Origin of the sequence: Mesorhizobium huakuii (genome assembly GCF_014189455.1) — a bacterium.
GTDB lineage: Bacteria > Pseudomonadota > Alphaproteobacteria > Rhizobiales > Rhizobiaceae > Mesorhizobium > Mesorhizobium huakuii_A.
Genome location: NZ_CP050299.1, coordinates 519,043 through 576,713 on the forward strand (window position 1 = coordinate 519,043; position 57,671 = coordinate 576,713).

The window sequence follows — 57,671 nt, forward strand, 5'->3', positions numbered from 1 at the left end:
TCGTCAAAGACGTCGTGCTGTCGATGATCTCGCTCGACTACGACGATACGATCATGGCGGCCGCCGGCCATCAAGCGGAGGCGATTCTCAAAGAGACGAAGGACAAGTACAAAGGCAAGTACATCCTCGCCGTCGAGGGCAATCCGCCGCTCAACGAGGACGGCATGTTCTGCATCGACGGCGGCAAACCCTTCGTTGAGAAGCTGAAGTGGATGGCCGAGGATGCCATGGCGATTATCGCCTGGGGCGCCTGCGCCTCTTGGGGCTGCGTCCAGGCGGCCAAGCCAAACCCGACCCGGGCGACAGCGATCGACAAGGTCATCCTCGACAAGCCGATCATTAAGGTACCAGGCTGTCCCCCGATCGCGGAGGTGATGACCGGGGTCGTCACCTTCATCACGACCTTCGGCGCGCTGCCGGAACTCGACCGGCAGGGCCGGCCCAAGATGTTCTATTCGCAGCGCATCCACGACAAATGCTACCGCCGACCACATTTCGATGCCGGCCAGTTTGTCGAGGAGTGGGACGATGAGGGCGCACGCAAGGGCTATTGTCTCTACAAGATGGGCTGCAAGGGCCCGACCACCTACAATGCCTGCTCTACCGTGCGCTGGAACGGTGGCGTTTCCTTCCCGATCCAGTCAGGCCACGGCTGCATCGGCTGCTCGGAAGACGGCTTCTGGGACAACGGCAGCTTCTATGACCGGCTGACGAACCTCCACCAGTTCGGCGTCGAGGCCAACGCCGACAAGGTCGGCATGACCGCCGCCGGCATCGTGGGTGGTGCAATCGCCGCCCATGCCGCGGTGACCGCCTTCAAGCGCGTGACCACCAAGCGCGAAAAAGCCGACGCATCATAATCACTCTCGGCGAGGAACAGCATTGTGACAATTCAAACACCCAACGGCTTCACACTGGACAATTCGGGCAAGCGCATCGTCGTCGATCCCGTCACCCGCATCGAGGGACATATGCGGGTGGAGGTCAATGTCGACGAGAACAACATCATCCGGAATGCGGTCTCGACCGGCACCATGTGGCGCGGCATCGAAGTCATCCTAAAGAACCGCGACCCCCGCGACGCATGGGCCTTCACGGAGCGCATCTGCGGCGTCTGCACCGGCACGCATGCGCTAACCTCTGTACGCGCGGTCGAGAATGCGCTCGGCATCACCATCCCCGACAATGCCAATTCGATCCGCAACCTGATGCAGCTGGCGCTGCAGGTTCATGACCATGTCGTGCACTTCTACCATCTTCATGCGCTCGACTGGGTGGACGTGATCTCTGCGATCTCGGCCGATCCGAAGGCGACCTCGGCGCTCGCGCAGTCCGTGTCCGACTGGCCGCTTTCCTCTCCAGGCTATTTCAAAGACATCCAGACCCGGCTCAAGAAATTCGTCGAGTCAGGCCAGCTCGGACCCTTCAAGAACGGCTATTGGGGCAATGCATCCTACAAGCTGCCGCCGGAGGCCAATCTCATGGCGGTGGCGCATTATCTGGAGGCGCTCGACTTCCAGAAGGAGATCGTCAAGATCCACACGATCTTCGGCGGCAAGAACCCGCATCCAAACTGGCTGGTTGGCGGGGTACCGTGTCCGATCAATATCGACGGTACTGGTGCGGTCGGCGCGATCAACATGGAACGGCTTAACATGGTCACCTCGATCATCGACCAGATTATCGAGTTCAATGACAAGGTATACGTTCCCGACATCATGGCCATCGGCTCCTTCTACAAGGACTGGCTCTATGGAGGCGGTCTGTCGGGCAAGAACGTGCTAGCCTATGGCGACGTACCCGAGCACGTCAACGACTACTCCGAGGCAAGCCTGAAGCTGCCGCGCGGCGCGATCATCAATGGCAATCTCGCCGAAGTGCTGCCGGTCGACCATGAGGATCCCGAGCAGATCCAGGAATTCGTTACCCATTCCTGGTACAAATATCCCGACGAGACAAAGGGCCTGCATCCCTGGGACGGGGTTACCGAGCCACATTACGAACTCGGCCCCAACGCCAAGGGGACGAAGACCAATATCGAGCAGCTCGACGAGGCCGCTAAATATTCCTGGATCAAGGCGCCGCGCTGGCGCGGCCATGCCATGGAGGTCGGGCCGCTCGCCCGCTGGGTCGTCGGCTATGCCCAGAACAAGGCGGAGTTCAAGGACCCGGTCGAAAAGGTGCTCAAGGATCTCGGCCTTCCGGTTTCAGCCCTCTTCTCGACACTCGGCCGCACGGCAGCCCGTGCGCTCGAATCGAGCTGGGCCGGCCACCAGATGCGCTATTTCCGGAACAAGCTGATTGCCAATATGAAGGCCGGCGACTTCTCTACGGCCCATGTCGACAAGTGGAAGCCGGGAACCTGGCCCAAGGAGGTCAAGGGCGTCGGCTTTACCGAGGCCCCGCGCGGCGCGCTCGCGCACTGGATCAAAATCAAGGACGGGAAGATCGACAACTACCAGTGCGTCGTGCCCACCACATGGAACGGCAGCCCCCGCGATCCGGCAGGAAATATTGGCGCCTTCGAGGCTTCGTTGATGGATACGCCGATGTCAGACCCCACCCAACCGCTCGAAATCCTCAGGACCATCCATTCCTTCGATCCGTGCCTAGCATGCTCGACGCATGTCATGAGCCCGGACGGTCAGGAAATGGCCAAGGTCCAGGTCCGGTGAGGAGGATAAGTCATGACTATCCATGAAACTCTCGCAGCCGCCGACGCCCACGGCGAAAAGGCCGTCGAGCGCCAGAGCATCTATGTTTACGAAGCCCCGGTGCGCATCTGGCACTGGGTCAACGCCGTCTCGATCCTGACGCTCGCGCTAACCGGCTATTTCATCGGCTCGCCGCTGCCTTCCGTGCCGGGCGAGGCCATCGCCAATTTCCTGATGGGGTATATCCGCTTCATCCACTTCGCGGCGGGGCAGGTCCTTGCCGTGTTCCTTATCCTCAGGGTCTACTGGGCCTTTGTCGGCAATATCCATTCCCGCCAGATCTTCTATGTGCCCTTCTGGAGCGGCCGCTTCTGGAAGGAATGGCTGCATGAGGTGCGGTGGTACACGTTCTTGGCCCGGCAGCCGAAGTATGTCGGCCACAACCCTCTTTCCCAGTTCACCATGTTCCTGATGTTCACCCTGCCGCTCTTCTTCATGGTGATCACCGGCTTTGCGCTCTATAGCGAGGGTGCCGGCCGCGACGGCTGGGAATATGCGCTCTTCGGCTGGGTGTTCTCGATCTGGCCCAACAGCCAGGACATCCACACATTCCACCATCTCGGCATGTGGGTAATCCTCGCCTTCCTCATGGTTCACATTTATGTGGCGATCCGCGAGGACATTATGAGCCGACAGAGCATCATCTCGTCGATGATTTCCGGCGAACGGCTCTTCAAGGACGTGGAGGACTAGATGGTCGCCCCAAATCCCTTGGCCTCTTCGCCTTCCCCGCGGATTCTCGTGCTTGGCATAGGCAATATCCTCTGGGCCGACGAAGGCTTCGGCGTGCGCGCGGTGGAAACCTTCCACAAGGCGTATCGGGTGCCTGACAACGTCACCGTCCTCGATGGCGGCACGCAGGGGCTCTATCTCGTGCAGTTCGTCAATGAACACGATCGTTTGATCGTGTTCGACGCCATCGACTACGGCCTCGAGCCGGGCACGATGAAGATCGTGGAAGACGACGTGGTGCCGAAATTTACTGGCGCCAAGAAGATGAGCCTGCATCAGACCGGCTTCCAGGAGGTGCTGAGCGCCGCTGACCTCATGGGGCACTATCCCGATCGGCTGGTTCTCATCGGGTGCCAGCCGCTGGATCTCGAAGACTGGGGCGGCCCGCTGACGACGCCGGTCAAGGCAGTCATACCGCGCGCAATCGAAACGGCAGTAGGAATATTGCGGGACTGGGGCGTCGTCGTCACTGCGCGACCGGATGGAGCAGCGGTTCCGCCACTACTTGAAAACGACATCGATTTCGAACGTTACGAGCGCCGAGCCGAATCGGCCGCATTGCGCTATTGAGGAGGAGATCATGAATTTCCGTAGGTTTGCGGCGACGCTCGTCGCGATGGCGCTACCGTGCATCGCCCACGCGCATGTCGGCCTTCACACCGACGGCGCGCTTGCCGGCTTCAGCCATCCGTTCAGCGGTCTCGATCATATCCTGGCGATGGTCGCGGTCGGCTTCTGGGCCTTGACGCTGGGCGGTAAAGCCCGATGGATCGTTCCCTTGGCCTTCGTGACGGTCATGGCCGTGGGGGGCGCCCTGGGCATTTACGGCCTCGCTTTTCCAATGGTGGAAACCGGGATCGCGCTGACCGTCGCGCTGCTCGGTCTGCTGGTTGCTTTCGAAGTGAAGGTTTCAACGTCGGTCGCGGCGACGGTGGTTGGAACATGCGCGCTCTTCCATGGCCATGCCCATGGCACCGAACTTCCGGCGATGACGCATGCGGGCGGATATGTGGCGGGCTTCATTGCTGCCACGGTCATCCTGCATCTCACCGGTTTCTGCCTGGCCTTGTTGAGGTTCGGTAACGCCCAGCGAGTTGCCGCGCGGACCGCCGGCCTGGCCATTGCCCTTGCCGGTGCAGTCCTGCTGGCCGGCTGAACTTCTCCCAGGGTTGAGGCCGGCGGGAGTCGTGTGGGCACCCTGCGCACCGCGGCTCCCGATTTCATAAGATCTGGACGACGGAGGAGGAGCATCATGTGCATCGGCATTCCCATGCGGGCCGTCGCCGGCAATGAGTTCGTCGCCCACTGCGAGAGACATGGCCGGATATCCTCGATCTCCCTCATGCTGGTCGGCCCACAACCGCCGGGAACCTACCTACTCACCCATCTCGGCTCCGCCATCCGGGTGCTGGACGCCGACGAGGCCCGCGCCATCGACAACGCACTCGCGGGTCTTGCTGAAGCTGTCGAGGGGAGGGCTTTCGACGCCCTCTTTGCCGATCTCACCTCGCGCGAGCCGGAACTGCCGCCGCATCTGCGTAGCGAGTGAAAAGAAAATTTCCAAAGTGGAAGGACTTTCCATCCAGATGCCCGCGATACTTTGTGAAGGCGGGAAATTTGTCTTCCAGATCAAAGGAATCTGACTTTCCCAAGTCTGGCACGCAGCTTGCTCCTCATTTCGTTGGAATGTTTCGCAGCGTGATTTGTGGAGGAGACTATGCCATCTGTCCTGGTCCGCGCCCTGAGCGAGCGGGCGCGCCTGCCCCTCATCGACGAGACGAATATCGATGCCTTCCTCGCTCCGGCGGCGAGTGAACCCGACAATGCCGTGCTGTTCTTCACCGGCGATCCGTCGCAGCGGCCGGAAGCCGATGACGTCGCCGTCGTCCTCCCGCATATCCTCCAGGCCTTCCAAGGCCGCTTGCGCGGCGCCGTGGTCCTGCGCACGGCCGAAGACAAGCTAAAGGCCCGCTTTAACGTCGTTGTGATGCCGAGCCTCGCCGTCACTCGTCGAGACCAACCGGTCGGCCTGCTGGGCAAGATCCGCGACTGGTCCGAATATGTCGAGAAGATCGGCGCCTGGCTCGCGCCCGACGCGCCGGTCATGGTGCCCTTGGGCGGACCGAAGGTCGAGATCACCCATGCCGGCAAGAAGATCGTGCGATGAAGGCCGGCTTCTGGGTCGCCCCCGGGGGCGAGGATGCGGCGATGACGGTGATGCCGATCGGCGCCGAGCCGCCGCTGCGTGCCCGCAAGCTCAATTTCCTCGCCACCAGCAGCGCCGAGGAAATGATCCGCCGATGTCGGCGGACGGCGATGCTCCTGCCGGAACTCGCTGACGCGCTCGCCGTTCAGAAGGCCGACCGGCCGGGCCGGCTATTCGACATCACCGATTTCCCCGACGACGACAAGGAACTGATCGCCCAGACTCTCGGCGAGGGCGAGGTCGCCGGCGCTGCGGCATTGGCGAACGGCATCACGGCCCAGATGCAGGAGGCGGTGATGGCTGGCGTCTGGCGCGTCCGTTTCACCGACGGTGAGGGCCGGCTCATTGCCGACTATGTCGAGGTCGCGAGCATTCCCGCCGCTGTCAAGAAGGCGTGCTCGGCGCTGCCTGGCTCGATCAGCCACGGGCCGGCTCCGACCGGCGCCATGAACGTCATGCCCGTGCTGACCGAGATCGGTGATCGCGTCGCCCGTTACAGCGACGGTGATCCGGGCCATATCATCACCTTCTCGCTCTTCCCGATGAGCCCGGAAGACATGGCCTTCCTGCAGGAAACGCTGGGTGCCGGGCCGGTGCAGCTCACCTCGCGCGGCTATGGCAGCTGCCGCATCGTGGTGACCGGCGCGCGCAATGTCTGGTCGGTTCAGTTCTACAACGCCATGGACACGATCATCCTCGATACGTTGGAGATCTGCGACATTCCCTCGGTCGCGATCGCCGCCGAGGATGATTTCCGCGACTCCGAGGCGAGGCTGCGTGAGATCGAGGAGGCCTATTTCAAATGAGCGCCTTCGAGAATTTCGGCAAGCGCGAGACCGTGTCGGACGACGACCAGATGGAATGCGGTATCTGCTGGCATGTCTATGATCCCGCTGAGGGTGACCCGGTCTGGCAGATTGCTCCGGGGACGTCGTTTGCAGACCTGCCGGAAGACTGGCGCTGCCCAAATTGCGATGCGCTGCAATCGAAGTTCATGAGGCTGGGTGATGGACGCTGACGTCGCAGAGAGGGCCGAGATCGATCCCGCGCAGGCGCTCGGCCGGCGGCTCGAGGCCTGCTACCGGCACATTTACGCGACCGCCATGGCCGATGTGCCGATCTGCAATCCCGCGCTTGGCATTGCCTCGACCGGTTTTCGGACTTACGGCGGTCGTGCGTTCGGCATCGTGACTACACCATGGTTCATGAATCTCGTGGCAGCGGATCTGCCGCAGGGCCCTTCCTCCGCCCCAGCTGCCACCGGTACGACCCTCCGTGTCGGCCTGCCGGCGGGTGAGGTCGGGTTCATTGCCGGTGAACTCGATGCGATTGACCGTGTCGATTCCTGCTCGCTGTTTTCGCCGGTCTTCGAGTTCGCGACGATGGAGGCTGCCCTCGAAACAGCGGACGAAGCGGCCCGGGCCTTCTTTGATCCTGCCACGCTCGAACCGCCGCCCGCCCCGCCCGCGGCGGTCAACCGGCGTGACCTGTTGCGCGGGCATGTCCGCAGGCGCGAGGAAGCGTCGCAATGACAGTCCTTCTCGGGGCAGGCACGATAAGGATCGACGTAACCGTGTCGCGCGCGCTTGCCTGTTCCGTCACGGTGAAGGCGAACCGCCCGCAGGGGCTGACGCGCATGTTCGTCGGCCGCAGGCCCGAAGAGGCGCCCCCTCTTGCCGGTCAAGTCTTTTCGCTCTGCGGTTTTGCGCAATCCGTAGCGGCGCGGCTCGCCGTCCTGAATGCAGCGGATATGGCGATGAAGGAGGACGAACGGATCGGCTCCGGTGCCGGATTGCTCGCCGAGCGGATTTTCGAAACCTTGCGGGCGCTCATCCTCCATTGGCCATCCCCCGTGCCGGCATCGCTCGGCGCAACCGCCGGTAGACATCTCCGCGAAGCGCTGGCCGCTTCGCAAGAGATCATCGCCGCGCCAAGGCCGGGCAAATCGACAGGGCGCATTTGGCGGCCGCCGCTGCGCGGCTGTCTGCGGCGGCCAGCGCGCTCGGCATCCCGAGCCAGGGCGACACACCTTTGCCGGAATCAGCCTGCGCCGCGATGTTGCAGGATATAGGCAACGATCGGGTCTTCAATGGCCGCCGGCCCGATCCACTGACCATCAATGACGATCCGGAAGTCATCGCCCGGCTTTGCGCCGAGCCCGGCTATGCAAGCCTCCCGCATCTCCAAGGCCGCGTCGCGGAGACGGGCGCGTATGCCCGGCTCGCCGCTGGTGACGTGGAGGCGTCCCATCTGGTCCAACGACTGCTAGCCCGCATCAACGACGTGCGCCTCTGCCTCAAACAACTGACCGCTCTCGCAGCAACCGGCAAGTGCGACGGAGCATCACTCGCCTGCGGCGGGGCCACGCCGGGTGCCGGTGGCTACGGTGCTGTGGAATGCGCGCGTGGCCGGCTCTATCATCAGGCCGAGATCGGCGGCGACGGCAGGCTTTCGTCCTATCGCATCCTCGCCCCGACCGAATGGAATTTTCATCCCGCCGGCCCCTTCGTCGAGACACTGCTGTCGTCATCCGTCGGGACCGATGAGGCCGCCGTGAGATCGGTGTCGCGGCTCGCGGTCCTGTTCGATCCTTGCGTGGCCTTTGAGGTTAGTGTTCGCGAGGCCGCACATGCATGAAATGTCGCTGATGGAGAGTGTGATCGAGATCGTCTGCGACACGGCGCGGCAGAACGGCGCGACACGCGTCAAGTCGGTCCGGGTCGATGTCGGCGTGCTGAGCCACGTCGAGCCGGACGCGCTGATGTTCTGTTATGAGGCCGTGCGACACGGCACGATTGCGGACGAGGCGACGCTCGAGATCAACCGCATTGCCGGCGAGGGCTGGTGTCTCGACTGCGGCAAGACCGTCGCCTTGGAGGAGCGGTTCGGCGCCTGCCCGGACTGCGGACGGCATCGGGTCCAGATGACGGCAGGCGACGAATTGAAGATCAGGGATATGGAGGTGATCTGATGTGCACGGTATGCGGTTGCGGGACTTCTTCCATCGAGGGTCACAAGCACGAGGAGGGCGGGCACCGTCACAGCCATGACCATCATCACGACCACGACCACCACCACCATGGCGATGGCGGGCATGAGCATCACCATGCCGCGGACTGCAGCGTCCATTATGGCAAGGGGATCGCCGGCTTCAATGTGCCAGGCATGAGCCAGGAGCGGATCATCCAGGTGGAGAGAGACATCCTCTCCAAGAACGACGCTTATGCGGAAGAGAACCGGCGATATTTTGAGCGCCAGGGCATCTTTGCGCTCAACTTCGTCTCCAGCCCCGGCTCGGGCAAGACCAGCCTGCTGGTCCGCACGATCAATGACCTAAAGGACCGCCTCACGATCTCGGTTATCGAAGGTGACCAGCAGACCTCGAACGACGCGGCCCGGATCCGCGAGACCGGCGCCCGCGCCATCCAGATCAACACGGGCAAGGGCTGCCACCTCGACGCCCACATGGTGGGCCACGCGGCTGAGGATCTCGCGCTCGAACCAGGCTCTGCGCTCTTCATCGAGAATGTCGGCAACCTCGTCTGTCCCGCCGCCTTCGATCTTGGGGAGGCCCACAAGGTTGTGGTGCTGTCAGTCACCGAAGGCGATGACAAGCCGCTCAAATATCCCAACATGTTCGCCGCCGTCGACCTGATGATCCTCAACAAGGCCGACCTGCTGCCGCATCTCGATTTCAATGTCGGCCTCTGCATCGCCAACGCCCTGCGCGTCAATCCGCGCCTCCAGACGCTGACGGTCTCCGCCCGCACGGGAGAGGGCATGGAAGCCTTCTATGCCTGGCTCAAGGCATCCGCCCCCACCGGGCCGCGTGACCGAAGGTGGCATGAACCATGGGGAGGGCGCTCGCACGACCGATCGAAAACCCGATCCGGCGGCTCAGGCTCCGGGTACGCGGCGCCGTGCAGGGCGTCGGGTTCCGGCCCTTCGCCTACAGGCTCGCGCGGACTATGCGGCTTTCTGGCTTCGTGCTGAACGACAGTGCCGGCGTGCTGATAGAGATCGAGGGTCCGGATGCGGGCCGCTTTCCCGATGCGATCCGGACCCAGGCGCCGCCGCTCGCCCGCATCGACTCGATCCACGTGCTCGAACTCTCGCCAGCCGGTGGCGAGCGGTTCGAGATCATCGAGAGCCTTGGCGGCAAGAGCGCGACCCGGATTGGCGCGGATGCCGCGACCTGCGCCGAATGCCGGTGTGAGCTGACCGATCCCGCGAGCCGCTTCTTCGGTTATCCCTTCGTCAACTGCACCCATTGCGGCCCGCGCTTCACCATCACTCGCGCGCTGCCCTATGACCGGACGCAGACCTCGATGGCATCGTTTCCGATGTGCCGGGCCTGTGCCTCGGACTATATCGATCCGGAGAACCGGCGCTTCCATGCCGAGCCGGTCGCCTGCCCCGATTGCGGCCCGAGTCTGAGCCATTCGATCGCGGAGATTGCGGCGCGGCTCGAAGGCGGCGCCATCGTCGCGCTCAAGGGCATAGGCGGTTTCCACCTGCTCTGCGACGCCCGCAACGATGCAGTGATCGATCTCCTCCGGCTGCGCAAGGCTCGTGACCAGAAGCCGTTTGCCGTCATGGTCGCCGGCATCGAGGCGGCGCGGCAGTTCGCACGACTGAGCGAAGCCGAAGAAGCCTTGCTGGCCTCGCCCGCGAGCCCGATCGTGGTGGTCGAGGCACGTGCCGGTGCGCTCTCCAACCTCATCGCGCCCGGCCTCGCGCGGATTGGGCTGATGCTCGCCTATGCTCCACTGCATCATGTGCTGCTCGCCGAACTCGCCTGCCATTCGCCGCACCGACCTTCAGCGCTGGTCGCGACCAGCGCCAATCCCGGTGGTGAACCCCTTGTGGCCGACAACGCCGACGCCGAGCGCCGCCTTGCCGCGATTGCGGATCTGATCGTCACCCATGATCGCGACATCACCGTCCGCGCCGACGACTCCGTCATGCAGGTCATCGATGGCGCCCCCGCGTTCATCCGTCGCGCCCGCGGCTTCGTGCCCGAGCCCGTCGATCTCGGCGAGGATGGACCTGCGGTGATCGCCACCGGCGCCGACCTCAAGAACACTATCTGCGTCACACGTGGGCACGAGGCCTTTCTCTCGCAGCATATAGGCGGCCTCAACAATGCCGAGGCGATCCGTTTCCAGCGCGAGGCGATCACCCATCTCTGTTCGATCCTGGACGTGAAGCCGGAATTCGCGGCCTCGGACCTGCATCCGGATTTCCGTTCGGTGCGGATGGCAGAGAGCCTGGGCCTGCCGGTCGTCGCAGTCCAGCATCATGTCGCCCATGTCGCGGCCGTGGTGGCGGAGTATCGGCTTTCAGGCCCGGTTCTCGGGCTTGCGCTCGATGGCCACGGTTTCGGCGCCGATGGCACGAGTTGGGGGGGCGAAATGTTCATCGCCGACGGGGATCATTGGCGCCGAGCGGGATCGCTTACATCGCTGCCGCTGCCCGGTGGCGACCGCGCGGCGCGTGAGCCTTGGCGCATGGGGGGTGGCAGCCCTGCAGGAGGCCGGATGCATTGATTTCGCGTCGCAGCTCTGGCCAGGTCATCGGGGTGTTGTGCAGCTCACGGCGATGTTCGAACGCGGTATGCAGCCGTCCCGGACAACCAGCCTCGGCAGGCTCTTCGATGCCGCAGCGGCGATAGCAGCCGTTCGTCTCGTCCAGAGCTACGAAGGGCAGGCGGCGATGGAGCTCGAGGCCCTGGTCCGGGCGCCGCGCTGTCTCTGCGACGGCTATGCAATCCGGGACGGGGTGCTCGATTTCCGGCCCCTCATCCTGCATCTTGCGCGGGAAGGACTGAGCGGCGCTGACGCGGCCGATGTCTTTCACGGTACGCTGATCGCGGGACTTGCGGAATGGGCCGCGGGGGAAGCGGCACCCCTCGGCATCCCGCAGGTCGCGCTCGGCGGCGGATGCTTGATGAATCGGGTCCTTGCGGCCGGACTTGCGCAAGCGCTTCGGGACCGCGGTCTCAAGCCTTATTTGCCACGTCTCGCGCCGGCCAATGATGGCGGCATCGCGCTCGGCCAGGCCGCCCATGCGCGGCAGGTCATCATGAACGAGAATGCATCAGCGCAGGGTAGCCGGACATGTGCCTAGCGATACCGGTCCAGGTCAAGGAAGTACTGCCCGACAACATGGCGAAGGTCACGCTCGACGGCGTCTCGAAGATCGTTTCGACCGCGCTGATCGACGATCTCCGGCCCGGCGACTATCTCCTCCTTCATGTCGGCTATGCGCTCGCGAAGATCGATCCGCAGGAGGCGGAAAGGACACTCGCCCTCATCCGAGAAGCTGCTGCCATGGGAGATGCGGCATGAAATATATCGACGAATATCGCGACGGCAGGCTCGCCAAGGATATCGCCCGGCAGATCGCCGCTCTCGCCGATCCGGCGCGTTCCTATCACTTCATGGAGTTCTGCGGCGGCCATACGCATGCTATTTCCCGCTATGGTCTCGAGGACCTGCTGCCGGCCAATGTGCGGATGATCCACGGACCGGGCTGTCCCGTCTGCGTGCTGCCGATCGGCCGTATCGATGCGGCGATCGCGCTCGCCATGCGGCCGGAGATCACGCTCTGCACCTATGGCGACCTGATGCGCGTGCCGGGCTCGAACGGATCGAGCCTCTTGAAGGCCAAGGCGGCCGGCGCCGATATCCGCATGGTCTATTCCACGCTCGATGCGCTCAGGATCGCCGAGGCCGAGCTCGAACGCGAAGTGGTGTTCTTTGCCATCGGCTTCGAGACCACGACGCCACCGACCGCGCTCGCGCTCAAGGCGGCGATAGCCAAGGGGCTCGGCAATTTCTCGATCTTCTGCAATCACGTGCTGACGCCGCCGGCGATCCAGAACATCCTGGAAAGCCCTGACGTTCGCAAGCTCGGCACGATCAAGATCGACGGTTTCGTCGGCCCTGCCCATGTCTCGACCGTCATCGGCACCGAACCTTACGAATTCTTCGCCGGGGAATTCCAGAAGCCGGTGGTGGTGGCGGGCTTCGAGCCGCTCGACGTCATCCAGGCGATCCTGATGCTGGTGCGCCAAGTCAACGACGGCAGGCACGAGGTCGAGAACCAGTATATTCGCGGCGTGACAGCGCTCGGCAACGAAAAGGCCCAGGCGGAGGTGGCGAATTTCTTCGAGCTGCGCGAGAGCTTCGAATGGCGCGGTCTCGGCGAAGTGCCCTATGGCGCGCTGCGGCTCCGGCCGAAGTATGTGGCCTACGACGCCGAGAAGCGCTTTTCGATGGTGACGCCCGCCGCGAAGGACAACCCGGCCTGCGAATGCGGCGCGATCCTGCGCGGCGTGAAGAGGCCGGCCGACTGCAAGCTGTTCGGCACGGTCTGCACGCTCGATACACCGATGGGCTCCTGCATGGTGTCGTCGGAGGGCGCCTGCGCCGCGCACTGGACCTATGGCCGCTTCCGCGAGAAGGCGCGGCAGGTGGATGGGGGGAGGGCGGTCGCATGAACCTGATGATCAAGGCCTACAGGCGCAAGCTCGATGTCGCGAACGGCCGTGTCGACCTTTCGCACGGGGCCGGCGGGCGCGCCATGGGCCAGTTGATCGAGGGCGTTTTCTACGAGGCTTTCGACAATGACTGGCTGAGGGCTGGCAACGACCAGTCGGCCTTTTCGGTGCCTGGCGGGCGGATGGTGATGACCACGGACGGCTACGTCGTTTCGCCGCTTTTCTTCCCCGGCGGCAATATCGGCACCCTCGCCGTGCATGGCACGATCAACGACATCGCCATGGCGGGCGCGGTACCGCTCTATCTGTCGGCAAGCTTCATCATCGAGGAGGGTTTTCCATTCGCCGATCTCGAGCGCATCGCCCAGAGCATGGGCGCCGCCTCGCGCGAGGCCGGCGTGCCGATCATCACCGGCGACACCAAGGTCGTCGAGCGCGGCAAGGCCGACGGCGTCTTCATCTCGACCGCCGGCGTCGGCATGGTTCCGGACGGGCTCGATCTCCGGTCGGACGCCGCCCGGCCCGGCGATGCGGTGATCATTTCCGGCTCGATTGGAGACCATGGCGTCGCCGTGATGTCGAAACGCGAGAACCTCGAATTCGACACCGACATCGTCTCCGACAGCGCGGCCCTGCACGGACTGGTAGCAGACATGGTCGCGGCTGGCGGGGCACATATCCGGCTAATGCGCGATCCGACGCGCGGCGGCATCGCCGCGACGCTGAACGAGATCGCCAGCCAATCGCGGGTCGGCTTCCGCATCGACGAAGACAAGATCCCGCTCAAACCGGAAGTGGCTGCAGCCTGCGAGTTCCTCGGCCTCGATCCGCTCAATGTCGCCAATGAAGGGAAACTGGTAGCAGTCGTGGCGCCGGAGGGCGCTGACGCCGTGCTCGCGGCGATGCGCGCCCATCCGCTTGGCGGTGAGGCGGCGCTGGTCGGCCACGTCGTGGCCGACGACAACTGCTTTGTCCAGATGACGACCTCGTTTGGCGGCGGCCGGATTGTCGACTGGCTGTCGGGCGAACAACTGCCCCGGATCTGCTAAGAGAGGGTGATGCGCATCCTGCTTCTCTGCCACAATTTCAACTCGCTCTCCAGCGCCTGCATGTCGACCTGAGACGGGCTGGTCACGAAGTGACGGTCGAGCTCGACATCCATGACGACTTCACTCGCGAGGCGGTCGCTCTCTTTTCGCCGGACCTCGTGATCGCGCCCTTCCTCAAGCGGCCGATCCCGGCCGTTGTCTGGCGCGGAACGCTCTGCCTGATCGTCCATCCGGGCATCCGTGGCGATCGCGGCCCGAGCGCCCTCGACTGGGCGATCCTCGACGGCGAAGCGACCTGGGGCGTCACACTGATCGAGGCCCAGAAGGAGATGGATGCGGGGGCCGTCTGGCTTGGGCGGAATTTCCGATGCGCCCCGCTCGGAAGTCGAGCCTCTACCGACATGACGTGACCCAGGCTGCCGTAGCCTGCGTCTTCGAAGCGATCGGCCGCATCGAGCGCAGGGAAGGGGCGGCACTGCCGGCGAACTGGGGCACGGGGTGCGAGCGACCCGCCTGCCGGAGGTCCGACCGTATCCTCGACCCGACACTCGGCCGAGGAAGCGCTACGCATCATCCGGGCGTCGGACGGAGATCCCGGCGCTACGATGACGATCGCCGGACAGACTTTCCTGGTGTTTGACGCCGAGCGTGCGGAAGGAGTTCCGGGGCCTGCCGGCGTGCTCATCGGCCGTTCCCGGCACGCTCTCGCCATGGCCTTGCGTGAGGGGGCGCTGTGGGTCGGCCATCTCCGGCGACCGGATTCCCACTCGCTGAAACTGCCGGCGCTCCGGCTGCTCGGTGCCGAAGCAAACGATCAGCCCATCATCGAAGGTCCCGAACCCTGCCGTTACCGGGAGGAGAACGGCGTCGGACGAATTCCGCTTCCACAACGGCGCGATGTCGTCGGAAGATTGCGATACCTTGCGCAAGGCGATCACGAGGCCAAGGCACCCACGCTTCCGGTTCTTGTGCTGCGGGGCGACGCGGATCGCTGGTCGAACGGCATCCATCTCGGCATCATCGAGGGCGCCGACAGCGCCGCCGACGAAACCTGGTGTAGCATAAACGCGATGAACGACTTGGTGCGCGAGATCATCGAAACCGATGACCGACTGGTTATTGCCGCGGTGCTCGGCAATGCCGGGGCTGGCGGCGTCTTCCTGTCGCTTGCCGCCGACGAAGTCTGGATGCGCGGGGGCGTCATCCTCAATCCGCACTACAAGGACATGGGCAATCTCTACGGCTCGGAATACTGGACCTATCTGCTGCCGGCTCGGGTCGGCGAGGACCGAGCCCGCCGCGTGACCCAGGCAAGGCTGCCGATGGGGGTCGACGAGGCGCTTGAACTGGGGCTTGCCACCCGGCGCTTGCCGGGAAATGTAGAATCGGCCGATTGGGAACTGCTCCGCGCTGCCGCCGAACTCGCGGCCTCTCCCGATCTTGCCCGGCGGATTGCTGCCAAACGGGCGCGCCGCGCTGGCGACGAGGCCGAGAAACCGCTTGCCGCCTATAGGGAAGAGGAACTGCGGCGGATGCGGCGCAATTTCTACGGCTTCGACCCGAGCTATCACGTGGCGCGCTACAATTTCATCCGCAAGACGCCCAAGTCCCGTACGCCCGTCACGCTCGCTGTCCACCGCGCGAACGCCGACCATTCGGACCGGTAGGAGCACTATGCGATGACGAACGCGCTCTCAACCGTTCTCGTGGTCGGCGACGAGGTGTATTCATCGAAGGCTATCCAGCGGGTTCTATCCGATGAATTCCAGGTCATCGCCGCGCGCAACGACCTCGGGCTTTCTCCGCGAGGTCTGTGATGAGTTGCGTGCCATGCTTGGCGCGACAAGCGCGTCCGAACCCTTGACCAGTCCTTTTCACCGTAAGACGCTCCGAACTCCGAAGGCCGTAGACCGCATCGTGCGAGAACATCTCGGTCAGTTCGAGGTCGTCCAACCGCCGAACAAAACGCCGTTAGGGCTCTCGCCGTTCAGATAAAAGGACAAAACGTCAGTTATCTGAACGATCGCCAGGTGATCACTTCCACCAACTTTAGAAACCGATCCGCTCCCATCCATGCCCTTGGTATGGGTCCGCCGCATGTTCAGGGCCATACGATTACGACAACGCTGACCTTCCGCTCGCCGACCCCGGCGACGTTTCCTCATATCGCGTATCTTCCAGGGAACTGAACGTGGTCTCCGACAACTTGCACGCCGTCATTCCACAGCCTCGCAAAGCCGCGCCCGATCTGGAGGTGGAAATATTGGGCAACCAGCACTTCCTGCTCTCTCCCGCTGCCGGACGTTCACGCTTAGCCACCTCCGCTCGCCGGTGGCAGTTGCTACTTAATTGTAGAAAAGGCGCGCTCTACAACACGCCCGTCGACATCTCGGCGACGATGCCGGGTCAAAGAGCGGGAACTAAGCCACTTCGGAATGGCCGGCCTCTCTCCAACTAAGTCCAAGCGGCGGCGTGAAGACCAAGAGCTGTCGTTTCTTTTTTCGTGGTCTGCGCGAAAAATCTTTAGCCCAGACCTGATTATTGTGATCCGCCTGTCGTATTTTCAGTGGGTGTTGCACGGTACAATGACAGCGCTTCGCCGTGTGCGTCAGGAGGCCACGGCAAGGGCTGAAACACGGTAAGACGGCGCAGACCGTCACACTCTTCAAAAGAGGCTATTCTTCAAAGGGGATCGTCATCACCGATCGGGCGGTCGGGAGGCTCGGCCGGACTGTAGGAGGGCGTTGGCAATGATGCGGTCAGGAGATGCATGGCGTGTTCCACGCCAGGTACCTGCACAGATCACCTCCCCAAAATGGCGGTCCGGTCCCGGTATCGAGCCGCCGTCGCGAGATTTTCGCGGCCGTGGAGGCTTCGCTGTCTGCTGTCCACAGGCCGAAGCGCGCAGCAGATGAGAGCTGGCGGCGGGTGCGACATGCGCCCGAGACTTGCAAGCCTCGGCAAGGGCTTCAATTATCCAGTGAAACATGTCGAACTGGCAGTTTTCAGCAAGTGCTGAATCCGATCGCATGGTGGAATAAGAGACCTCCGCCCCGGTGTTCCTTGCCCCGAGATCAGACGACCATGGACGCCAGGGGTATTAGGTGAGAGAAACCACGGGTACAGACGGCGGCGCGCACCGTAGAGACTTTGAAAGACGTGCCCGTCAGAGTAGCGCAGACATCTCGGCGAAACAAGTAAGTGACGATCTCTCGACATAACGGCAGGCGGCAGCTCCTATGTATTAGGCTTCGCCGCCGCTGCCATCGGACACGCGGCTCGAGATGGTAGCCATGGCTTGCTCTCGGCCACAAGGCCTGCCGCGAAGATTTCTCCGTCGCCGAGCATCGGGTTCCTGTTCGCCGCCCTCGCGGGTGCAATGCCGACGGGCCATACGGCAAGATCCTCAAATCTTTTCCCAAGACCGACTTCCTGATTCTCGATGACCGGGGACCGAAAAAGCTCAATGACAACCAACGTCGCGATCTCCTGGAGATCATTGAGGACCGCTGCGAACGACGCTCAACCATCGTCACAAGTCAGAGGCCCGCACGCCCTCCGTTGCCATTTTGTTCCCGTTGTGGAAAGAGCGCTACAAGACCCGCCCCTCCACAAGGCGGGTCGATTACGTTTCATCTTAAGGGTGGCGATCCCTCGAACGGTCCATTAACCCGGCAGCGGCGACACTTGAAACACGTTGTGATTCGCCTAACTGACAAATTAGATCAAAGTGTTCTTGTTCTGTTCCCTGTGACTCGAAAGGCACGCACAAGGAGAATGTGACGTGATGATGGCGGCAGCGTATCCGAATCACTGATGGACTGATCAACTTGGAAAAAATCAAAAAGGGAGAAAGACATGCGGGTTAAGGTCAAAACATTGGGAAGTGGAGGTCACCCTAGCGAGGTGATGGTTTCCGTAAAGACAATGGAGGGGGAGGAACGACTGGTTGTCAGCCGTCGCGCAGTTGAAAGCGATACACTTGATATCGGGTATCCGATCAACCATTCCGATCACAAATACCTAGTGGAACTACCCCGCGAAACGTTGAAAGGGTCATGGAGAGTTTGGGTTCCGGTTGAATCCGTGATCTAAGCAAAAAGCCGCTTGGGGGAGGCACGACAATGATACTTACAGACAGGGAAATTCAAATTGCTCTAGAGAGTAAGGCCATCATAGTCGAGCCGACCCCTGGCGAGGAACAGTACAGTTCAACCAGCCTCGACCTACGCCTAGATAAGATACTGACTATCTTTAAGCGCCCCAAAGGGGGCGTAGACATCTGTATCGATCCATCTAACAGAGAATACGATCACGAAGCTGTATTTGGTGATATCTCTACCGAGATTGAGATTGATGATAAAAAGGGCTACGACTTTCAACCTAACGATATGGTTTTAGGCTGGACGGAAGAATATATAGCTCTCACGTTCCATTCGAGACTCGCAGCCAGAGTCGAAGGCAAGAGTTCCCTTGCTCGACTTGGAATCGGGGTTCATCTCACCGCTCCCACAATCCACGCTGGATTTACTGGACGCATCCGGCTTGAGATGGTCAATCATAACGTTATGCCAATTCGACTGCGGACCGGTATGCGGGTTTGCCAACTTATCTTCGAGCAAACTCTTGGGACGCCCGTGCAGGGGTACAAAGGCCGATTTGCGGGCCAGATGGCCGGCGCAAAGAAGGGCTAACCCACGCATGAGCGTGCCGATCGTTCGAACCGTTGCCGAGTTTCGCACTGTTGTTGCAGGATGGCACCGCTCGGGCGCAAGTGTCGCGGTGGTACCGACCATGGGGGCCTTGCATGAAGGACATCTGAGCCTCGTGCGTGCAGCGCTTCAGAAGCGCTGATCGGGTCATCGTGACGCTGTTCGTCAACCCCAGCAGTTCAACAATGCTGCCGACCTTGCCGCCTATCCCCGGACGGAAAACCAAGACGCGGCAAAGCTCGTGCCGCGGGCGCACACCTCCTCTATGTGCCGGATGCAGAGGAGATGCACCCTGCGGGCTTCGCCACGACCGTTTCGGTGGCGGCTATCAGCGAGGGCCTGTGCGGCGCGTTTCGGCCGGGCCATTTCGATGGCGTGGCGACCGTCGTTGCCAAGCTCTTCGTGCAAACCGGCGCTGATTTCGTCCTTTTCGGCGAAAAGGATTTCCAGCAGCTTCAGCTCGTCAGGCGCATGGTCCAGGATCTGGATATTCCGATCACCGTGGTGCCTTGTCCGACAGTCCTCGAAGCCGATGGTCTTGCGCTATCGTCGCGCAATGCCCCGCTCTCGCCAGCGGAGCGCGCCATCGCCCCAAAACTCGCATCGGTCCTGATCGAGACGGCTGAGCCGCTTGCGCGCGGCTCTCCCGTCCTGCCAATGCTTGCCGAAGCGCACGCGGCAATTCTGGCGGCAGGCTATCGCGACATCAATACCTGGAGCTTCGCGGGGGAACAGATCTACAGCCAATGACAAGCCTTGACCGACCGGCGCGCCTACTTGCAGCGTGGCTCGGCGAAACACGGCTCATCGACAACGTCAGAACATCACCGGTTTTTTGAGAAATTAGATGATTACCCGGCGTTCAGTAGCGCGCCGCAACATGGCGTCCGCCGCCGCGGGCTTCGACTTTCCGCTCTTCGCCTATTTTGTTTACCCGTCGGTCCCCGGCGATGCGCCGCGCTTGATCTCAAACTACCCTTCGCGCTGGCCACGTTATCTGCAGCAGCGGAACCACAGCCTTGATCCGGTGATCCTGCGCGGGCTGCAAGGCTGGGATACTTTTGATTGGGGCGTGGATCGCGCTCGGCAGTGTCTGCCGACGTCATAGCAACGAATTCTGGAGGGTGCCACTCAGTTTGGCATCCGCGGCGGATTGACGATGTCAATGCATGATCATCGCGGCCGGTTTGCAGGCGCTGACCTTTGCTTCCGACGAGTCGCGTCCGCCTCTTTGCGGTCACTGCCACGTTATGAAAAGGCATCGCAGCTGGTGGCGATCAACTTTCATATCCATGTGCGGCGCAGGCTCGCCAACGATCACGTGGTGGATGGCGCAACGCTCAACCCGCGAGAGTTCGAATGCCTGAAATGGACGGCGCGCGGCAAGTCGCCTTGGGGCGTCAGCCAGATCCTCGGCGTCTCAAAGCGCACCTGACCTTACATCTGAAAACGCCAAAGCAAAGCTCGGCGTGGGAACGGTCAACCAGGCCGTCGCACGGCTGGCTGCCTCCGGTCAGGCGAGTTCTGATCCCTTCCACCGCGATAGCTGTAAACGTCTACAGACTGCATCACCAGCGGCTTTGTCCTTCGATGGCGGAAACACATCCCGCACGGAGGCGACCAGATGGTGAATTGGGCTCACGAAGGGCAGCAAAGCGTGAACTTACGCCGAAGCGTCCCGCATCTGGCTGATCGCCAGCAGAAGCTCGCAGATTCTTGGCGGCGGCACTTAGTGCAAGGCCAAGGCTAAGCGCTGCCGCCTCCGATGCGCCACACCGGGATACCGACCTTGCGCGCCTTGTCGGCAAGATTGGTGCTTTGTTCCGTCCCGCTTGAAGGCATTTGCGGCATCTTGCGAAAATCGGCCCAGCGGGCGGCAATGCGCTCGGCGATTTTGGCGACCTTGGTTCTCGAACCAGTCCCGCCGTCGGAGGCGAATGACGGTCTCCCGGATAGTGAACTTTATTGCGATCGCCGATCCGCTGTACCGCCATGCCTCCAGCTTGCGGTTGGTTCCGTTGATATCCATCATGTAGATGGGTTTCCATCAAAACAATCGATTTTACGCAGAATGACCGGAATGAAAAGGGTCGCTCGGGTGGCTCTCTCTATGCGCAAGCATCGAGCCTGAAGGGCCCCGAGACGTCGTGTCGGCTGGTTAATCGCGACCGCCGATGCGGCGCAGTTGCCATGACGAAATAAAATGAGGGATATGTTTGTGCCGACTGTACGCAACAGCATTTTTGCCATTATTTTTTGCTCTGCTAGCATCCTACCGCCGTTAACGGCGTCGGCAGAGACTATCTTCGGAACCCTATCTAAGGCCTATCAGAACAATTCTTCGCTGAATTCGAGCCGCGCCGGCACACGCGTCACGGACGAGGGCGTGGCCATCGCCAAGTCGGGCTGGCGTCCGACCATCACCGGCTCCGCGGACATCGAGTATTCCAGCAGCCACCTTAACGGCTCGAACCGGAGCGTGCGCCTAACCCAAGGCAACTTCGGCGTCGAAATCGATCAGACCCTGTTCGACGGTTTTCAGACCAGGAACAATGTCGCGGCTGCCGAAGCGCAGGTCGGCGCTTCGGTCGAGAGCTTACGCAACGCCGAACAAGACACCCTTTTCAACGCGGCTCAGGCCTATATGAACGTAATTCGCGACCGGCAAGTTGCCGTGCTGACGGAGCAGAACCTGCAGTTCCTGACCGAACAGGCGCGTGCTGCGCGTTCGAGCTTCGAGGTTGGGGAAGGCACGCGCACCGACGTCGCGCAGGCCGATGCCCAGCGCGCCAACGCAGTGGCGAAGTTGAGTGCCGTCCGCGCGCGGGCGCTGGCAAGTGCGGCAACCTATCGTCAGATCGTCGGGGACGAGCCGGGGAAGCTCAGGCCGGCGGCGCCGGTGGCAAAATTGCTGCCGTCGAGCCTCGATGCGGCAATCGCGATCACATCAGCCGAGCATCCGGCCATCCTCGCCACCCGGCTTCTGGTTGACGCGGCGGCGTTTTCAGTGAAATCGGCCGAAGGCGCGCTGCTGCCCCAGCTTTCCGCAAGCGCCGGCGTCTCGAGCGCTTATCGCAACACGGTGCCCGGTGTGATCACCTCGGGAACGGAAGGCACAACCAATTCGGCCAGCATCGGGGCGACGCTGACCGTCCCCATTTATTCTGGTGGCCGCACTTCAGCATTGGTGCGCCAGTCCAAGGAATCGCTCAGCCAGGCTAGGATCAAGGTCGACGTCAGCCGCGACCAGGTGCGCCAAGCCGTGACCGCGGCATGGACCGCTTATACCGCCGCCCAGCAGAGCGTCGCGGCCAACCGGCAGGCGATCGCGGCCGCGCAGCTTGCCTTGAACGGCGTCATCGAGGAGCGCAATGTCGGCCAGCGCACTACGCTCGACGTGTTGAACGCCCAGAACGACCTCATCACCGGCAAGATCGATCTTGCCAGCGCCGAGCACGACGTGGTGGTAGCGAGCTATGCCATCCTACAGGCGACCGGGCGTCTGTCGGTCGAGCGCCTTGGCCTGAACGTGACAAAGTACAAGCCTGAAGACCATTACAACGCGGTCAAGGACAAGTGGATCGGCCTGCGCACGCCGGACGGTCGCTAGCCGATCAACGCACGCCCTGCGAAAGATCCCTCTTGGCCGGAGTCGAGAACGGCAAAGGCAGCTATCCAAGCCCACTTCGAGCATCATACGTTGTTCAACTTTCCCAGCAGTGACAAACTGCGGTAAAAGTTGTCAATGCCGGGGCGGGGAGATCAGATACGTCCAGATTCGCAGCCCTATAGTCTAGTAAGCACCACTTGCGCCAAACGCGGAAGTTCATTGGCCTCCTACAAAATCTGCTCCTGAGGCGAAGAAGGCACGAGATTCCTCAATCTCTTAAAGGCCTGCGATCAGCTCTCACACGGCGGTGAAAGTCGTTCACTTGAACATCATCCTCAAGGAAGACACCGCGCACAGGCCGCGTCCAAGCGTTGAGATCGCTTCCTCCTTTTTCGCGGACGCGTCACAATCGGACGCCACGTCGGCAAGGTTCTTTTGGGATCCGCGCGACTGCGCCCGTATTCTACGAGCGGCCGCGGAGCCGGTTGGGCTCGACCACGATTTTGAACCGCTTGATCTTTCTCCGCTCTCATGCGGCAAGGACATCCTGCTGACACCTGCCGGCGTGCAGCACGTGCTGCTGAGGGAGGACTGTCGGAGTCTGCAGATCGCCGTTTCCGGTGCCTCCGTTCTCCGCCCATTGCGGCTATATGTCGACGCAATCGTGCCGCCGCGGCACCTGAAGTTCCATGTTGCTGCCCGTAGTTTTTGAATAACATCAATGGTTGCGGCCGCCTGGTAGCTGCTTGCCTTCCGCCGGAACCCCGCAGAGGGCGTCTGCGTATCGTGCTCCAGGCTTTGGATGGTTCGCTTGCCGGAGCATCCCAGGAGATCGCCATTGCCCTGTTCGGGAGACGGCGTGTCGAAGAAGATTGGTCTCATCCGGGCAGCCATCTTCGCGATCAGGTGCGTCGCGCCGTCCAAAGTGGCCGCTACCTGATGGGCGGCGGCTACAGACAGTTCCTGGTGTAATTGTGGTGACAGCCTAGTATTTTGGCTTATTCCAAAACACGCAGGGATCTGTCCGCATCCGCCCATGACGGGCTTATTGTGCATTGCACAAAACCTGACGCGCGGTTAGTCTTTCCGCTGCGGGAATTGGGTTTGGGTAATACGGACGAAGCACTGAGAACCAAGGCTTCGTTGATAGTGCATTCATACCCCGAGGACCCTGATGACCGATACGCACCCCGACAAAGCCGGCGCTGCAAGCCTTGAGGCGATCGCGCGAAACGGCAGCATGCTCCATCGCATCGCTGTGCGTATCCCGACCTATCTCTCAGATTTTCGAGAGAATCCGGCGTGGCTGCCGATGTTCATGCTCGCCCGCACCATGCCGGCACGGAGAATGCACTGGCGTGGTGCAAAGCCTGTTCGAGTGTCGCAGAAAGCCCAGGACACGATGTTTGCTGGCGTCAATCGCCAGGATGTTGTCGACGCTCTGCGGTCGGATGGGCTTTTTTCCGGTCTCGTCTTGCCAACAATGGTCTCTGAAGATGTAGCCGCATTCGCCAGGTGCACACCTTGCTTCGGCAATTTCGACCGCCGCCTCGAATTCATGCCGACGGAGCATGCGGAGGCTGAGGTCCGGTTTGGCCGTCCGTTGCTCAGCGGCCACTATTTCGAGCGCATTCTGGGCTGCAAGGCGGCACTCGCCATCCAGAACGATCCGCTGCTCATGGATATCGCCGCGCACTATCTCGGCGGCCAGGCGAAGTTGATCACCACGCGTGTCTGGTGGAGTTTCCCGACCGGCCAAGCCTCCGACGCCGACAAGAACCTGGCTTCGCTTGGCAAATACCACTTCGACCTCGACGACTGGCGGATGCTGAAGTTCTTCTTCTACCTGATGCCCGTCGACGAGGGCACCGGCCCCCATGTCTATGTCCGAGGCAGTCATAACCGCCGCGCCCTCAAGCACCAGCTTACGCTTCTCGTCGGCCATCCCGCGCAAGAGGTTCTGGATGTCTACGGGGAGCAGAGCCCGGTCACGCTGACCGGGGAGGCCGGTCTCGGTTTCGTCGAGGATCCGTTCGGCTTCCATATGGGCACCGTGCCGGCCCGCAGGCCACGGCTGATGATGGAAGTCGGCTTCGGCGTTTCTCCTCCATCGCGCCGCCGCTTCCATGGCGAGCCTGTGATCCGCTGATTTCGAAAAGTCACGAAAAGAATAAGGCTATGGCGCCATTCCAGTCTGTTCGGCGCCAAAGCGGTTGTCTGCACATCCGTTGGATGTGGCTGGCGCGATGGGTCTCGCCATGGCGCCAGCCAGCGCATGTTCGAATCGAGGTGCGATGGCTCCGATTTCCGCGGACCGGCTGAGCTGCCAAAGTTGAATGAATCGATCTCAAACCGGGCGTCGATGCGCGACGATGAGCTTAAACCGAGCTCGGAAGGATGCATGCAACCGGCTCCTCCCGCGCCAAAATATCCGCATCAGGTCTTGCCAACGGCCGATCTCGCGCGCGGCGGCGCGGGGCTAACGCAGGCGTACGGGCGCCTGTAACGATAACCGGATCGGGCGCGGTGCGGGCGTCGGCCGCGTGCTTGCTGGCGCGACCGCTTCGCCGACTTCCGGCAGCGCGCGTCGTCTTCAAGTCCCGCGTCGTCAAGCTGGATGGAAAGCGTCTTCAGAGCGCGCGTCGCGCCTTAACGATCTGCCGACGCGAGTGGATTGGAAACCTCAGGGAAAGGACTGCGTCGGCGGTTGTGTGGGGAGGTGCGTAGCCGGGATGGCCGCGCATGGCCGGCCGGCCGAGGTTGTTGCTTAGTGCCGCGGGTGTGAGCTTGCGTTCGGTCATGAGAGTGTCAGGCGCAACGAGGAGTTTAGATCAGGGCCCGCGCCTTGGTCTATCCATAGGGTGGATGGTAGCTATCCTTACAATCAATTGTACCGATATTACCAAATACTACTACAAGATCCTGAATGCCGGGTGGGTGTCGTCTCACGTGGGCTGAAAGCTGCCGGGAAGAATGCGGAGACGAGCATGTGCGGGATTGTTGGCATTGCTGGGCAACAGCCGGTGTCGGATCGGTTGGTCGACGCGTTGAAGCGTCTGGAATATCGCGGCTATGACTCGGCCGGCGTTGCGACGATCACCGAGGGCGCCTTGCACCGCCGGCGCGCCGAGGGCAAGCTCGTCAATCTCGAGACGAGACTGAAGGAAGAGCCGCTGAGCGGCAACATCGGCATCGGCCACACGCGCTGGGCAACCCATGGGGCACCGACTGAACGCAACGCGCATCCGCACTTTAGCGATGGTGTGGCCGTCGTCCATAACGGCATAATCGAGAATTTCGCCGAGTTGAAGGACGAATTGGCGGCGGCGGGAGCCGAGTTCCAGACCGACACCGACACCGAGGTCGTCGCGCATCTCTTGGCAAGACACCGCCGGGAGGGCATGGGGCGAGGTGAGGCGATGCATGCCATGTTGAAACGTGTCAGGGGCGCCTACGCGCTTGCCATTCTCTTCGAGGATGATCCATCGACCATCATGGCGGCGCGCAATGGACCGCCGCTGGCGATCGGTCACGGGGACGGCGAGATGTTCCTGGGCTCCGATGCGATCGCGCTTGCTCCCTTCACCAATGAAATTACCTATCTCATCGACGGCGACTGGGCCGTAATCGGCAAGACGGGCGCCGATATCTTCGATTTCGACGGCCATCCTGTCGAGCGTCCGCGACAGACCTCCACGGCCGCGCCGATCTCGCCAACAAGGGCAACCATCGCCACTTCATGGAGAAGGAAATTTACGAGCAGCCCGAGGTCATCGCGCATGCGCTCGGTCACTATATCAACATCATAGAGAATCGCGCCGACATGGTTTCTGGCATCGATTTCTCCAGAATCCCGAGCTTGGCGATCTCTGCCTGCGGCACCGCCTATCTCGCCGGACTGATCGGAAAATACTGGTTCGAGCGCTATGCGCGCCTGCCGGTTGAAATCGACGTTGCGTCCGAATTCCGTTACCGCGAAATCCCGTTGTCGCCGCAGTCGGCGGCTATTTTCATTTCGCAGTCCGGCGAAACCGCCGATACGCTGGCATCGCTGAGATACTGCAGGGAGCTTGGGCTGAAAATTGGCGCCATCGTCAATGCCCGCGAATCGACCATCGCTCGGGAGGCCGATGCGGTCTTCCCGATCCTTGCCGGACCGGAGATCGGCGTCGCCTCCACCAAGGCTTTCACCTGCCAGCTTGCCGTTCTTGCCGCACTCGCCATCGCCGCCGCCAGGGCCCGCGGAACCGTAACCGAAGACGAGGTGCAGGCGCTCGTCAGGAGCCTCGCCGAAGTGCCGCGCGTCATGGGGCAGGTACTCAACAGCATCCAGCCACAGATCGAGTTCCTCTCGCGTCAACTGTCAAAGTGTCGTGACGTCCTGTATCTTGGCCGCGGCACCAGTTTCCCGCTGGCGATGGAAGGTGCGCTGAAGCTCAAGGAGATTTCGTACATCCACGCCGAAGGCTACGCGGCGGGTGAGTTGAAGCACGGTCCGATCGCATTGATAGACGAGAACATGCCAGTTATCGTTATCGCGCCACATGATCGCTTTTTCGAAAAGACCGTCTCCAACATGCAGGAAGTGGCTGCCCGTGGCGGGCGGATTATCCTCATCACCGATGAAAAAGGGGCGGCCGCATCGACACTCGACACTATGCACACGATCGTGCTGCCGGCCGTCGACGAGATTATCGCTCCGATGATTTTCTCGCTGCCGATACAGCTTCTTGCCTACCACACGGCGCTCTTCATGGGCACAGATGTCGACCAGCCGCGCAATCTCGCAAAATCGGTCACCGTCGAATGACTGTGACGTTTTTATAGGTGGCGATGCTCGTCCATCCGAAAGCGCCAACACGTGTCTAGAACTGAAGCTCGGATGAAATCCAACAATCGCCATCCTTTTTTCGGCAGGTCGGGCAATTGCGCAGGGCAGCCGGATTGAGCTTGCTCAAGCCGACGTCAGCACAGAAGCCCGCGGCCCTTTCGGCTGTATCCTCGGCCGCCCCATCCTTTCAGTTTGCGAATAAGCATCGGCGGCTTAAAAAATTTGGTTAACAGCGGTAATCGATGTGTGATTCAAACATAGCGCGTTTTTCGCTGCATCGGCGGCGGACATTGGTCGAAGGTATCAGCGTCCGCTAGGCTGGGTGGACGGTGCTGGAGGCGGAGGCAGGGGAGTTCGAGTTGCTGTTCAAGAATGCCTTGGGCGAGGATGAGTCGCGTGGGATCGCAGGACGAATGCGGTACAGTTGATCGGGCCATCTCAGGGCAGGCAGGTTCTTGAAACTTGATCAGAAGCAGGTGAGCCGCCATATTCCGACTTGGCTGTCCATTTCAGGTGGCCCATTTTATGGATGAGGCCGGTCCGGCCGAATCGACGTCCATTTTTTTGATTTGCTGGGTGCGCGCCAGGTCCGGGAGGAAATCTCCCGATCTATCAGGCGCTCCTTATCTTCTTGGAGGTGTCTATGAAGGATTCGCGCAGTCCCGAGCCAGTCTTGACGGCTATGTCGCAGGGGACCCACATCATCCGCGCTTATCGTGAGCACCTTGGATATTCGATCGAGGACCTCGCAGTGGCGTGCGGGCTTGCCGCTGAGGAAATCCAAAACATCGAGTCGGGTCTGAGGTACAACAAGGGTTATCGGGATCGGATAGCGAGATCACTGTCCATACCTGTGGGAATTCTTGAGGCAGAGTCGGACATATCGGACGCCGCGTGATGTCGGATAATCTGCAAATGAGTGGAAGATCCGCTCCTTGTGATGTGTAATTTGCGACGGATAGTCGAACGTCAAAAAAAGAGCGCCCGGGTCCTGGAAACGAAGAACGGGGAGACGCGAATGCCTTCTGGCGCAGTACCGCCAAGAGAATTCTCGTCCAACTGTCCGAGTCAGGAATTGCACAAGGGTTCGCCGAATATGAAGTTGGAACGCTTCATCTTCATACTGTCTTAGGCGATATCGCCGCCCGGAGTGCTGCGACACGTGCACGATAGCATCGGCTCGTGACGAAGGATTGCTAACGGCGAACTCATGCTGGTCGGCAACGCGATACCGGCTGGAGCATCAGGTTGGCCGACGAGAGCGGCCCACCAAGTTGGGCAGGATCGGCCGACACGGCCGACATCGCGCCGCTCTGACAAGAGCACAGCGGGCACCCAGACACTGCCGGGTTGACTATGGGTGTCGGAACCGCGAAAAGGGGCCGCTCTTCATGAGTGGCGTGCGCCGGCAGTCTAACCCCAAGCCCCCGCCCAGGCTGCCGGCGCGCTTCTAACGTAGACATAGGGCACAACGTTTCCTTGTCCGACTACGCCTCGATCAGATCCCGAGCAGCCAGCCAGTGTTCGACCGTCGCTTCCGCCTCTGCCTGGCGCCCGAGGCGCTTCCTCCAGCGAGGAAAGCCGATCACCATGGGTGCCGCCAGTTCTGATGCTCACCCACGTGCCATTTGCCTGCTTGAAAAGGGCAGGGCGGCTAGCGTCGCCCCTGTTGTTACTATTCTTCGCTGTGGTCGGTGTCTTCCTTGGCTTCGGAATCGGGACATTCGACTTTGCAAAAAAATAGGCCGCCGGAGCCGTTTTCGAGCACGACAATCATGCCGGCAGTGCCGGCAACGATGCCGCATGCAAAAATCCACAGATGGTTCTAGCCAAATGCTAGCTGCCCAGCATATGTCCGGCATTTCGCAAGGCCCCTAGGAAGAGACTGGCATGGCCGTTGGCATCGATCTTGGCCTGCATCGACAAAGGCATGCTGTTCCAGTTTTCCAATGGCGCAATGAGATGTGAGAAAGTACCATTGACGATGCAACGGTGGGTAACAAGGCCCTGTCTGTCCAACGCCAGCACGCCGGTTCGGTCGCCCAGATATCGGATGGCTGCGACCCGCTGGACCTCCGCGTCACCGTCGACCCGTACGTCGAAAAGCAGGATACCGCGGCTCCTGGTGGCTATCTCCGCGGCTTTTTCAGCGAAGCTTAAGGAGAGAGAGCGGACGCTTTCGACCGCCATCTGGAAAACCATCAAATCCAGTTCATTCACGGCCATAAGGTAACTGCACGTAACACAGGGGTCATTGCAATCGACGCACACGGCTTGTTCACAGATGTCGGCTCACGACCGATCATTTAGTTTGGGTTTGCCGGTTGGCCACTGACCGAGGGCGTGCTCCGGTTCGAACCGATCCTGAAGCGGAATGCGCGGGATCTACGGAACCCGAAGAGCCGGCCAGCCAAGTTGCCGCGACAATTGATGTCAATCATTCCAGACATCTGCATTTCGGCGCGGCTGCGAAAAATCCCACCTGGTAAATCCGTTCTTTGCGGCAAGCCCATCCTCGGGCCGTCTTGTACATGAAACCCTCGCGTGGCGTCCCTCGAAGCTCGGCACCGCCGGGCGCTTGATCGAAGCGTCGAGAACCCTGTTTTCCGAAGATCCGGGACCTCCTTCAGAGCATATTCTGGTACGCTCGCCTTTGAACATCCACTGAAGCGTCCGTTTCTAGTCCGTGTTCCCTGTAGGCTCACCGCCTGAGCGCGCCTTGCACACAGCGGCACGTCCGCGCATGAAACTTGTCCCCCGTTCACTTCACAAAATGGATTTCCTGAAGTACTAGGAGCGCAGAGAAATCTCCGGTCGCAGCCTACCCGGTTAAAACAAGGACCCAACGATGAAAACTCTCGTCATCTGCTCCGGCGGATTGGACTCCGTTACTCTTGCTCACAAGGTGGCAGCGGAGTACGAGCTCGCCGGCCTCCTATCTTTCGATTACGGCCAACGGCACCGGAAGGAATTGGGATTCGCCGCCCTTTGCGCTGAACGCCTGAACGTCCCGCATCGCAGCATCGACATCCGCCAAATCGGCCGCGGCCTTTCCGGCTCCGCGCTGACCGATAGTGTGGATGTGCCGGATGGGCACTACGCCGAAGACACGATGAAGGTCACGGTAGTGCCGAACCGGAACGCCATCATGTTGGCCACCGCCTTCGGTCTCGCCGCCGCGCACAAGGTCGAAGCGGTGGCGACTGCCGTGCACGGTGGGGATCATTTCATTTATCCCGACTGCCGTCCGGCCTTCATCGACGCTTTCCAGATGATGCAAGACCGCGCGCTCGACGGCTACGCGAAGGTTCGCCTTTATGCGCCCTATGTGAATCTCACGAAGGCGGACATCGTTAGGGATGGAGCAACATACGGCACGCCCTTTGCACAGACCTGGTCCTGCTACAAGGGCGCCGAGCGTCACTGCGGGAGGTGCGGGACCTGCGTCGAGCGGCGCGAGGCGTTTCATCTCTCTGGGCACCTGGACCCCACCGACTACGAGGACTCCGACTTCTGGCTCGATGCGCTGCGAAGGAGGACCGCATAATGTTCCGCATCACCAAGGAGTTCCACTTCTCGGCCTCGCATCAGCTCACCTCGTTGCCGCCCGATCACCAATGCGCGCGCCTGCACGGGCATAACTACATCGTCGAAGTGGAGCTTTCAGCGAATGGACTGAACGACAACGGTTTCGTGCGCGACTATCACGATTTGGCGCCATTCAAACGCTATATCGACGAGAGCTTCGACCACCGACATCTCAACGACGTGCTCGGACATGAGCAAGTCACCGCGGAATGCCTGGCCAGACATTTTTATCTATGGTGCAAGGCACGCCTGCCCGAAACCTCGGCCGTGCGGGTGAGCGAAACGCCGAAAACCTGGGCGGAATACCGGCCATGACCGATACGCATCCCGCTATCCGCGTGAGCGAGATTTTCGGGCCGACGATCCAGGGCGAGGGCGTGCTCATCGGTTTGCCGACGGTCTTCATCAGAACCGGCGGGTGTGACTATCGCTGTTCCTGGTGCGACAGTCTCCATGCGGTGGACAATCAATTCCGCCATGAATGGGAGATGATGCCAATCGACGCGGTATGGCAAACCGTCGTTACGCTTTCCGGTGGCCGGCCAGTGATGGTGTCGCTGTCAGGCGGCAATCCGGCCATTCAGCCGTTTCGTGCGCTCATCGAGCGAGGCCATGGTGAAGGTTACCGTTTTGCGCTCGAGACCCAAGGTTCGGTGGTCAGGGACTGGTTTGCCGACCTTGACGTGCTGGTCCTCAGCCCTAAGCCGCCTTCAAGCGAAATGAGGACCGATTGGGCCACTCTCGAGGCGTGCGTCGATGCGGCGCAGGAGAAGCCGCAGATCGTGCTCAAGCTCGTTGTTTTCGACGAGAGCGACTACGCCTACGCGAAAGGCGCCGCGGAGCGATTTCCGCGCCTTCCGGTTTACCTGCAACCCGGCAATCACACGCCGCCCCGTCCTGGCAACGAAGACGCGTCTGTCGATCTGGACGGAATAATGAAACGCATGGAGTGGCTGGTTGAAAAGGTAACCGGCGACAGGTGGTTCGACGCCCGCGTGCTGCCGCAGCTGCACGTTCTGCTGTGGGGCAACAAGAGGGCCGTCTAGCCTGCGCCTTTCGCACTGGAACTGCGTCTGCGGATCTTCGGTTAGCCGGGTCGGCCCCCATTGACGGCGTTGTTGGGGTACTTGCGGAATTATGGTACCGGCACAAAGAGCGTGGCCAGCCGAGTTTGATCCGACTTTGATGGGGCATCCTTGTGGTCCGAATTCAGGGATGCGCGATGGGCCAGATTGTGCGCGGGAGCATCACGACGACAGAGGCGATCCATCGAGCAATACATCATGGTCAACACGGCCTGAGGACGCGGGCCAACGCTACGGCACAAATCACAAGACCGTTGGCAACCTGGCGCGAGAACTCCATGTCCATCACCGCATGCAGGTCCACGACCGACAACCACTGCGCCCACCCAAAGGTTGGCGCGTCGCTACCGCGGTGCGGCGGCAGCACAGCGATCGCGCGCCAGGAGCGCAGCTTGGGGCCTATGTCGCGACGCGGCCGGTCGACTACCGTCATTTTGTGGAGCGCCAGACTATACGCGGTCGCAGCGGCAATCGCTTGGCCGCTGCCAGGCTGCCTGCAGCGCCCAGAGCGACCTCCAATCCCCGACACTCGGCCCTTCTCTCGATAAGGGCACGCGCCAGCGGCGTGTGCAGAAATCCGCACAAGCACGGCGTGAGGTCCGGCGCGTGTCTCGCGCCGCCAATTTGGCACGGCGCTTGCGACCGACATGGCAGCGGCGTTCGACCGGAGTGCCGCGATGCGAGAAGCCTGGGATGGGACGAAGCGCCCGGCCCCTATCCGGTTGGGGAGAGAAATGGTGTTAGCTCCACATGTCCGCAGCGCGGTACGCGGCGCCTCGCAAGGCCTTCTACGCCAAGCCCTATGTGCAGGTGCTTGCCGCCATCGCCCTCGGCGTCGCACTCGGCTATTTCTATCCGGGGATCGGCGAAAGCGCGAAGCCGCTCGGTGATGCCTTCATCAAGCTTGTCAAGATGATCATCGCGCCTGTCGTCTTCCTGACAATTGCGACCGGCATCGCCGGCATGAACGATCTCCAGAAGGTCGGCCGAGTTGCCGGCAAGGCGATGGTCCATTTCCTCACCTTCTCGACGCTCGCACTTATCGTCGGCCTTGTCGTCGCCAATGTCGTTCAGCCGGGCGCCGGCCTCAACATCGATCCGGCCTTGCTCGACGTCCAGGCCGTGAATACCTATGCCGCGAAGGCCCACGAGCAGTCCGTCACCGGCTTCCTGATGAACATCATCCCGTCGACGATCGTCGGCGCCTTCGCGCAAGGCGACATCCTGCAGGTCCTGTTCTTCTCGGTTCTGTTCGGCATCGCCCTGGCCACGGTAGGAGAGACGGGCAAGCCTGTCGTTTGCTTCCTTCAGGCACTGATCGCCCCCATTTTCAAGCTCGTCAGCCTGCTGATGAAGGCCGCCCCGATCGGGGCTTTCGGCGCGATGGCCTTCACCACCGGCAAATATGGCATCGGGTCGATCGTTAACCTCGCGATGCTGGTCGGGACGTCCTATTTCACCGCCTTCCTTTTCGTGTTCGGCGTTCTCGGCGCGGTCTGCCGTTACAACGGGTTCTCGATCTTTTCTCTCATTCGCTACATCAAGGAAAAGCTGCTGCTTGTCCTGGCAACGTCCTCCTCGGAGGCCGCGCTGCCCTCGATCATGGAGAAGATGGAGAAGGCCGGCGCCAAGCGTTCCGTCGTGGGACTAGCCGTCCCGACCGGCTATCCCTTCAACCTGGACGGCACCAATATCCACATGACGCTGGCGGCCCTCTTCATCGCCCAGGCGACGAATTCGATCTCTCGATTGGCGATCGGATCCTGCTGCTTCTCGTCGCCATGCTCCCTTCGAAAGGAGCAACTCGCATTACCGCTGCAGGCTTCGTCACTTTGGCTGCAACGCTCTTTGTCATCCCGACCGCCCCGCTCGCCGGCATGGCGCTGATCCTTGGCGTCGACCGCTTCATGTCCGAATGCCAGGCGCTGACGAATGTCGTTGGCAACGCGGTGGCTTCGCTCGTCCTCGCCCGCTGGGGGCGAGCCGGATGACGTTCGATCGGCAAAGGCCGTCGCGAGCGGCCCCTCGACGCTTTGACGGTGGAGGATCAACCATCCGGCCCGGCGAAGGGCGGTTGCGGCCGGCCAGCTCGCGCGAGCGCCGCTCAGCCATTGGGGGCAGGGCGTGAAGCCGTCCTAGAGGCATTGCCAGCTGGCATCGGCACCGAGAGAGCCCCGCAACTTCCCGTACTCCGGGAAGTGCCGGGCAAGCGATCAAAAGCGATGCCCGGGTTTACGCCAAAGGCACCGTTGCTGCCCTGCTGTTCACTGTTAATCGGAGACCGCCCCATGTCCAAGCCAACCCCCGGCCTTGTCGTCTCGATCGCTCTTTTAGCCCTCGCCCTGCTTTTTTCCGCGCTGGGGGCGCTACATCATCCTGCTGTCATAGACTACCTGCAGCAGCTCGAAGACCGACGCCAGCTCGCGGGGAATTGAAGATGCTCATTGCCGCGCGGCGCGACGCACTGTTCAATGACCCCGCGGCGCCAACCGCTGGCAATCCGGAAAGCGACGTCGCTCTGGTCACCTTCTTTGACTACAACTGCCCGCCTTGCCGGAACGCAGCCCTCAATATCCAGCAAGCCATCAAGGACGATTGGAGTCTGAAGCTTGTGTTCAAAGAGTTTCCGATCCTGGGACCGGCTTCCAAATTCGCCGCGGTGGCGGCGCTGGCCTCCCACAAACAGGGAAAATACGAGGCGTTCCACCGTGCCCTCATGGGTTTCCACGACCTCGTCAACGAAAGGTCCACCTTGACCATCGCAGCAGATGTGGGCCTCGACGTTGAGCAGCTCAAGCGGGACATGGAAGACCCGGCCATCGCAGACGCCATTGCGCGCAATGGCGCGCTCGCCGGCGATCTGTACATCACCGGCACGCCGGCGTTGGTGGTCGGCGATGAAGTGATCCCTGGGATGGTCGATGTTGCCACGCTGCAACGCTCCATCGCCAATGCGCGAGCAAAGCCGGAGGGTTGAGACGGTGTTTGAAATTCCAATATCGGCATTTTGACAGCACTGGCGGCCGGTGCAATCTCGTTCCTCTCGCCATGCGTGCTGCCTGTCGTGCCGGGCTACGTCTCTTATATGGTCGGCAACCCGATGGTGCGCCAACGGCATGCCGCAGACCACCCTTCGCCGTCATCTCGCGGTTCTGGTCGAATGCGGCCTGATCATTCGCCAGGACACCCCCCAACGGCAAAAGACATGCGAGGTAGCGTCGGGGAGGCGAGATCGAGCAGGCTTTCGGCTTCGATGGGGATCCTGCTGGCCGCCTGCCCGAGCATGCGGGAACTCGCCCGGGGCGACGAAATTCGCTACCGGCGGGATTTTCTGGCGCGCGCCGAGCTTGTCCGGCCCATGTTGGGATCACCCCGAGCGCGTGGCGGGAGGCCTGCGAGGTGCAGGGCGAGCAACAGGCCGCGATCACGTTGACCGCGATCTATCAACGCGCTGATCAGATCAACAGCGCCGGCGGTTATTTGCGCTGCCTGACGGACCGCGCGCTGGGGACGGGAAATTCTCGGCCTGGCCGATGATCTTGGCGTCGCTGCTTCGGCCAAACTCGATGCCGAAAAGACGCCCGCGGAGACCGATGGGCCGCCGGATGATGGCAATCGGAGGGAAGGGCGGTTCGAGGGTCTCGGAAACGCTTGTCCCGAGCCTGCGCAGGAATCATGATGCTGGATCGATGTGTGAGCCCGCGTACCGGCCGTTTCCGTTGGCGAGCCAGTCATGCAGGCCAAGCCAGTGGCTTATTCGTCGCCTACGAGACCGTCGAACGCCTCAAGCAGCGCCTCGACGATCGCTTGGCCGAGCGCCTGTGCCGTCTCACCCATTTGGGCTTCGTTTCCGTTGCGCGCGGCGGTGGCGAGTTCCGAACCCTCATCCGTCAGGATCGCATTGGCCCGATCGATCGCCCATTGCGCAAAATCGTCCCGGCTGTCGATGATCCTGGTTTCCATCAATGCGCGCTCCCGCGTTTACGATTTGTTTGCCCAATTCGGGCTAGGGTTGAGATGCGCGATGGGTACTGCGTTCGCGCCATAACACTTCTCGATCCTTGCAGCGAGGCCTGACTGAGCAAGCCGTTCCGCCTCGCCCGGTCGAGGAGGTTCTTGACGGATGAGGGCCCCCAGTTCCTTGCGCCGCGCGGTGCCCGTCATGAAGCCTCGTGCCGGTTGGCGATTTCGCGCAGCGTGAGCTGTGGGGGACGAATGATTTCCGGCAACTAGCTGCATGAGGCGATGCTCGGGAAGGCCGGCGGGCGCATGAGACGCCCGCGCCGAGTTCCTCGACGATCCTTTGGCAGCCGGCCACTCCCTCTGGTCGACGAGAAATGCGAGTTTGCGTCTTAGCGGCCATTTGCAGCCCTTGGGAGATCGTTTTGGGCCGGATTTCCAAGCATGGATGGTACGGCGTCTCTTGAGGTTCTGCAGACGTTGCAGTCTACCAGCGCGATCAGGCCATTCGGCGCTAACCCACAACTCCAGCTCCCCTAGAGACAAGAAGTTCCTCTCACCCCGTTGGAGGCGGAACATATAGTTGCTATCGTCCTCGACCTCGCGCCAGCCCGGACGCTTATGGCCAAAGACCTTCGTATCTGGTCCGCAATGCGACGGTAGCCGGTGAATGGTCAAAACGTAGCGCAATCGGTTCACGATCGACTGAAAACCGTGACCGTTCCTCTGCGGTGCTCAGACTGCCACCGAGTGCCTGGCCGTTCCACTTTCGAGATATTTGTCGAACTTCGCCGCAACGCTCCTCACGAAGGGACGGCTTTCCGCCAGCACGACGAAACTGTCGCCTTGGAGTTCAAGCAGTCGAGCAGGATCCTGAAGAGCGATTGAGCTTGCCTGAAAAAGGAGCTTTTGGCCGGCTTGCCCGAAGCTCTCCACCAGGTCGATCGCCGAGAAGGCGAAATCGCACATCAGCCGCTCGATGATCCAGCCACGGACGCGATCGTCGTCGGAAAAGGCGATGCCGCGGACGGCGGCCAGCCCGCCATTGGCGACCATACGTCCGTACTCAGCGGTCGAAGGATTGTTCTGCAGGTAGCCCTGGCGAAACCGGCTGATGGACGAAGGACCGACGCCGATCAGCGTCTCGCAGCGATCCTCTGTGTAGCCTTGGAAGTTGCGATGCAGGGCCCCTGTGGAGGCCGCCACCGCCAGCGCATCGCCCGGCTTGGCGAAATGGTCGAGGCCTATTGCTTCATATCCCTTGTCCAAAATCGCCCGCGCGGCGAGTTGCGATTGCGCGAACCGCTCCGTGGGACCGGGGAGCCAGGCCTCGTCGATCATCGTCTGATGTTTCTTGAACCAGGGCACGTGAGCGTAGCCGAACAGCGCCATCCTGTCCGGTTCCAGGGTGAGCGCCTGCGCGACGGTAGAACACAGGCTCTCGCTGGTTTGATGCGGCAGGCCGTAGAGCAGATCCAGATTGACGGACTCGACGCCGCGGGAACGAACTCCGTCGACGACTGCCTTGGTCTGCAAAAAGCTTTGTTCGCGGTTGATCGCCTTTTGCACTTTCGGATCGAAATCCTGCACGCCGAGGCTCGCCCGCGTCATGCCGATTTCGGCAAGTGCATCAAGGCGTGCCTCGTCCATATCGTTCGGATCGATCTCGATGCTGATTTTCGTATTTGGAACAAAATCGAAGCTGTCCCGCATGAACGCGCCTAGAGCCACCATATCCTCGGGCTTCAGCATTGTCGGCGAGCCGCCGCCGAAGTGGATTGCGCGGACGAAGACCTTGCCGCTGATAAGGGCGGCAACCGTCGCGATCTCCGCGCGTAGCGAGCGCAGATAAGCGGTCACCGGCTCATAGTGGCGCGTCTGCTTGGTATGGCACGCACAGAACCAGCAGAGTCTGTCACAATAGGGAATATGCAGGTAAAGCGATATCTCGTCACCGCCTTCGAGGGCCTCCAACCAGCCTTTCTGGACCGCCGCATCGACGCCCGGATGGAAATGCGGCGCGGTCGGGTAACTGGTGTAGCGGGGGACGTTCTCGCCAAGTCTGGCAGTTAATTCCGGTCGCATGTCGTGGTCCACCATGTTTGAGTCGCCGGAACTCTGGACGCGTCGAACAGCCAAAGCCCTGATTTCGGTCAACCTCCAACACGGACAAACTGCCGCAACGATTTTTCTACCGTCGATTGCTATCCTGCCGGCACTTGGGATCGGTAGAGCGATGGAATGACAGTACGGCAAGATATTCATAGTTCCGGCATTCCCGTTCTTTGCCTACCTTGCGAGGCACGGCACCGCGGCGTCTGCGGTGCGCTCGATCCAGACGATTTGGCGCGGCTCGCCAAGACTTCGTCGCGGCACAAGATCGAACCGGGGGTCGAACTGATCGGCGACGCCGAGGCCGTCGACAGCTACTCAAACGTGCTTTCAGGCGTGGTGAAGCTGACGAAGAGCCTTTCGGACGGCCGCCAGCAAATCGTCGGCCTCCAGTTCGCACCGGATTTTCTGGGACGGCCCTTCAAGGTGAAAAGCGCGATCAATGCGGAAGCGGCAACCGTTGTCTTGCTGTGCTCGTTTCCGAGGGCGGCCATCGAACGGATGATGAAGGAATCACCGGAACTTGAGCATCGCTTGCTCAAGCAGACGCTGAACGAACTCGACGAGGCACGCGAATGGATGGTGACTCTGGGGCGCAAGACCGCACCGGAGAAGGTGGCCAGCTTTCTCCTCATGATCGCCCGGAATATCGATTCCAGTGTTGGCCCGGCGGCCAGGTCGGCGTGCTTCGATCTGCCGCTGACGCGTGCCGAGATCTCTGATTTCCTTGGACTTACAAACGAGACTGTGAGCCGCCAGCTGACCAGACTGAGAATGGACGGCGTGATCCGGATCGAGAACAATCGCCGTGTCACGGTGGACAGCGTCAGCCGGCTGGAGCAGCGCTGCGGCGGCCGAGGCGCAACCGCCCTTTAGATGAGACCTAAGCGCGCGGGGCCGTCGCCTACTCCGACGCAGCAGGATTTGTTCGCGTTCGAAAGCGATGTGTGTCGCCGCAAGCCTTCGAAGAAGCCGCGCAGAATGAAACCGACGGCGTCCGCATTCTCCACCGTCTCGCCATGGCCGATCGCTAGCAGAATTCAGTCATCTAACCAGCAAAGCACTCGCCTTCGACGTGTTCGGCGCGCAACCGCCGGGTAGAAGCGAGGCTGGCGTCGCCGCCGACGACGGCGGCCTCGTAGGCGGGAAAGACGATCGTTTCTTCATATTGGTGAACGCTTGCGCAACAATGGGAGGATTGCGTTGGCCGTGCCGAGGCACTTCAGGCGATCGACGCTGGACAGCGCATCAGCGATATTTTCCAGAGCATTGCAGAGCTGCATCCCTGTGCGCGCACTTCATCACATCACACGGAATCGCCTCCACGCCGGCCGGCCCGCGGACGCCGGACTTGTCCATGAGCGGGGCGGCCCGTGCTGCGTTTCCTCGTTCAATCGCCACCTTCTGATCGCACCGAACTCGATGCTGCCCGAAGCAAAATCGTGCGATCTGACATGGATCAGGGCGAGCAGGCGGCGGCTGCGCAATTAATGCACTGCGGATTTGGGTCCGCCGGAATTGGAGATCGGTACTTGCGATGAAATTCGGCACAGAGATCGTCCTTCTAAGCCTGTTTGCTTTTGCGGCCCTGGTGGCTGCCGGCTTCGGCGTAGATGAACCTTTTCGCCAGCATATGTGGGTTTTGTTCTTCGCCGTGGCTGGCTTCACTGCGATCCTGTTGCGCAACACGGAGTTCAAGCCAGCAGTTCCCATCCACCCCGCCGCTTACATGGATGGGCCGATACGCTACGGGGCCGTCGCAACGGTGATCTGGGGGGTCGTAGGCATGCTGGTCGGTGTGGTCATCGCGCTGCAGCTCGCCTATCCGGATCTCAACATCGAGCCCTGGTTCAATTTCGGTCGCTTGCGGCCGCTGCATACGTCGGGCGTCGTTTTTGCTTTCGGGGGCAATGCACTGCTTTGCACATCCCTGTATGTCGTGCAGCGCACCTGCCGCGCCCGGCTGTTTGGCGGCGATCTCGCCTGGTTCGTGTTCTGGGGCTATCAGCTTTTCATCGTCATGGCTGCGACAGGCTACCTGCTCGGAATCACCGAGAGCCGCGAGTATGCCGAACCCGAATGGTATGTGGACCTGTGGCTGACCATCGTCTGGGTCGCCTATCTCATCCTGTTCCTCGGCACGATCCTGAAGCGCAAGGAATCGCATATCTACGTCGCCAACTGGTTCTATCTGTCATTCATCGTGACCATCGCGATGCTGCATGTGATCAACAATCTGTCGATGCCCGTCTCGTTCGTTGGCTCAAAAAGCTATTCCGCCTTCTCCGGCGTACAGGACGCCCTGACGCAGTGGTGGTACGGCCACAATGCCGTCGGCTTCTTTCTGACCGCCGGCTTTCTCGGCATGATGTATTATTTCGTGCCCAAGCAGGCAAACCGCCCAGTTTATTCCTACCGCCTGTCGATCATCCACTTCTGGGCGTTGATCTTCCTCTATATCTGGGCTGGTCCGCATCACCTCCACTACACCGCTCTGCCCGACTGGGCGCAGACGCTTGGCATGGTGTTTTCGATCATGCTCTGGATGCCCTCCTGGGGCGGCATGATCAACGGCCTGATGACGCTGTCCGGCGCCTGGGACAAGCTGCGCACGGATCCGATCATGCGCATGATGGTGATGGCCATCGCATTCTATGGCATGTCGACCTTCGAAGGCCCGATGATGGCGATCAAGACGGTCAACTCGCTGTCGCACTATACCGACTGGACGATCGGGCACGTCCACTCCGGCGCGCTTGGCTGGGTTGGCATGATCTCGTTCGGCGCGATCTATTTCATGGTGCCGAAGCTGTGGAACCGTGAGCGGCTCTATTCACTGCGGCTGGTCAACTGGCACTTCTGGCTGGCGACGCTCGGAATCGTCCTTTACGCGGCGGTGATGTGGGTCTCCGGCGTCATGCAAGGCCTGATGTGGCGCGAATACGACGAGCAGGGCTTCCTGATCTACTCCTTCGCCGAAACCGTCGCCGCCATGCACCCCTACTACATCATGCGTGCCATCGGCGGCGCGATGTATCTGTCCGGCGCCCTTATCATGGCCTGGAACATCGCCATGACCATCTTTGGCTACCAACGCGAGGAGGATCCGATGCCGGGCGCCATCCCCGCCCTCCAGCGTGCGCGATCAGGAGCCAGAAAATGGGCTTGATGGACAAACACGCCATCATCGAGAAGAACGCCACGCTTCTTCTCGTTGGCTCCCTTCTGGTGGTGACGGTCGGCGGCATCGTCGAGATCGCGCCGCTCTTCTATCTCGACAATACGATCGAGAAGGTGGAAGGCATGCGGCCCTATTCGCCGCTCGAACTTGCTGGACGAAATATCTATGTGCGCGAGGGCTGCTACCTCTGCCACAGCCAGATGATCAGGCCGTTCCGCGACGAGGTCGAGCGCTATGGGCACTACAGCCTGGCGGCCGAGTCGATGTACGATCACCCTTTCCAGTGGGGATCGAAGCGCACCGGGCCGGACCTCGCCCGGGTTGGCGACCGCTACTCGAACGAATGGCACGTACAGCATCTTGCCGATCCGCGCTCGGTGGTGCCGGAATCGATCATGCCGAGCTACGAGTTCCTGAAGAATACGCCGATCGAGGTGAAAGACTTCTCGACGCATCTTATCGCAAACAGGCGTGTCGGCGTCCCTTACTCCGATGACATGATCGCAAACGCCAATGTCGATCTGATGGCGCAGGCGGATCCCAACATCGATACGTCCGGCGTTGAAGCGCGCTACCCCAGGGCCAAGCTCGGCGACTTCGACGGCAATCCGCAGCAGGTTACCGAAATGGATGCCTTGGTCGCTTACCTCCAGATGCTTGGCACATTGGTCGATTTCAAGACCTACGACGAAGCCGCCGGCTACCGCTGAGGAGTGTGATCGTGGACTACAATTTGATGCGGGAATTCGCCGACAGCTGGGGCCTGCTTGCCATGGCGCTCTTCTTCGTCGGATGCGTTGCCTTCGCGCTTCGCCCTGGCGGCCGCAGGCAAGCTGACGAAGCCGCTCGAATTCCTCTCAAGGACGATTGATCATGAGCAGCGAGCACATCGACGAAGTCTCGGGCATCTCAACGACCGGCCATGAGTGGGATGGCATCCGGGAGCTCAACAACCCACTTCCGCGCTGGTGGGTCACGACGTTTTACATCACCATTGTCTGGGCGATCGGCTACACCATCGCCTATCCGGCATGGCCAATGCTTACTTCCGCGACCAGAGGTGTGCTCGGCTATTCGAGCCGCAACCACGTCAAGAATGAACTGGCGGCCGCCGAAGCCGCCAAGGCCAAATATGTCGCAGCGGTGGAATCGAAAACCGCCTCGGAGATTGCTGCCGACGACGCATTGCGCGAGTTCGCCGTCGCTGCCGGCGGTGCGGCATTCAGGGTCAATTGCGTGCAGTGCCATGGCTCCGGCGCGCAAGGCTCCAAGGGTTTTCCAAACCTCAACGACGACGATTGGCTGTGGGGCGGCAGCGCTGAGCAGATCCAGCAGACGATCACCCACGGCATCCGCTTCGCGTCAGACCCGGATACGCGCCTGTCGGAAATGCCGGCTTTTGGCGACATCATCACGGCGGACGAGATCGCACAGGTCAGCGCCTACGTTGCCAGCCTGTCCGGCCTGGTCCGGGACGCAAGTATGATCGAGCCCGGCGCCAAGGTTTTCGCGGAAAATTGCGTCGCCTGTCATGGCGACACAGCAAAGGGCAACAGGGAACTCGGCGCGCCCGACCTGACCGACGCGATCTGGCTCTATGGACCGGGCGAGACGGCTATTGCTGCGCAGGTCCGCGCGCCGAAGCACGGCGTCATGCCGGCCTGGATCGGGCGTCTCGGCGAGACCAAGGTCAAAGAACTCGCAGTCTATGTGCATTCGCTTGGCGGCGGAGAATAGGAACGGAAGCCTATTCTCGGCCCTCCCCGCCAAGCGACGGGGCCCGGCTTGCGCCGGGCCTCGACACCATTCCGGCGTCCGGCGAATGACTTGCATCAACGCGGTGCAATTCGCCATGCGGCAAAGCGTGCTCAACGTGGCCATCAGCCAGAACCGATCGGTCGGGCTTCCGCCGCGAAATCGTCGCTAGTGACTGGAGCTTCTCGTGCTTGAAAACACGCAAATTGAACGGCTCGAAGCCGAATCGGTCAACTCCGCCAAGGCCCGTCCGCCGCTTTATGCCCCGCGCAAGAAGGTATACCCGAAGCGCGCTTCAGGCAGCTTTCGCCGCTTCAAGTGGCTGGTGATGGCAATCACGCTGGGCATTTACTACTTGACGCCCTGGCTGCGATGGGATCGGGGGCCGTTCGCGCCTGATCAGGCCGTGCTGGTCGATCTTGCCAACCGCCGCTTCTACTTCTTCTTCATCGAAATATGGCCGCAGGAATTCTACTACGTGGCTGGCCTGCTGGTCATGGCCGGCATCGGCCTTTTCCTGGTCACCTCCACAGTTGGTCGGGCCTGGTGCGGCTATACCTGCCCGCAGACCGTATGGGTCGACCTGTTTCTGGTCGTCGAGCGCGCGATCGAAGGAGATCGCAACGCGCGCATGAAACTCGACGCCGGACCCTGGACAGCGCGCAAGCTTATGCTGCGCGTATCGAACCACGCCATATGGCTGGTCATAGGGACGGCGACCGGGGGGCCTGGATCTTCTATTTCGCCGACGCGCCAAAGCTGATCGGCGAAGTCTTCACCGGAACCGCCGCACCCGTCGGCTACATCACCATCGCCGTGCTGACGGCGACTACCTACACATTCGGTGGACTGATGCGCGAGCAGGTCTGCACCTATATGTGCCCGTGGCCGCGCATTCAGGCGGCCATGCTCGACGAGAATTCTCTCACGGTGACCTACAATGATTGGCGCGGCGAACCTCGTTCGCGTCACGCCAAGAAGGTTCAGGCCGCTGGGCAGCTGGTCGGAGACTGCGTCGATTGCAACACCTGTGTCGCGGTCTGCCCGATGGGGATCGACATTCGCGACGGCCAGCAGCTCGAATGCATCACTTGCGCGCTCTGTATCGACGCCTGCGGCAGCGTCATGGCCAAGCTCGGCAAGGAGCGCGGGCTGATCTCCTATGCGACGCTGTCCGACTACAACGCCAACATGGCGGTGGCGACCGGGGGCGGCTCCAGCGCGGCGAAGCCTTCGCTGGTGCGCACTGCCGACGGCGCTTTCGCCGACAGGTTGGCCCATTTCCACATTCGCAAGATCTTCAGGCCGCGCACGTTCGTCTACATGGGTGCGTGGTCGGCGGTCGGTCTCGCCCTGCTCTATTCGCTGCTGACGCGCGAGCGGCTCGAGGTCAACGTTCTGCACGACCGCAATCCGCAGTTCGTCGCGTTGTCCGACGGTTCGATCCGCAATGGCTACACCGTCAAGCTGCTCAACATGATCCCCGAGCCGAGGACGATCGTCGTCACCATGCAGGGCCTGCCGGAGGCCGAGATGAGCGTCGTCGGGATCGACCTGCCTGCGGATCGCTCCTTTGCCATTGCGGTCGAACCCGACCGGCTGAAGATGCTGAAGGTTTTCGTTCGCCAGCCGGCGGAACAGATCAAGGGCCAAGCGCAAACATTCAAATTCCGGGTCGAAGACAAGGCGAGCTTCGAGTCGGACGAATACACGGCCACTTTCAACGCACCGGAGATCGTCAGATGAGCGCCAATCCGCAGAAATCCCGCGAATTCACCGGCAGGCATATGTTGGTCACCATTCTCGCCTTTTTCGCTGTGGTCATCGGCGTCAATCTGACCATGGCGACACTCGCCAATACGAGTTGGACCGGCCTCGTCGTCGAAAACACCTATGTGGCCAGCCAGCAATTCAACAGGAGGGCCGAGGAATGGCGCGCGCAGGCCGCGCTCGGCTGGACTGGCAAACTGACGATCGCGTCGGGCGAAGTCCGTTACAGCCTCAGCGACGCCGTCGGCAAGCCGGTCCCGTTGCACAGCGTCAGCGTCCTGTTCCGTCATCCTGCCTATGAGGCCGAGGACAAGTCCATCATTTTAACTTTCGCAACGGATCAGGAATTTGCTGCGTACCACACGCCCAAGGACGGCGTCTGGATCGTCGAAGTCGATGCCGACGCCGGTCTCGCGGAGCCCTATCGGGAAGTTCACCGTATCATCATTTCCCAAGGTGTGCTGCAATGAGCTGCTGTGCACCGGGCGCCGAAATGGCGCTGGATGTCGCTGGCGCCGCATCCGTTTTGCCGTCGAGCCAAGAAATCAAACTGGCGAGCCGTTCGCTGGGCGGCGACCTGTATCAGACCGATCTTTCAGTACCGGCGGTTCATTGTGCAGCCTGCATCCGGGCGATCGAAACGGCGCTTGGAAAGCTGGACCGGGTCGAGGGCGCCCGCGTCAACCTGTCGACGAAACGGGTTTCGGTCCGGTGGCGCGGCGACGAGGTTCCGCCATTCGTCGCCACACTTGGACGGCTGGGTTATGACGCACACCTGTTCGAACCCGAGGCTTACGGCAAGGACAAGACGCTGTCGGAGCTGATCCGCGCCGTCGCGGTTGCCGGCTTTGCGGCCGGCAACATCATGCTGCTTTCGGTGTCGGTCTGGTCGGGCGCCGCAGGCGCGACCCGCGATCTGTTCCACTGGGTCTCGGCGCTAATCGCTATTCCCGCACTTGCCTTCGCCGGCGGCATCTTCTTCCGTTCGGCGTGGAATGCGCTGCGCCACGGCCGCATGAACATGGATGTGCCCATCGCGGTCGGGGTGTCGCTCGCCTACGCCATGAGCCTTTACGAGACCATCAACCATGGCGACCACGCCTATTTCGACGCGTCGGTATCCTTGCTGTTCTTCCTGTTGATCGGCCGCACGCTGGATCATGTGATGCGCGAACGAGCCCGAACCGCCGTGAAGGGCCTGTCGCAGCTGGCGGCGCGTGGCGCCATGGTGCTGCGCGGCGATGGCGCGCACGACTATCTGCCGGTTGGCGAGATCGAACCTGGCATGCAGCTGCTGATCGCGGCCGGCGAAAGGATCCCCGTCGACGGCAAGATCATTCGGGGATCTTCGGATCTCGACTGTTCGCTGGTTTCCGGTGAGAGCACTCCCAGAACCGTGGCGTCAGGGGAGGCGGTACAGGCCGGCATTCTCAATCTCACCGGCCCGCTGACCGTCCAGGCGACAGCCGCCGCAAAAGATTCCTTCCTGGAAGAAATGGTTCGGCTGATGGAAGCCGCCGAGGGCGGTCGCGCGCATTATCGCCGGATTGCCGACCGCGTTTCAGCGCTTTATGCGCCAGTGGTTCACCTTGCCGCCTTCGTAACGTTCGCGGGCTGGATGGCGGCGACTGGCGACTGGCACAGGGCGATGACGATCGCCATCGCCGTCCTCATCATCACATGCCCATGTGCGCTCGGCCTCGCCGTGCCGATCGTGCAGGTGGTCGCCGCGCGGCGCCTGTTCGAAAGTGGGATCATGGTCAAGGATGGCTCCGCTATGGAGCGGTTGGCGGCAATCGATACGGCGGTGTTCGACAAGACCGGAACGCTCACGCTCGGACAGCCCCATCTCGTCAATGCGCCGTCGATCAAGCCGGCCATGCTGGCAATCGCGGCCGACATGGCCGCGCATTCCCGCCATCCATTTTCAAGGGCCATAGCCGGCTTCGCGGGCTTTGCCGGTCAGCCGAAACTCGAATCCGTCAGCGAGCATCCGGGCTTCGGGATCGAAGCCACCGCGGCGGGCAGCACTTGGCGACTGGGCCGGCGCGGATGGGCTGGATGGAGGGCCCGAACCGGTGGCGAAGGCAAACATGGCTATGGCGGAACGGTTCTGACGAAAGACGGGATCATTGTCGCGTCCTTCGTTTTCGAGGACGCACTGCGTGCCGACGCCAGGGCAGCCATTGTGCAGTTGAACGATGCCCGGGTGTCCATGGAGATGCTGTCGGGCGATACAGCAGCCGCTTGTGCCGATGTCGCAAAAGCATTGGGCATCGACCGCTTTGTTCCAGTCCTGGTTCCGTCCGGCAAAGTCGAGTGCATCGAAGCGCTGGCGAGAGCTGGCCACAAGGTTCTAATGGTTGGCGACGGCCTGAACGACACGCCTGCGCTGAGCGCAGCACATGTCTCGATCGCGCCGGCCACCGCTGCCGATATTGGCCGCAACGCCGCGGACTTCGTGTTCCTGCGCGAAAGCCTTTTGGCCGTACCCCTTGCCCTGGACGTCTCCCGGAAGGCCGGGCGGCTGATCCGCCAGAACATCGCCATCGCGATCGTCTACAACACCATTGCTGTGCCGATCGCCATTCTGGGGCACGTCACGCCGCTGATCGCGGCAATCGCGATGTCTGCTTCGTCGCTGCTTGTCATCGGAAATGCGTTGCGCCTGCAGGGTTTTGTGCTCGCCGAGGTGACGGGGGCTCCCTCGGCAACGCGTGCGGGCATTCGCGCATCGGTGCAGCCGTCATGACGACGCTCGTCTACCTCATACCAGCAGCTCTGTTTCTTGGCGCGCTGGGGCTGTCCGGCTTTCTGTGGGCCTTGAGGAGTGGTCAATATGAGGATCTTCACGGGGCCGCTGAGCGCATCCTCATCGACCGGGACGACAAGCCGGAACGCTGACCCAGATCGCTGTGCCGACGACTGTGCGGATGCCGGTCGTCAGCCGAGACGGCTTGTTCGGGAACAAAGTGCTGAGGCTCCACAGCTAGCTTAGCTAAACCGCGCTTGACGCCAGATTGTGAAAAGCCCCTGTCGCTCGAAGGACGGCGTCGCCCGGATTTGTCATGTCTGGCTGATCCAGATCAAGGTTATCTCCTCATCGGCGTGGTTTCGTCGACCAGCCTTTCAAGGGAGAACGCATGTCTAACGGACAGTTTAGTCGTCACCATCAGCGTCTTGGCGGTTTTTGGGTTTTTTCATGGTAGTGGTCGGCTCCTTCAATGGATCGCGCCGCCGAACACCTCGGCGACCGGTCTGGATCAAGACCGACACGAAGAACGGCCAAAGCCAAAAGTCAGCCGAGGCGTTGGGGCGCGACACGGCGGCCAGATTGTTCTCGGGACCGCAAACGCCGAACGCGATCTTCTGCGGCAACGATCAGATCGCCGGCGGCGCGTGCGACACGCTGCGCGAGATTGGCCTGGCAGTACCTGCCGACGTAGCCATCGTCGGATTTAACAACTGGGACGGGATGGTGCTTGCGACGCGGCCGCGGCAGGCCAGCCTCGATGAGAACCTGAACGCGCTCGGACGCGACGCTGGTGACAGCGTGCTGGAGATGATCGCCGAGCGGCGTCAGGCGTCGACCGTGTTCAGTGGTCGTGCGGGCATCGTCGAAGCCGTGAGCACGCCAATGCACTTCATTGCAGGAACGGATGCGTTCCAATGAACGAGTTCAAGCCGGTTCAGTTCGTCGATGTCGCGCTGGAGGGGCAATTCTGGCGCGAGCGGCTTGAGACTGTGCTGACACGGACCATCCCCACCCAGCACGTCCAGCTTGGCAAGCACGGTATCCTGCAGTCCCTGACATTGCCGAACCCGCCGCCGCTGAGCTCCGCGCCCAACCAGCACAATTTCGTGCAGGTGTTCTGGGATTCCGACGCCGGCAAGTGGATCGAGGCGGCATCCTATGCGCTGTCACACAGGCCCGACGCCGACATCGAGGCCAGGATCGAAAAGATCGTCGACGATCTCGAAAATGCACAGGCTGCCGACGGTTATCTGAACTGCTGGCACCTGCAGCGCGAGCCGGACAAGCGCTGGACCAACCTGCGCGACTATCACGAACTCTACAATCTGGGACATCTGCTCGAGGGCGGCATCGCCTACTTCCTCGCGACGGGCCGGCGCCGGCTCCTTGACATCCTTGAGCGCTATGTCGACCATGTGCGCAAGACGTTCGGTCCGAACCCCGGCCAGAAGCACGGCTATTGCGGCCATCAGGAGATCGAGCTTGCCCTCATTAAGCTCTATCGCTTGACGGGAGCGAGAAAGCATCTCGAACTAGCGGCCTATTTCATCAACGAGCGCGGCCGCCAGCCACACTACTTCGATCAGGAAGCGGTCGCGCGCGGGGAGAGCCCTGGGGATTTCTGGGCGAAGAGGTATGAGTACAACCAATCGCACAGGCCAGTGCGCGAGCAGACCAAGGTGGTCGGCCATGCCGTTCGGGCGATGTACATGTTTTCCGCAATGGCCGACCTCGCGGCGGAACTGAACGACGACGGCCTCAAGAAAGCATGCGAGGTGCTCTGGGCCGACGTCATGACCTCGAAGATCTACATCACCTCCGGCTTGGGTTCGGCTGCCGCGAATGAAGGCTTTACTGAAGACCACGACCTGCCGAACGATACGGCCTATGCGGAGACCTGCGCCTCGGTAGCGCTGATCTTCTGGGCGCATCGGATGCTGCATCTCGATCTCGACGGCCGCTATGCCGACGTAATGGAACAGGCGTTGTTCAACGGCGCGCTGACCGGCCTGTCGCGCGATGGCGAGCACTATTTTTACTCCAATCCGCTGGACAGCGATGGGCGACACAGCCGATGGGCCTGGCACACATGCCCATGCTGCACGATGAATTCGTCGCGTCTCATCGCTTCGGTCGGAGGCTATTTCGTCTCGGCCAGCGAAGACGCAATCGCCTTTCATCTCTATGGCGGCATTTCGACGAACATCCGGCTTGCTACGGGAAATGTGTTCCTGCGGGAAACCAGCGCCTATCCATGGTTCGGCTCGATCAGGATCGAGGTCAGCCCTGACGCCCCGGCCGAGTTCGCCGTGAAGCTTCGCATTCCCGGATGGGCGCACGAAGCCGAAGCCTCGGTCGAGGGACATCCGATCGACGTGGAGGCATGCACCAGGAATGGCTATCTTTCGATCTCGCGGCTATGGAATGCCGGAGACACGATCACCCTCGAGCTGCCGATGCCTCCCGAGCGCATCTATGCTCATCCCAAGGTCAGTCAGGACATCGGCCGGGTGGCGCTCAAGCGCGGACCGTTGGTCTATTGCGTCGAACACGTAGACAATCCCGGAGGGCGAGTGCAGCAGCTCAAATTGCCGCGAGACGCCTGGATCGAAACGGAGGAGCGGGGCGACCTCTTCGATGGCGTGGTCACGCTCACCGCCCCCGCGAAGCGCGTCGTAGACCAAGGCTGGGGAGACAGCCTGTACAGGAATGCGCCGCCCGTCGTTTCCGACTGCAGGCTAATCGCCCTGCCATACTTTCTTTGGAACAATCGGGCGAAAGGCTCGATGCAAGTGTGGCTGCTGGAAAGCTGAATTCGGCGCTGTCGCCGCATGAAGAGCCCTCGTCTCAACTCAAGAATGCCGTCAAGATGCAGTCAAGAAAAGTCTCGGATAGCATTTTCCCTCATCTCGGGCGCGGTCCAGCGATCCGTGCCCTGGTTTTCGAGTTCCACGACCGGATTGAGACCGGCCCTGCCAACAGGCGGGCAAGGCGCTGGCTGGGCGGACCCAAAGACTGGTGCGATCAGCTGCGTCCGTGTTTGATAAGACTGCATCCTTCGTTGCCGATTTATGCGGACGTTCATGCGCAGTGGCTTGAGGCGACGCGGCGGGCACTGGAACCTCGCGCAATCGGTCCACAGTTTGCGGCTCAACTCCACCGGCATCTCACGCAGATAGCCGACGCGATGGTGGCACGCTGATGGCCGGCTCCGACGAGAGTTTCGATATCGTTATCGTCGGAGGCGGGCCGGTCGGACTTTCCTTCGCCGCGTCGCTGGGGCAGAGCGAACTGAAGGTGGCAGTTGTTGAACAGCAGTCCTTGGAACGGCTGGCGAATCCAGCTTTCGACGGTCGTGAGATCGCGCTGACCTACGCCTCAATCAGAATCCTTCGCGAGCTCGGCGCCTGGGATGCCATCCCCGTTTCGCACAAATCACCACTGCAAGGCGCGCGCGTGCTCAACGGATCGAGCCCTTTCGCGCTGTGTTTCGATCCTCCCAGAGGATCTGGGGAACCACTCGGATTTCTGGTCCCAAATTGTCGCATCCGCGATGCCCTGTTCAAGATCATCCGCTCGCAGGATCATGCCCGGCTGATATGCGGCCACTCGGTCGTCGGTGCAACAAACAGCCACAAAGGAGCAGTCATAACGCTCTCCGATGGCAGGCAATTGACCGCTCGGCTTCTCGTTGCAGCGGACTCGCGTTTTTCCGCCACGCGCGACCTGCTCGGCATCGGCGCCGACATCAATCGGCTCGGCAAGGCGATGCTGATTTGCCGGGTAAGGCACGAGCGCGTCCATCAGCAGATCGCAGTCGAATGGTTCGATCACCATCAGACGATAGCGATGTTGCCGCTCATGGAAGGCGTGTCGTCGCTGCTACTCACTTTGCCGTTAAACGAGGCCGATAGACTGCTTGCTTTCGACGACGATTTGTTCCTGATGGAATTGACGAACCGGTGTCGAGGGCGCCTCGGAGAAATGGCCTTGGCAAGCACCCGCCATAGCTATCCGCTGGTCACGACGTGGGCGCACAAGTTCTGGGCACCGAGCGCTGCACTCATCGGCGACGCCGCCATTGGCATGCACCCGGTGACCGCGCATGGCTTTAACATCGCCCTCAGTGGCCAGAAGCAACTCGCCCATAGAATCCTGACAGTATGTCGCGACCGGCGCGACATTGCCGATCCCGACATGCTCCACAGATACGAAAGCTGCCTGCGCCGGTCGGCGGCACCGCTCTATCATGCTACGAACATCCTCGTCGGACTCTACTCAGGCGAGCACCCGGCGGCACGGCTTGCAAGACATGCGGGGCTTCGCTTTGCCCAATATCTTCCCTTTGTCCGCCATGGCATTTCGGCCATGCTTAGGCGATGAAATCACAGACAGTCTCGACTCCTGCCGTCAGCAATGCTGCGTCCATGTGTCGTTGCGAATGCTCGGAATGATGCGGATCACGCGCGGCGCGGGCAAGACCTCAATGATCAGCCGGCAATGTTAAGAGGAGGCATACGAGCCGCCGCACCAGTTACCACGCTTATTAGTTAACCCGTCCTTCAGTGGGCTTGCATAGGCTTGCGCTGCGAAGAAGCCTGGGAAGCAAGCTAGCCGTCCATGGACCTGAAGAAAGAAGACACGCTGGAGGCCAAAATCCGTCAGGATCAGCTTGCTGACCTGAGGGCTGGTCTCTTCGTGTCAATGCCGATCAGCACCGTCCTCTCAAGCCTTATTTTGACGGTGCAGGCCCTTTCTGGCGGCGGCTTTGGCGCCGCGATCTGGTTCCTGGTCATCAATGCGATAAATGTCGGCCGCCTTGCACTCGCCCGTTATCAGCTAAAGCAAACGGGACACCAGGACGATCTGACAGGGATTTCGCCGCGGCTTCGCTGGTTTGGCATCCTTGCTCTTCTGGCAGGGTTTGCCTGGTCCTTTCTTGCCGTCCTTACGGTTGGATACACGACACCTCACGCACCGCTGCATCTGATTATTCTGGCGGGCATCTCAGCTGGTGCTGTTACATACGGCAGTTCATACGCTGCGGCAGCGACCAACTTCATCACACCCCCGCTCCTCATCACAGCGGGGTGCTTGCTGGCGAAAGGCAACTTTGAAGGGTACGTTCTTTCTTTCGCCGTTCTGCTCTTCCTGGGCGGCCTGGTTCGAGCCGCGTTTGTTGGACAAGCGCGCTTCCGCGAAGCGAGCCGCCTGAGGCATGAGGCCGAGCGGCTTGCGGCCGAAATGGAGGCCAATTCCAGGCAGGACCACCTGACGGCCCTTCTCAACAGGCGTGGCCTCGAACACGCTATCGGTCGGTTCGAGACTGCAGACGGCCCCTTCGTTGCAATGCTGATTGATCTAGACGGGTTCAAATCCGTCAACGATACGTACGGTCACAGGACCGGTGATGATCTGCTTGTCAGGATCGCCCGCCGGATAGAGCAGGAAGCACCGGAAGGCTCAACGCTCGCCCGAATCGGCGGCGATGAATTCGTGCTGTTTTTTCCCTCACTGGTGGATTCGCTTTCTGCCAGTGATCTCGCCTCCAATATCATAGCCAAAATTGCCCGCCCCTATCCTGAGGTCGCGTCCGTCCGGGTCGGGGCATCGATAGGAATATACTTGGCGGAGAGCCCGGGACTGACAGAAATGTTGTTGCGGGCGGACATCGCCCTTTATACAGCCAAGCGTCGTGGCAGGAACGAGTTTTGCCTGTTCGATGCCGACCTCGACAGGGAACTGCAACGCCGCCAGTCTATCGAACGCGACCTTCATTCAGCGGTAAAGACGAGAAGCTTGGCACCCTGGTTCCAGCCCATCGTGAAACTCGACACCGAGGCCGTGGTCGGTTTTGAAGCCTTGCTAAGGTGGTCCCATCCGATTCATGGTTCTATCTCTCCACCCGAAATCGTCACAGCCGCACGCCAAACCGGAATGCTTCAGCTGCTGACCCAAACGGTCTTCGCCGACTGTTGTGCACTTATCGACGGCATGGTGAAAGCTGACTGTCGTGATCTTCGTGTGGCGATGAATGTATCACCGCGCGAACTGGAAGCCGGCGATATCGACGACATGGTTCTGGATGGTCTGGCGGCAAAAGATCTCCCTGCAACGATGTTCGAAATCGAGATTACTGAAGAATCCCCGGTGGACCCGGACAGGGTGGATGAAAAGCTCGGACGGCTTTCACATGCCGGCATTTCCATCGCGCTCGATGACTTCGGCACCGGCTTTTCCACCTTGGCATCGCTCAAGGACAGCCGGATACGCAAGGTGAAAATAGACCAAGGCTTCATTCGCGGCTTGGCCAAGTCCCGAGAGGATCGGCTGCTTGTCAAAACGGTCATCGATCTTGGCAGGACGCTCGGGATCGACGTCATGGCCGAGGGCGTCGAAACAGAGGCGGATCGGCAAACTCTGCTCGAGCTTGGCTGCAGAACCGCTCAGGGCTTCCTGTTCTCCAAGGCGGTGCCTCTGAACCAGGCGATCGATTTGGCAGTAAAAGAGCACGCAAAGGAATTGTGACCGGCACGCGTCGCGCAACACCAGTATCTGCCGGGTGAGGCTTTGAACTCAGCAAGGCTCATTCGCGAGAGCTCGATCAGCGTGTCGCCAAGCCGAGTTGCACTGGGCAAGCAGCGCCCGGCCGGCGACGGAAAGGTGAACTGCACCTGGCGTTCGTCGCGGAGCCGAGCTGGCGGATGACCAGGCCAGCCTGTTCCATCCGACCAGAGGTATCACCGCGCTCGATTCCAGCGCCAGCATGCACGCGATGGTGCCGACCGACATGCCGTCCGCCGCCCCGAGCGCATTGAGCACGAGATATCGGGGAGAAGTGATCCCGTCTCGTCGAGCATGGGCTTGTAGTTGTGGCTGATCGCCATGCGCGCAGATCAGGCGTGATAGGGTGCTGGCGGAACGCCGAACGAAAGCAGCACCGTCGACGAGACCGCGCCGTAAGCCATGCCGAGCGCGGCGTCCACCGCTTGGGCAGGAAAGCCGCCTATGGCGAACAGAATGAATTCAGTCATTGGTGTCCGCTATGAAAGTGCCCCCGTATGATGCCCGTGATCGGGCCTGCCCCTCCGCATTCTAGAGGGACGCCGCCCCCCTGTGGTCAAAAAGGTTCGCCCAAAGAAAAAGGGCGGCATTGCTGCCGCCCTTTCCGTGAATGCGAGGCAATGGCTGGATTAGAAATCCATACCGCCCATGCCGCCCATGCCACCGCCGGGCATACCACCCGGCATGCCGCCGCCAGCCGAGTCCTTCTTCGGAGCTTCGGCAATCATGGCTTCGGTGGTGACCAGCAGGCCGGCGACCGAGGCCGCGTCCTGGAGAGCGGTGCGCACAACCTTCATTGGATCGACGATGCCCATGGCGATCATGTCGCCATATTCGCCGGTCTGGGCGTTGTAGCCGAAGGTTGCATCCTTGTTGTCGAGGATCTTGCCAGCCACGATCGAAGCTTCTGCGCCTGCATTCGCGGCGATCTGGCGGGCCGGAGCCTGCAGGGCGCGACGGACGATGGCGATGCCGGCCGTCTGATCGGCATTGGCGCCGGTGACGGTGATGGCCAGCGAAGCGCGCAGCAGGGCGACGCCGCCGCCAGCAACGATGCCTTCTTCCACGGCCGCGCGGGTCGCGTTGAGGGCGTCATCGACGCGGTCCTTCTTTTCCTTGACTTCGATCTCGGTCGCACCGCCGACGCGGATGACGGCAACGCCGCCCGCCAGCTTGGCGAGACGTTCCTGCAGCTTCTCCTTGTCGTAGTCCGAGGTGGTCTCCTCGATCTGCTGCTTGATCTGGGCAACGCGGCCCTGGATCTCGGCCTTCTTGCCGGCGCCGTCGACGATGGTGGTGTTCTCCTTGGAGATCGACACCTTCTTGGCGCGGCCGAGCATGTTGAGGCCGACATTCTCGAGCTTGATGCCGAGGTCTTCGGAAATGACCTGGCCACCGGTGAGGATGGCGATGTCTTCCAGCATGGCCTTGCGGCGATCACCGAAGCCCGGCGCCTTGACGGCGGCGATCTTCAGGCCGCCACGCAGCTTGTTGACGACCAGCGTGGCCAGCGCTTCGCCTTCGACGTCTTCCGAGATGATAAGCAGCGGCTTCGAGGTCTGCACGACGGCTTCGAGAACCGGCAGCATGGCCTGCAGGTTGGAGAGCTTCTTCTCGTGCAGGAGGATGTAGACGTCTTCGAGCTCGGCAACCATCTTGTCGGCGTTGGTGACGAAGTAGGGCGACTGGTAGCCGCGGTCGAACTGCATGCCTTCGACGACTTCGAGTTCGGTCTCGGCGGTCTTGGCTTCCTCGACGGTGATGACGCCTTCGTTGCCGACCTTCTGCATCGCTTCCGCGATCATCTTGCCGACCGAAGCATCGCCATTGCCGGCGATCGTGCCGACCTGGGCGACTTCTTCCGAGGTCTTGATCTTCTTGGCGTTCTTGACGAGGTGAGCGACGACTTCGGTCACGGCCAGATCGATGCCGCGCTTCAGGTCCATCGGGTTCATGCCGGCGGCAACCGCCTTGTGGCCTTCCTGGACGATCGACTGCGCCAGAACGGTCGCGGTCGTGGTGCCGTCGCCGGCGATGTCGTTGGTCTTGGACGCGACTTCGCGGATCATCTGCGCGCCCATGTTCTCGAACTTGTCGGAAAGTTCGATTTCCTTGGCGACGGTGACGCCGTCCTTGGTGATGCGCGGCGCGCCGAACGACTTGTCGATGACGACGTTGCGGCCCTTGGGACCGAGCGTGACCTTCACCGCGTCGGCGAGGATGTTGATGCCGCGCAGCATGCGCTCGCGAGCATCACGGGAGAATTTTACGTCTTTGACAGCCATTTTTTACTCCTGGGCATTTCGCCCGAATTCAGATTGGATGGTGCGGATGAAAGGCGGCGGCGTGTCAGCCGATGATGCCCATGATGTCGGCTTCCTTCATGATCAGAAGGTCTTCGCCATTGAGCTTGACTTCGGTGCCCGACCACTTGCCGAACAGGATGCGGTCGCCCGCCTTGACGTCCAGCGGGACGAGCTTGCCGGCTTCGTCGCGGGCGCCGGAGCCAATGGCGATGATCTCGCCTTCCTGCGGCTTTTCCTTCGCCGTATCGGGGATGATGATCCCGCCGGCGGTCTTCGCTTCGGACTCGACGCGACGAACGACCACGCGGTCATGAAGCGGCCGGAAATTCGACTTTGCCATTTTTTGGATGTCCCTGGTTCGGATGTTGAACGGTGCTCCGTTGCCGGAGAGTTGTTAGCACTCACCAGAGGTGAGTGCTAACATGGCGGTGAGATAGGCCGTCGGCTGGCACTAGTCAAGACGAAGAGGGGACGGGCGAAGAGCAAAAGATTTTGGAATCGGCGCGGAAATGCCGCCCCCTTTACGTAAGGAGAAAGCTCTTCCGCATCTTTGGTGCCAGTCGCTCGTCCCACCGGCTCAAACATCGGGGACGGGCCAGAACGGCAGTTCGCCCAGTGTGCTTTTTCGGTGAAGAGCGCGCGGATAGGGCACCGGCAAGTTCCTCGGATGGCTCGTCGGTCAGAACATCGCGCCGCACATTCCGGTGTGGGACAAGAGCCGGCGTGATGACGTAACCTTCAGCCGCGCGGACTTCATCTTCGATGCGGTCCAGAACAAGTTCATCTTTCCCGCCGGCAAGGCAGAATCGTCGCAACTTCGCGGTCCCGCGCACACGCAGTGTCAGCGGTGGAAACCGGATCCCGGGCCAGCAACGAGACTGCCAGAGGTGTGAACTCAAGCGCCGCTGCTATCCAAAGACGCCGGTGCGCGACGTGTTGCGCGTCCACGAAGAGGCACGCGAGACGCCCGTCAAAGCGGATCCGCCCGAGTTCGGACGGTCGCGCAACGAACGAAGCAGGTCGAGATGCTCTTCGCACGCCTGAAGACCGCGCTCCGCTTCGAACGTAGGGAGATTACGCGGCCTGAGCGGAGCCTGTGACGAGTTCCTCATGGCCGCCACCACGCCTGCGACGACTGGTGCGGCTGACCACGCCAACGGTGCCGGCACCAACATGATGGAGGCCAATCTGTAGAATTCTCGTCAATGAGCCAATACAAGCGCCATTCATCCGACCG

At 61.4% G+C, this 57,671-nt stretch carries 50 protein-coding genes and 10 pseudogenes (1 of these 60 running past the window's edge); 54 read left to right on the forward strand and 6 right to left on the reverse strand.

Annotated elements, in window-relative coordinates:
• From HB778_RS40150 to HB778_RS40285, 32 genes and pseudogenes are all read left to right on the forward strand, one after another.
• Positions 1-860, forward strand: partial view of a hydrogenase small subunit gene (locus HB778_RS40150; RefSeq protein ID WP_183465654.1) — the 3' portion only. Its footprint begins 226 nt before the window's first position; only the last 860 of its 1,086 coding nucleotides appear in the window; its start codon lies off the left edge, out of view; its stop codon occupies positions 858-860.
• A 24-nt stretch (positions 861-884) separates the two neighbouring features.
• The gene (locus HB778_RS40155) at positions 885-2,675 is read left to right on the forward strand and encodes a nickel-dependent hydrogenase large subunit (protein WP_183465655.1); all 1,791 of its coding nucleotides are present in this window, start codon (positions 885-887) and stop codon (positions 2,673-2,675) included.
• A 12-nt stretch (positions 2,676-2,687) separates the two neighbouring features.
• Positions 2,688-3,407, forward strand: a complete 720-nt coding sequence (cybH, locus tag HB778_RS40160; RefSeq protein ID WP_183465656.1) for a Ni/Fe-hydrogenase, b-type cytochrome subunit — start codon at positions 2,688-2,690, stop codon at positions 3,405-3,407.
• Positions 3,408-4,016 carry a HyaD/HybD family hydrogenase maturation endopeptidase gene (locus HB778_RS40165; protein ID WP_183465657.1) on the forward strand — a complete coding sequence of 203 codons (609 nt, stop codon included), beginning with the start codon at positions 3,408-3,410 and terminating at the stop codon, positions 4,014-4,016.
• Positions 4,017-4,026: 10 nt separating this feature from the next.
• Positions 4,027-4,602: a nickel permease HupE gene (gene hupE, locus HB778_RS40170; RefSeq protein ID WP_183465906.1), complete on the forward strand. Its 576-nt coding sequence runs from the start codon at positions 4,027-4,029 to the stop codon at positions 4,600-4,602.
• Between the two features lie 96 nt (positions 4,603-4,698).
• Positions 4,699-4,995 (forward strand): HypC/HybG/HupF family hydrogenase formation chaperone, encoded by a 297-nt coding sequence (locus HB778_RS40175; RefSeq protein ID WP_095494256.1) that lies wholly within the window; start codon positions 4,699-4,701, stop codon positions 4,993-4,995.
• Between the two features lie 168 nt (positions 4,996-5,163).
• Positions 5,164-5,613 (forward strand): hydrogenase accessory protein, encoded by a 450-nt coding sequence (locus HB778_RS40180; RefSeq protein WP_183465658.1) that lies wholly within the window; start codon positions 5,164-5,166, stop codon positions 5,611-5,613.
• Entirely contained in the window at positions 5,610-6,458 is an 849-nt protein-coding gene (locus HB778_RS40185) for a hydrogenase expression/formation protein (RefSeq protein ID WP_183465659.1), read from the forward strand. Before HB778_RS40180 ends, HB778_RS40185 begins: the two co-directional genes overlap by 4 nt.
• Positions 6,455-6,670: a rubredoxin gene (locus tag HB778_RS40190; RefSeq protein ID WP_095494259.1), complete on the forward strand. Its 216-nt coding sequence runs from the start codon at positions 6,455-6,457 to the stop codon at positions 6,668-6,670. The genes HB778_RS40185 and HB778_RS40190 overlap by 4 nt, the downstream gene beginning before the upstream one ends.
• Entirely contained in the window at positions 6,660-7,184 is a 525-nt protein-coding gene (gene hybE, locus HB778_RS40195) for a [NiFe]-hydrogenase assembly chaperone HybE (RefSeq protein WP_183465660.1), read from the forward strand. The genes HB778_RS40190 and hybE overlap by 11 nt, the downstream gene beginning before the upstream one ends.
• Positions 7,181-7,723, forward strand: a complete 543-nt coding sequence (locus HB778_RS42605) for a hypothetical protein (RefSeq protein ID WP_244662145.1) — start codon at positions 7,181-7,183, stop codon at positions 7,721-7,723. Before hybE ends, HB778_RS42605 begins: the two co-directional genes overlap by 4 nt.
• Entirely contained in the window at positions 7,708-8,289 is a 582-nt protein-coding gene (locus HB778_RS42610; RefSeq protein ID WP_244662146.1) for a nickel-dependent hydrogenase large subunit, read from the forward strand. The genes HB778_RS42605 and HB778_RS42610 overlap by 16 nt, the downstream gene beginning before the upstream one ends.
• Positions 8,282-8,623 (forward strand): hydrogenase maturation nickel metallochaperone HypA, encoded by a 342-nt coding sequence (gene hypA, locus HB778_RS40205; protein ID WP_183465661.1) that lies wholly within the window; start codon positions 8,282-8,284, stop codon positions 8,621-8,623. Before HB778_RS42610 ends, hypA begins: the two co-directional genes overlap by 8 nt.
• Positions 8,623-9,468, forward strand: a pseudogene (gene hypB, locus HB778_RS40210) (hydrogenase nickel incorporation protein HypB); the annotation flags it as partial. The gene hypA and the pseudogene hypB, both read left to right, overlap by 1 nt.
• Positions 9,469-9,503: 35 nt before the next feature.
• Positions 9,504-11,781: pseudogene (gene hypF / locus HB778_RS40215) on the forward strand (carbamoyltransferase HypF).
• Positions 11,772-12,002: a HypC/HybG/HupF family hydrogenase formation chaperone gene (locus tag HB778_RS40220; protein WP_183465662.1), complete on the forward strand. Its 231-nt coding sequence runs from the start codon at positions 11,772-11,774 to the stop codon at positions 12,000-12,002. Before hypF ends, HB778_RS40220 begins: the two are co-directional and overlap by 10 nt.
• Positions 11,999-13,156 (forward strand): hydrogenase formation protein HypD, encoded by a 1,158-nt coding sequence (hypD, locus tag HB778_RS40225; RefSeq protein WP_183465663.1) that lies wholly within the window; start codon positions 11,999-12,001, stop codon positions 13,154-13,156. The genes HB778_RS40220 and hypD overlap by 4 nt, the downstream gene beginning before the upstream one ends.
• Positions 13,153-14,205 carry a hydrogenase expression/formation protein HypE gene (hypE, locus tag HB778_RS40230; RefSeq protein ID WP_183465664.1) on the forward strand — a complete coding sequence of 351 codons (1,053 nt, stop codon included), beginning with the start codon at positions 13,153-13,155 and terminating at the stop codon, positions 14,203-14,205. Before hypD ends, hypE begins: the two co-directional genes overlap by 4 nt.
• Before the next feature lie 89 nt (positions 14,206-14,294).
• Positions 14,295-14,615 carry a formyltransferase family protein gene (locus HB778_RS43350; protein WP_348524806.1) on the forward strand — a complete coding sequence of 107 codons (321 nt, stop codon included), beginning with the start codon at positions 14,295-14,297 and terminating at the stop codon, positions 14,613-14,615.
• Between the two features lie 195 nt (positions 14,616-14,810).
• Positions 14,811-15,872 carry an enoyl-CoA hydratase-related protein gene (locus HB778_RS43355; RefSeq protein ID WP_348524807.1) on the forward strand — a complete coding sequence of 354 codons (1,062 nt, stop codon included), beginning with the start codon at positions 14,811-14,813 and terminating at the stop codon, positions 15,870-15,872.
• Between the two features lie 12 nt (positions 15,873-15,884).
• The gene (locus HB778_RS40240; RefSeq protein WP_183465665.1) at positions 15,885-16,022 is read left to right on the forward strand and encodes a hypothetical protein; all 138 of its coding nucleotides are present in this window, start codon (positions 15,885-15,887) and stop codon (positions 16,020-16,022) included.
• 1,477 nt (positions 16,023-17,499) lie between these two features.
• Positions 17,500-17,754: pseudogene (locus tag HB778_RS42615) on the forward strand (ATP-binding protein); the annotation flags it as partial.
• A 575-nt stretch (positions 17,755-18,329) separates the two neighbouring features.
• Positions 18,330-18,899 (forward strand): dCTP deaminase, encoded by a 570-nt coding sequence (gene dcd, locus HB778_RS40250; protein ID WP_183455169.1) that lies wholly within the window; start codon positions 18,330-18,332, stop codon positions 18,897-18,899.
• Between the two features lie 7 nt (positions 18,900-18,906).
• Positions 18,907-19,756: pseudogene (gene panC / locus HB778_RS40255) on the forward strand (pantoate--beta-alanine ligase).
• Between the two features lie 41 nt (positions 19,757-19,797).
• A pseudogene (locus HB778_RS42620) lies at positions 19,798-20,145 on the forward strand (autoinducer binding domain-containing protein); the annotation flags it as partial.
• A gap of 42 nt (positions 20,146-20,187) precedes the next feature.
• Positions 20,188-20,352 carry a helix-turn-helix transcriptional regulator gene (locus HB778_RS42625; protein ID WP_244662210.1) on the forward strand — a complete coding sequence of 55 codons (165 nt, stop codon included), beginning with the start codon at positions 20,188-20,190 and terminating at the stop codon, positions 20,350-20,352.
• 783 nt (positions 20,353-21,135) lie between these two features.
• The gene (locus HB778_RS40265) at positions 21,136-22,527 is read left to right on the forward strand and encodes a TolC family outer membrane protein (protein ID WP_183465666.1); all 1,392 of its coding nucleotides are present in this window, start codon (positions 21,136-21,138) and stop codon (positions 22,525-22,527) included.
• A gap of 322 nt (positions 22,528-22,849) precedes the next feature.
• Entirely contained in the window at positions 22,850-23,239 is a 390-nt protein-coding gene (locus tag HB778_RS42630) for a hypothetical protein (protein ID WP_244662147.1), read from the forward strand.
• Between the two features lie 74 nt (positions 23,240-23,313).
• Positions 23,314-23,499: a DUF2285 domain-containing protein gene (locus HB778_RS42635; protein ID WP_244662148.1), complete on the forward strand. Its 186-nt coding sequence runs from the start codon at positions 23,314-23,316 to the stop codon at positions 23,497-23,499.
• Positions 23,500-23,701: 202 nt separating this feature from the next.
• Positions 23,702-24,676 (forward strand): hypothetical protein, encoded by a 975-nt coding sequence (locus HB778_RS40275; RefSeq protein WP_183455167.1) that lies wholly within the window; start codon positions 23,702-23,704, stop codon positions 24,674-24,676.
• A gap of 838 nt (positions 24,677-25,514) precedes the next feature.
• A pseudogene (gene glmS, locus HB778_RS40280) lies at positions 25,515-27,337 on the forward strand (glutamine--fructose-6-phosphate transaminase (isomerizing)).
• A gap of 703 nt (positions 27,338-28,040) precedes the next feature.
• Positions 28,041-28,256 (forward strand): helix-turn-helix domain-containing protein, encoded by a 216-nt coding sequence (locus tag HB778_RS40285; RefSeq protein ID WP_244662211.1) that lies wholly within the window; start codon positions 28,041-28,043, stop codon positions 28,254-28,256.
• 938 nt (positions 28,257-29,194) lie between these two features.
• On the opposite strand, the gene HB778_RS40290 is transcribed toward HB778_RS40285, so the two are convergent.
• A complete protein-coding gene (locus tag HB778_RS40290; RefSeq protein WP_183465668.1) occupies positions 29,195-29,584 on the reverse strand; it encodes a hypothetical protein in 390 nt (129 codons plus the stop codon).
• Positions 29,585-30,206: 622 nt separating this feature from the next.
• Here HB778_RS40290 and queC point away from each other — a divergent pair.
• The 9 genes and pseudogenes from queC (at position 30,207) to repC (ending at position 35,568) form a co-directional block, all read left to right on the forward strand.
• The gene (gene queC, locus HB778_RS40295) at positions 30,207-30,905 is read left to right on the forward strand and encodes a 7-cyano-7-deazaguanine synthase QueC (protein WP_183465669.1); all 699 of its coding nucleotides are present in this window, start codon (positions 30,207-30,209) and stop codon (positions 30,903-30,905) included.
• Complete coding sequence (gene queD / locus HB778_RS40300) at positions 30,905-31,261, forward strand: 6-carboxytetrahydropterin synthase QueD (protein WP_123169385.1); 357 nt, start codon at positions 30,905-30,907, stop codon at positions 31,259-31,261. Before queC ends, queD begins: the two co-directional genes overlap by 1 nt.
• On the forward strand, positions 31,258-31,992 hold the full coding sequence (gene queE, locus HB778_RS40305) for a 7-carboxy-7-deazaguanine synthase QueE (RefSeq protein WP_183455159.1): 735 nt from the start codon (positions 31,258-31,260) through the stop codon (positions 31,990-31,992). Before queD ends, queE begins: the two co-directional genes overlap by 4 nt.
• A 789-nt stretch (positions 31,993-32,781) precedes the next feature.
• Positions 32,782-34,007, forward strand: a pseudogene (locus HB778_RS40310) (dicarboxylate/amino acid:cation symporter); the annotation flags it as partial.
• A gap of 312 nt (positions 34,008-34,319) precedes the next feature.
• Positions 34,320-34,466, forward strand: coding sequence for a hypothetical protein (locus HB778_RS42640; protein ID WP_244662149.1), 147 nt, complete (start codon positions 34,320-34,322; stop codon positions 34,464-34,466).
• Between the two features lie 2 nt (positions 34,467-34,468).
• Positions 34,469-35,008: a DsbA family protein gene (locus HB778_RS40315; protein WP_244662150.1), complete on the forward strand. Its 540-nt coding sequence runs from the start codon at positions 34,469-34,471 to the stop codon at positions 35,006-35,008.
• 21 nt (positions 35,009-35,029) lie between these two features.
• Positions 35,030-35,146 (forward strand): annotated as a pseudogene (locus HB778_RS42645) (cytochrome c biogenesis protein CcdA); the annotation flags it as partial.
• Between the two features lies 1 nt (position 35,147).
• Complete coding sequence (locus HB778_RS43810) at positions 35,148-35,486, forward strand: helix-turn-helix domain-containing protein (protein ID WP_432421297.1); 339 nt, start codon at positions 35,148-35,150, stop codon at positions 35,484-35,486.
• The gene (gene repC, locus HB778_RS43360) at positions 35,431-35,568 is read left to right on the forward strand and encodes a replication initiation protein RepC (RefSeq protein ID WP_348524808.1); all 138 of its coding nucleotides are present in this window, start codon (positions 35,431-35,433) and stop codon (positions 35,566-35,568) included. Before HB778_RS43810 ends, repC begins: the two co-directional genes overlap by 56 nt.
• Positions 35,569-35,784: 216 nt before the next feature.
• On the opposite strand, the gene HB778_RS40325 is transcribed toward repC, so the two are convergent.
• Together HB778_RS40325 and hemN are read right to left on the reverse strand one after the other, a co-directional pair.
• Positions 35,785-35,994, reverse strand: coding sequence for a hypothetical protein (locus HB778_RS40325; RefSeq protein ID WP_183465670.1), 210 nt, complete (start codon positions 35,992-35,994; stop codon positions 35,785-35,787).
• Between the two features lie 732 nt (positions 35,995-36,726).
• Entirely contained in the window at positions 36,727-38,076 is a 1,350-nt protein-coding gene (gene hemN / locus HB778_RS40330; RefSeq protein WP_183465911.1) for an oxygen-independent coproporphyrinogen III oxidase, read from the reverse strand.
• Positions 38,077-38,232: 156 nt separating this feature from the next.
• On the opposite strand from hemN, the gene HB778_RS40335 reads away from it, so the two are divergent.
• The 13 genes and pseudogenes from HB778_RS40335 (at position 38,233) to HB778_RS40395 (ending at position 54,092) form a co-directional block, all read left to right on the forward strand.
• Positions 38,233-38,979: a Crp/Fnr family transcriptional regulator gene (locus HB778_RS40335; RefSeq protein ID WP_183465671.1), complete on the forward strand. Its 747-nt coding sequence runs from the start codon at positions 38,233-38,235 to the stop codon at positions 38,977-38,979.
• Positions 38,980-39,640: 661 nt separating this feature from the next.
• Positions 39,641-41,272: a cytochrome-c oxidase, cbb3-type subunit I gene (gene ccoN, locus HB778_RS40340; RefSeq protein WP_183465672.1), complete on the forward strand. Its 1,632-nt coding sequence runs from the start codon at positions 39,641-39,643 to the stop codon at positions 41,270-41,272.
• Positions 41,263-41,994, forward strand: a complete 732-nt coding sequence (gene ccoO / locus HB778_RS40345) for a cytochrome-c oxidase, cbb3-type subunit II (RefSeq protein ID WP_183465673.1) — start codon at positions 41,263-41,265, stop codon at positions 41,992-41,994. Before ccoN ends, ccoO begins: the two co-directional genes overlap by 10 nt.
• Positions 41,995-42,005: 11 nt before the next feature.
• Positions 42,006-42,155: a cbb3-type cytochrome c oxidase subunit 3 gene (locus HB778_RS40350; protein WP_095496049.1), complete on the forward strand. Its 150-nt coding sequence runs from the start codon at positions 42,006-42,008 to the stop codon at positions 42,153-42,155.
• A 2-nt stretch (positions 42,156-42,157) separates the two neighbouring features.
• Positions 42,158-43,021: a cytochrome-c oxidase, cbb3-type subunit III gene (ccoP, locus tag HB778_RS40355; RefSeq protein WP_183465674.1), complete on the forward strand. Its 864-nt coding sequence runs from the start codon at positions 42,158-42,160 to the stop codon at positions 43,019-43,021.
• Between the two features lie 205 nt (positions 43,022-43,226).
• Positions 43,227-44,785: pseudogene (gene ccoG / locus HB778_RS40360) on the forward strand (cytochrome c oxidase accessory protein CcoG).
• Positions 44,782-45,279, forward strand: coding sequence for a FixH family protein (locus tag HB778_RS40365; protein ID WP_183465675.1), 498 nt, complete (start codon positions 44,782-44,784; stop codon positions 45,277-45,279). Before ccoG ends, HB778_RS40365 begins: the two are co-directional and overlap by 4 nt.
• A complete protein-coding gene (locus HB778_RS40370; protein WP_183465676.1) occupies positions 45,276-47,561 on the forward strand; it encodes a heavy metal translocating P-type ATPase in 2,286 nt (761 codons plus the stop codon). The genes HB778_RS40365 and HB778_RS40370 overlap by 4 nt, the downstream gene beginning before the upstream one ends.
• Positions 47,558-47,713, forward strand: a complete 156-nt coding sequence (ccoS, locus tag HB778_RS40375; RefSeq protein WP_095496053.1) for a cbb3-type cytochrome oxidase assembly protein CcoS — start codon at positions 47,558-47,560, stop codon at positions 47,711-47,713. Before HB778_RS40370 ends, ccoS begins: the two co-directional genes overlap by 4 nt.
• A gap of 298 nt (positions 47,714-48,011) precedes the next feature.
• The gene (locus HB778_RS40380) at positions 48,012-48,482 is read left to right on the forward strand and encodes a substrate-binding domain-containing protein (protein ID WP_183465677.1); all 471 of its coding nucleotides are present in this window, start codon (positions 48,012-48,014) and stop codon (positions 48,480-48,482) included.
• Positions 48,479-50,377, forward strand: coding sequence for a glycoside hydrolase family 127 protein (locus tag HB778_RS40385; RefSeq protein ID WP_183465678.1), 1,899 nt, complete (start codon positions 48,479-48,481; stop codon positions 50,375-50,377). The genes HB778_RS40380 and HB778_RS40385 overlap by 4 nt, the downstream gene beginning before the upstream one ends.
• Positions 50,378-50,765: 388 nt before the next feature.
• Positions 50,766-51,947, forward strand: coding sequence for a 5-demethoxyubiquinol-8 5-hydroxylase UbiM (ubiM, locus tag HB778_RS40390; RefSeq protein ID WP_183465679.1), 1,182 nt, complete (start codon positions 50,766-50,768; stop codon positions 51,945-51,947).
• Positions 51,948-52,184: 237 nt separating this feature from the next.
• Positions 52,185-54,092, forward strand: coding sequence for a putative bifunctional diguanylate cyclase/phosphodiesterase (locus tag HB778_RS40395; RefSeq protein ID WP_183465680.1), 1,908 nt, complete (start codon positions 52,185-52,187; stop codon positions 54,090-54,092).
• 383 nt (positions 54,093-54,475) lie between these two features.
• Here HB778_RS40395 and HB778_RS40400 read toward each other — a convergent pair.
• From HB778_RS40400 to groES, 3 genes and pseudogenes are all read right to left on the reverse strand, one after another.
• A pseudogene (locus HB778_RS40400) lies at positions 54,476-54,598 on the reverse strand (sulfite exporter TauE/SafE family protein); the annotation flags it as partial.
• A 159-nt stretch (positions 54,599-54,757) separates the two neighbouring features.
• Positions 54,758-56,413: a chaperonin GroEL gene (gene groL, locus HB778_RS40405; RefSeq protein ID WP_183465681.1), complete on the reverse strand. Its 1,656-nt coding sequence runs from the start codon at positions 56,411-56,413 to the stop codon at positions 54,758-54,760.
• A gap of 64 nt (positions 56,414-56,477) precedes the next feature.
• Positions 56,478-56,774: a co-chaperone GroES gene (gene groES, locus HB778_RS40410; protein ID WP_123150803.1), complete on the reverse strand. Its 297-nt coding sequence runs from the start codon at positions 56,772-56,774 to the stop codon at positions 56,478-56,480.
• Positions 56,775-57,671 lie beyond the last annotated feature (897 nt).

What these genes read in the sequence shown, in the direction of transcription:
- HB778_RS40385 (WP_183465678.1), top strand. Translation starts at nt 48,479, where the DNA reads ATGAACGAGTTCAAGCCGGTTCAGTTCGTCGATGTCGCGCTGGAGGGG.
- HB778_RS40175 (WP_095494256.1), top strand. Translation starts at nt 4,699, where the DNA reads ATGTGCATCGGCATTCCCATGCGGGCCGTCGCCGGCAATGAGTTCGTC.
- cybH (WP_183465656.1), top strand. Translation starts at nt 2,688, where the DNA reads ATGACTATCCATGAAACTCTCGCAGCCGCCGACGCCCACGGCGAAAAG.
- ccoN (WP_183465672.1), top strand. Translation starts at nt 39,641, where the DNA reads ATGAAATTCGGCACAGAGATCGTCCTTCTAAGCCTGTTTGCTTTTGCG.
- dcd (WP_183455169.1), top strand. Translation starts at nt 18,330, where the DNA reads ATGATACTTACAGACAGGGAAATTCAAATTGCTCTAGAGAGTAAGGCC.
- hypE (WP_183465664.1), top strand. Translation starts at nt 13,153, where the DNA reads ATGAACCTGATGATCAAGGCCTACAGGCGCAAGCTCGATGTCGCGAAC.
- hupE (WP_183465906.1), top strand. Translation starts at nt 4,027, where the DNA reads ATGAATTTCCGTAGGTTTGCGGCGACGCTCGTCGCGATGGCGCTACCG.
- HB778_RS40370 (WP_183465676.1), top strand. Translation starts at nt 45,276, where the DNA reads ATGAGCTGCTGTGCACCGGGCGCCGAAATGGCGCTGGATGTCGCTGGC.
- HB778_RS40290 (WP_183465668.1), bottom strand. Translation starts at nt 29,584, where the DNA reads ATGGCCGTGAATGAACTGGATTTGATGGTTTTCCAGATGGCGGTCGAA.
- queE (WP_183455159.1), top strand. Translation starts at nt 31,258, where the DNA reads ATGACCGATACGCATCCCGCTATCCGCGTGAGCGAGATTTTCGGGCCG.
- groL (WP_183465681.1), bottom strand. Translation starts at nt 56,413, where the DNA reads ATGGCTGTCAAAGACGTAAAATTCTCCCGTGATGCTCGCGAGCGCATG.
- HB778_RS40335 (WP_183465671.1), top strand. Translation starts at nt 38,233, where the DNA reads ATGACAGTACGGCAAGATATTCATAGTTCCGGCATTCCCGTTCTTTGC.
- ccoO (WP_183465673.1), top strand. Translation starts at nt 41,263, where the DNA reads ATGGGCTTGATGGACAAACACGCCATCATCGAGAAGAACGCCACGCTT.
- HB778_RS40185 (WP_183465659.1), top strand. Translation starts at nt 5,610, where the DNA reads ATGAAGGCCGGCTTCTGGGTCGCCCCCGGGGGCGAGGATGCGGCGATG.
- HB778_RS40220 (WP_183465662.1), top strand. Translation starts at nt 11,772, where the DNA reads ATGTGCCTAGCGATACCGGTCCAGGTCAAGGAAGTACTGCCCGACAAC.
- groES (WP_123150803.1), bottom strand. Translation starts at nt 56,774, where the DNA reads ATGGCAAAGTCGAATTTCCGGCCGCTTCATGACCGCGTGGTCGTTCGT.
- HB778_RS42610 (WP_244662146.1), top strand. Translation starts at nt 7,708, where the DNA reads ATGTTGCAGGATATAGGCAACGATCGGGTCTTCAATGGCCGCCGGCCC.
- HB778_RS40180 (WP_183465658.1), top strand. Translation starts at nt 5,164, where the DNA reads ATGCCATCTGTCCTGGTCCGCGCCCTGAGCGAGCGGGCGCGCCTGCCC.
- HB778_RS43810 (WP_432421297.1), top strand. Translation starts at nt 35,148, where the DNA reads ATGCCGCAGACCACCCTTCGCCGTCATCTCGCGGTTCTGGTCGAATGC.
- HB778_RS40315 (WP_244662150.1), top strand. Translation starts at nt 34,469, where the DNA reads ATGCTCATTGCCGCGCGGCGCGACGCACTGTTCAATGACCCCGCGGCG.
- queD (WP_123169385.1), top strand. Translation starts at nt 30,905, where the DNA reads ATGTTCCGCATCACCAAGGAGTTCCACTTCTCGGCCTCGCATCAGCTC.
- HB778_RS40380 (WP_183465677.1), top strand. Translation starts at nt 48,012, where the DNA reads ATGGTAGTGGTCGGCTCCTTCAATGGATCGCGCCGCCGAACACCTCGG.
- HB778_RS40365 (WP_183465675.1), top strand. Translation starts at nt 44,782, where the DNA reads ATGAGCGCCAATCCGCAGAAATCCCGCGAATTCACCGGCAGGCATATG.
- HB778_RS40240 (WP_183465665.1), top strand. Translation starts at nt 15,885, where the DNA reads ATGACGAACGCGCTCTCAACCGTTCTCGTGGTCGGCGACGAGGTGTAT.
- HB778_RS40165 (WP_183465657.1), top strand. Translation starts at nt 3,408, where the DNA reads ATGGTCGCCCCAAATCCCTTGGCCTCTTCGCCTTCCCCGCGGATTCTC.
- HB778_RS40285 (WP_244662211.1), top strand. Translation starts at nt 28,041, where the DNA reads ATGTCGCAGGGGACCCACATCATCCGCGCTTATCGTGAGCACCTTGGA.
- HB778_RS40395 (WP_183465680.1), top strand. Translation starts at nt 52,185, where the DNA reads ATGGACCTGAAGAAAGAAGACACGCTGGAGGCCAAAATCCGTCAGGAT.
- ubiM (WP_183465679.1), top strand. Translation starts at nt 50,766, where the DNA reads ATGGCCGGCTCCGACGAGAGTTTCGATATCGTTATCGTCGGAGGCGGG.
- HB778_RS40275 (WP_183455167.1), top strand. Translation starts at nt 23,702, where the DNA reads ATGACCGATACGCACCCCGACAAAGCCGGCGCTGCAAGCCTTGAGGCG.
- hypD (WP_183465663.1), top strand. Translation starts at nt 11,999, where the DNA reads ATGAAATATATCGACGAATATCGCGACGGCAGGCTCGCCAAGGATATC.
- HB778_RS42640 (WP_244662149.1), top strand. Translation starts at nt 34,320, where the DNA reads ATGTCCAAGCCAACCCCCGGCCTTGTCGTCTCGATCGCTCTTTTAGCC.
- hypA (WP_183465661.1), top strand. Translation starts at nt 8,282, where the DNA reads ATGCATGAAATGTCGCTGATGGAGAGTGTGATCGAGATCGTCTGCGAC.
- hybE (WP_183465660.1), top strand. Translation starts at nt 6,660, where the DNA reads ATGGACGCTGACGTCGCAGAGAGGGCCGAGATCGATCCCGCGCAGGCG.
- HB778_RS40190 (WP_095494259.1), top strand. Translation starts at nt 6,455, where the DNA reads ATGAGCGCCTTCGAGAATTTCGGCAAGCGCGAGACCGTGTCGGACGAC.
- HB778_RS43355 (WP_348524807.1), top strand. Translation starts at nt 14,811, where the DNA reads ATGACGATCGCCGGACAGACTTTCCTGGTGTTTGACGCCGAGCGTGCG.
- hemN (WP_183465911.1), bottom strand. Translation starts at nt 38,076, where the DNA reads ATGCGACCGGAATTAACTGCCAGACTTGGCGAGAACGTCCCCCGCTAC.
- ccoS (WP_095496053.1), top strand. Translation starts at nt 47,558, where the DNA reads ATGACGACGCTCGTCTACCTCATACCAGCAGCTCTGTTTCTTGGCGCG.
- HB778_RS40325 (WP_183465670.1), bottom strand. Translation starts at nt 35,994, where the DNA reads ATGGAAACCAGGATCATCGACAGCCGGGACGATTTTGCGCAATGGGCG.
- ccoP (WP_183465674.1), top strand. Translation starts at nt 42,158, where the DNA reads ATGAGCAGCGAGCACATCGACGAAGTCTCGGGCATCTCAACGACCGGC.
- HB778_RS42605 (WP_244662145.1), top strand. Translation starts at nt 7,181, where the DNA reads ATGACAGTCCTTCTCGGGGCAGGCACGATAAGGATCGACGTAACCGTG.
- queC (WP_183465669.1), top strand. Translation starts at nt 30,207, where the DNA reads ATGAAAACTCTCGTCATCTGCTCCGGCGGATTGGACTCCGTTACTCTT.